Here is a 57671-nt window from a genome sequence, read left to right on the forward strand (position 1 = left end):
AGGACATATCATCGAAGTGCTGAATTAGAGACATAAAAAATCCGATATTATTTCTAATATCGGATTTTGAAGCTATGAAAAGATCAGTCAAGTGATCATAAAAATATTCTTAACTGATCAGCATTACGCTATAGAGCGGCTTTTAAATAGTTGTAAAAGTATTACTTCACTTCTTTACCAGCTGCTTGTTGGTCAGCATGGTAGCTTGAGCGAACAAATGGACCACAGGCCGCATGTGTAAAGCCAATTTCGTCTGCATAATCTTTTAAAGCATCAAACTCTGCTGGCGGCACATAGCGTTTAACCGGTAAGTGGTGCTTAGAAGGTTGTAGGTATTGACCTACCGTTAGCATATCAACGTTATGCTCGCGTAAATCACGTAATACTTCTTCGATTTCGCTAATTTCTTCACCTAAACCTACCATCAAACCAGATTTAGTTTTCACATCTGGATGTGCTTCTTTAAAGCGGCGTAACAACTCAAGTGACCATTTATAGTCAGCACCTGGACGCGCTAATTTGTATAAACGCGGTGCTGTTTCTAGGTTGTGGTTAAATACATCTGGCGGCGTCTCGATTAAGATATCAAGGGCTCTGTCCATACGACCACGGAAGTCAGGTACTAGAATTTCAATCGTGATTTCTGGGTTGTGCTTACGAATTTCACGAATACAGTCAGCAAAGTGCTGTGCACCACCATCACGTAAATCATCACGGTCTACTGACGTGATTACAACATAGCTTAGCTTCATGTCTTTAATAGTCAGCGCTAGCTTTTCTGGCTCAGCTGCATCTGGCTTTAATGGACGGCCATGGGCAACATCACAGAACGGACAACGACGAGTACAAATAGCACCTAAGATCATGAAAGTCGCAGTACCATGGTTGAAGCATTCAGATAGGTTAGGGCACGAAGCCTCTTCACACACTGAGTGTAAACCATGTTTACGCATCGCTTGTTTAATACCATCAATACGTTCAGTTGATTTTGGTAAGCGAATTTTTAGCCACTCTGGCTTACGCAACATTTCGTTTTTTTCAGTCGGTAAAACTTTAACTGGGATCAGTGCCATTTTTTCTGCATCACGCAGTTTTACGCCTGGTTCCATTTTGACTGGTTTATTCATTCGTTTTCAAACCCTTCAGTGTGCTTAACCACAGTAGCATTAAGCTTTTTAATCATGTGTTTTACAAGCCCTGCACCTGCTTGCTCGAGGTTTTGCGGACCGTTAAGATCGGTTGTTTGCACCATGTTCATACCAGCATAGCCGCATGGATTAATACGTAAGAATGGACTTAGATCCATACTTACATTTAGTGCTAAACCGTGGAAAGAGCAACCGCGGCGAACGCGAAGGCCTAATGAGGCAACTTTGCTGTCGTTAACGTAAACACCGGGTGCGTCCGCTTTCGCGTAGGCATCAATGTCGTAGTCTTTTAACGTATCAATAATGCACTCTTCAAGCCAGGTTACTAGCTCCCTTACACCAATGTTTAAACGACGTAAGTTGAATAGCACATACATCATTTGTTGGCCTGGTCCGTGATAGGTAACTTGACCACCACGATCCACTTGGATCACTTCGATATCACCGGTATTTAATAAGTGCTCAGCTTTGCCTGCTTGGCCTTGCGTAAATACAGGCTCATGCTCTACAAGCCAAATTTCATCTGCTGTGTGCTCATCACGGGTGTCGGTAAAAGATTGCATTTTTTGCCAAATTGGCATGTAACGCTGACGACCTAATTGACGAACGATTAATTCTCTTTCGCTCACGAGTTACTCCGTAATCGGCCTATAGCATGTGACGTACGTCATCGATGTTGCTGATCACGTTATAAATTTCTTCGATGTGCTCTTTACTTGTAACCGTTGCTACAAGCGTTACAGATTCGTAATTACCTTTGCTGCTTGGTTTTACCTTTGGCGCATAATCGCCAGGTGCAATTGGTTGCAGCTTTTCTAGGATTTGATCTGTTAGATTTACGTTAGCTAAGCCCATGATTTTAAATGTGAATGGGCAAGGGAAATCTAAATACTCATCAAACTTAGTATTTTTTACAGGTTGAACCACGACGGTGACTCCTCAAACAGTGAGTGTGCTTAATAGAGGTGTTCTCTGCCATTTCTTGGCGTTAAGCAAACTTAGATTACGACGCACTCGACCCAGCGCGACTGATATGGGGCGCATTCTATCATTTTTCAGACAAAAAAAAACGCCTTGCGGTGCAAGGCGTTTATAAACTTTATGTCCAGATTACTGAATTTGTAAACGTAGGTAATCGTAGATCTTGCTAAAGAAGCTGCCTTCTTCCACTTCTTCTAGTGTAACTAGTGGATATTGTGCAATTTCTTCACCTTCAAGCTGTAAGAATAGCGTGCCTACTTTAGTACCTTTTGCAAGCGGTGCTTCTAATGTTTTATCAAGCTCAAAGTTCGCCTTTAAATTTTTACGCTGACCACGTGGAATCGTAATTGGCGTATCTTCTAAGATACCTAACGATACGTTTTCTTTGTTACCCATCCAAATACGTTGCTCAGCAAAGCTGTCGCCTGCTTTATATGGCGTGATTGTTTCGAAAAAGCGGAAACCGTAGTTCAATAGTTTTTTGCTTTCAACTTTACGAGCACGTTCGCTTTCTGTGCCCATTACTACCGCGATTAAACGCATATCATCTTTAGTTGCAGAAGTTACTAAGCTATAACCCGCTTCTGATGTATGGCCAGTTTTAATACCGTCAACGTTCATGCTTTCATCCCATAACAATGAGTTACGGTTGTATTGCTTGATGCCGTTAAAAGTGAATGATTTTTTCGCGTATACTTCGTACTCATCTGGTACATCGCGAATAAGTGCAGCACCTAAAGTTGCCATATCACGTGGTGTCGTGAAGTGTTCGTTAGTATCTAAACCATGGCTATTTACGAAGTGGCTGTTAGTCATGCCAAGTTTTTCAGCGTGGGCATTCATTAAATCAGCAAATGCGCTTTCACTACCAGCAATGTGTTCTGCCATTGCTACACAGGCATCGTTACCCGATTGAATAATGATACCGTGGTTTAAGTCATCAACGCTGATCTGCTTACCGACTTCGATAAACATTTTTGATGATTCAGGGAAATTCTTTGCCCAGGCTTTTTCACTGACTGTAACCATATCAGTTGGTGCAATATTACCTGCTTTGATTTCAGTACCAATTACATAACTGGTCATCATTTTGGTTAAACTAGCCGGTGCTAATTTTGTATCTGCTTCGCCTTCGGCAATCACTTTACCTGTGGTGAAATCAACCAAGAAATAACCTTTCGCATTAACTTGAGGTGGGGCAGGGATAATTTGGGCTGTTGCAGAAAATACGCTAGCAGTGCAAACAAGGCCACAAACGCCACTTAAGATTTTATATTTTATAGATTTCATCGTACTCATTAATGGTTAAAGTTAAACATGTTGCGTTGACCTATTCTAAAGGTCTTACTCACTGTAAAGCAAGAACGCGTTCTGAAATTGGTTTTGTTTTAGCTTTTCTAAAACTGCTTGTGCTTCTGCGGCATCTTTTATTGGACCAAGACGTAATCGATAGATTCCATCTTTTTCAACAATGTTTGTTGGCACATGATATTGCTGACGAAGTTGAAACGCGAGCGCTTCAACATTAGCAAGAGTACTTCCCGCTGCAACCTGAATGTAGCTTAAACGAGGGGCAGAATTGGCAAGGGTAACAGCCTCAACCTTAACACGGGCTGTACCTTGTCGGTAATAACCTAATTTATAGGCCGCAGAATAAGATAAATCGATAATCCGGTCATCATGAAATGGGCCACGGTCGTTTACACGAACAATTACTGATTTTCCGTTATCTAAATTTGTTACTCTGGCAAAGCTCGGTAGCGGCAGCGTTTTATGGGCTGCTGTCATCGCAAACATATCGTACACTTCGCCGTTTGAGGTGTGGTAATTGTGAAACTTTCGACCATACCACGAAGCAATGCCTTCTTCAGAGTAGCCAGTTTCATCTAGCATCGGCGTGTAGCGTTTACCACGGACTTCGAAAGGACGACTAGCGCTTGCACTTTTAACAACCGCCGTGACTATGGCATCTTGCATTTCAAGTTCGGTTGGTTTGCGAAGCGGGGCTGCATCATGCTCCATAGCATAACGGCCTTGCTGAGATGAAGAGCTACATGCTGCTAGCAGCACAGAAAATAACGCTATAAGTAAGTAATTAACTCGCTGTGTCATTATTTTAAAAGCATCCTTTTATCGGTGGCGATAGACATGATAATGCCAAATCCGGCCATCAAGGTCACCATTGAGGTGCCACCATAACTTATTAGAGGTAACGGAACACCTACTACAGGCAGTAAGCCCGAAACCATGCCAATATTTACAAATACATAAACAAAGAAGGTCAGTGTTAATGCGCCGGCAAGCAACTTACCAAACGCATCTTGTGCGTTTACCGCAATATATAAGCCACGACCAATAATAAACAAGTACATACAAAGTAATAAACAAACCCCGAACAGGCCAAACTCTTCGCTTAGTACAGAAAAAATAAAATCGGTATGACGCTCAGGTAAAAACTCTAATTGTGATTGGGTACCTTGCAGCCAGCCTTTACCTTCAATGCCGCCAGAACCTATCGCAATTTTCGATTGAATTATGTGGTAACCCGAGCCAAGCGGATCGCTTTCAGGATCTAAAAAGGTCAGTACCCGTTGTTTTTGATAATCAAGCATCACGTAATGCCAAAACGGCCATGCTGCCAAACCAACAGTAGCAGATAAAAAGCCAATAAGACGCCAACTTAGCCCAGATAAAAACAATACAAATATCCCTGAACTGGCAATCAAAATAGAGGTGCCTAAGTCGGGTTGTTCTTTAATTAAAATGGTTGGCACCATTACAATCGCAAAGCCAATAATTAAATGAATGATTCTTGGCGGTAAATGGTTACGCCCGATATACCATGCAACCATCATTGGCACGGCTATTTTCATTAACTCTGACGGTTGGAAACGGGTTACTCCTAAGTCTAGCCAGCGCTGAGCGCCTTTTGAACTAACCCCAAATAACAACACCCCAACCAGCATTAAAAGCCCCACGCAGTAGAGCGGAATAACCATACTCTTTAATGTGTTAGGCGAAAACTGGGCGAGTATAAACATACCTAGGATAGCGCCAAACATACGTGTTGCGTGGCGTATCATCATTGCAGAGTCTTGGCCGCTGGCACTGTATACAATAGCAAGGCTGGCTACCATCATCGTCATAAGGGCGATAAGTAGTGGTAAATCGAGGTGTAGGCGCTGCCATATTGAGCGTTTTTTATTTAATGGGATCATGGCGCGTCACTTTGGGCTATTTGAATCGGGTTCGCTGAGAAGTAGTAATCCATTAATTGACGCGCAATAGGCGCACCAACTGTACTACCACCACCGGTGTTTTCAACCACCACAGAGACCACAATTTGTGGATCGTTATAGGGTGCAAAACCAACATAGATAGCGTTATCACGTTGGCGCTCTTTAAGTGATTTTGCGTCGTAACGCTCACCTTGAGCAATACTCACAACCTGAGCAGTACCTGTTTTACCTGCTGGGTCATAATTCGCCCCTTTAAATGCTTTATGAGCAGTACCTGTGACTTTATGTACGGTGTTGTGCATGGCGTCTAGCGCAATTTGCCAATGATGAGGATTTTTTAATACTACAGGTGGCTTTTCATCATTATTAATTTGCGTTACTTCGTTTTCTTTTTTAGCGACTTGTACAAGGTGCGGAGGGTGATCGAGTCCACGGTTCACTAAGATGTTGGTTGCATTAGCTATTTGCATTGGTGTTGCGGTCCAATAACCTTGCCCGATACCTACAGAAATGGTGTCGCCGCGCCACCATGATTCTCTAAAGCGGGCTTCTTTCCATTCTCGCGATGGCATAATGGCAGATGTTTCTTCATGAATATCGATTCCAGAGAGTTCGCCAAAGCCAAACTGCGTCATAAAGTCACTGATTTTGGTGATCCCTAAACGGTAAGCAACATCGTAAAAATAGGTATCGCATGACTCTTCAATAGCACGATAAACATCAACATGGCCATGGCCCCAACGTTTCCAGTCACGCCATTTGTGCTCCACGTTAGGAATTTGGAAAAAACCCGGATCCCAAATTTGTGTTTGCTCGGTTACCAGTCCTTCTTCAAGAGCAAGGATCGACATATGAGGTTTTACTGTAGAGGCAGGTGCATAACGGCCTTGCGTGGTTCGGTTAATTAGCGGTCGGTCTGGGTTTAACAACTTTTTGTAATCTGTGCTGCTGATACCATGGACAAATAAATTCGGGTCATAACTTGGGTTGGAGTAAAGTGCTAAAACGCCGCCATCTTTAGCATCAAGCACTACAATGGCACCACGCATATCTTTTAAGGCATGTTGAGCAATTTGTTGCAGGCCAATATCCAAAGTCAGTACTAAGTCGTGACCAGGCTCAGGTGGCGTGAGGCTTAAAGTGCGGATAACTCGGCCACGGTTATTCACTTCAACGCGCTGCGAACCAACCACACCATGAAGAAGTTCTTCGTAATACTTTTCGATACCCAGCTTACCAATGTCGTGGGTTGCACGGTAGTTAGTTGCTTGGTCTTCTGCTTCCAGTTTGGTGAGTTCTTTTTTGTTGAGTTTGGCAACATAACCTAGGGCATGGGTAAGGGTATCACCATAAGGGTAATAGCGAGCTAAACGCGCTTCGATACTAAAGCCAGGAAACTTATGCTGATTAACCGAGAACTTTGCAACTTCGGTTTCGTCTAAACGGGCTTTTAATACTTGGCTTTTAAAGCGGCGATTGTGCTTAATGTCATCTAGAAAGTCAGCTTTTTGTTGCTCAGTTATTTTAATAACTTTTTCAACTTCGCTCAGTGCCTCTTCAAGGTTATCAACTTCCTCGGGTATTACTTCTAAATTATAAACTGGCTTGTTTTCAGCCAGTAATACGCCATTTCTGTCGTAAATAAGCCCACGGTTAGGGGCAATTGGAATAACTTTGATGCGGTTATCGTTCGAACGTGTTTGATAATCTTGATGTTCGATAACTTGGATGTTGTATAGGTTAGATAACAACACACCAATTAACAGTGTCACAAACACAAAACCCACAAATGCTCGGCGAGCAAACAAGTTTGCTTCAGCCGAGTGGTCTCGAATCGTGGGTCTGTGTTTTCGCATTGGCTTTACTACTCGCGATGATAAGGGTGGTTGTTATTCAAGCTCCAGCCTCGGTATAGGCTTTCTGCAACAATGATGCGCACTAGCGGGTGCGGTAGTGTCAGGTTTGATAATGACCACTTTTGCTCAGACGCTGCAATACACTCAGGTGCTAAGCCTTCTGGTCCACCAATCAATAAGCTAACATCGCGACCATCAAGCTGCCACTTTTCCATACTTTTTGCCAGCTGATGGGTATCCATTGGTTTACCCGTCACCTCTAGCGTTACAATGCGGTTACCTTTAGGGATCGCAGCTAGGGTCTTTTCGCCTTCAAGTTGTAAAATACGTTTGATATCCGCATTTTTACCACGTTTACCTGCGGGGATTTCAATTAGCTCAAGAGGCATATCACGCGGGAAGCGACGTTGATATTCTGTGAATCCGGTTTCAACCCATGCTGGCATTTTGGTGCCAACAGCAATCAATTGTATTTTCAAAATGGTTACCTATGTCCTTGCTAAGGGTTAGCCCCAAAGTTTCTCTAGATCATAGAAGTCGCGAGTTTGGTCTTGCATAACATGCACAACCACATCACCTAGGTCTACAAGCACCCATTCACCTTCGTTTTGGCCTTCGTAACCGAGAGGTTCTTCACCAGCATGGCGTGCTTCTTTAGCAACATGATCAGCAATAGATTGTACATGGCGTTTAGAGTTACCTGAGCACACTAACATGTAATCAGTAATGTCAGACTTACCACGAACATCAAGCTGTACCACATCACGGGCTTTCATATCGTCGACTTTATCAAGGGCAAATGCGAGTAGTTGTTTAGAATCCAAAGTGTTTTCTCAAAAATAAATAATCTTAATTTGTTATTTTATCACGCAGGCAGTATTTATTCATCTGTTTGGTAAAGATGATGCTGCGCAATATAGTGACTTACATTGGTAGGTAAAAGTTCCGCTATATCATTATTTAAATGCAGCTTTTTTCTTATTTCGCTTGAGGCGGCATTAACTTGTAAGCCATTTAAAAAGAATAACTTACCTGCAGGGGCTTGTTGTAGCTGGCTAAGTTGCTCTGTTACGGCATTCTCTTTATAAGCTGCAAGTTCACCAGATACTTGGCAGTGCTGCCCCGGACGCTGGTACACCACAATATGACAAAGTTTGACAACTTCTTGCCATTTAAACCATTTATCTAGGCTATTGAATGAGTCCATGCCGATTAAAAACATAATCGGCGCTGCTGGGTTTTCTGCACGAAGCTCTTCTAAACTCAGCAAAGAATAAGACGCACCTTCTCGGTTTAGTTCGCGGTAATCGATAGCAAAATGCGGATTGTCGTCAATCGCAAGTTTTAGCATGTTTATACGATGCTCATCACTTATTCCTGGCTTGGCTTTGTGAGCAGGAATAGCACAAGGCATGAAGTAAAGGGTATCGAGTTGGCACTGCTGAACACACTGCTGGGCCATATTAATATGACCTAAGTGAATTGGATCAAAGGTGCCACCAAAAATAGCAATCATGAATTGTTACTCTTAGTCAAAGACCGGGTGGCAAGGTAAAGGTATCGCCACAGGTTGGCAAAACACTAAGCATATTTGCATTAATGCTTGGTAGGGGGCTACAAGGTTGCCTTGTTTATATGCGGCATCAAACTGGGCTAATTGTTTGGTAATTTGTTCGAGTACTTGGATGTTCAAGCGGTTTAAGGCCTGTTGTACAACAGCTTGTTGGTTTTTCCAAATATTATACTTTTTGTATAAATCAGCCATATTGGCACCATTCAAGCGCCCGTGTTGCATTGCCAGTAAGTTAGCTGCTTCTTTATTGATGGCCCAAAAAATACTCATGGCTTCAGTGTTATCGGCAGCCAGCTTAGTCATTACTTTAACTGCTTGTTCGGCGTGGCCATTTAATAAAGCATCACTCAAATCAAAAATATCAAATTTTGACTGATTCAGTAGCCCTTGCATCACAGCTTGCTGGTCAATTAGCTCACTACCATAAAGCAAAGATAGCTTTTCTAACTCTTGATGACAGGCAAGTAAATTTCCTTCAGTGGCATCAATTAAGCTTTGTTTTGCGTTGTTGTGAAGGTTTAAGTTTAAACGGTAGCATTGTTCATCTAACCAGCGGCTCAGGTGATTACCTGTTAATGGGTAACAAGGAACAAATAAGCCTTGCTTATCGAGGGCTTTAAACCAAGCACTGCGTTGAATATCTTGGCTGGCTTTGGCGCCTTTTAAAACCAAAATAGTATCGGGGTTAGCAAGCTCAACAAGCTGCTTAAAGATTTGGCTGCCTTGCGTACCAGGTTTTTGCTCGTTTAAATCAAACTCAATTAAGGTACGAGCGCTGAACAGTGACATACTTTGATATTGAGCAACAATTTCTTGCCAGTCAAAACCCGGCATTAAGGTAAATTTGATTACCTCGTCAAAGCCTTGCTGTTTAGCTGCTTGGCGAATTTGCATGATGCACTGCGCAATTTGATAAGGCTCTTCACCAAACACCATGTAAAAAGGCGCGAGGCCTTTTTTTAACTGGCTAGGAAGCTGGTTTGCATAACAACGCATTACAGTTGTGATAACTCACGAACAATACGACGACTCGCTTGCTTACGAATTTCGCCTAATAGCAAATCAAGCTCTTTTGCTTTTGCAAGGGCATTGTCTGGGTCGTCTTGGTAGTTACGATACAATTCAAAGCTTTGATTAATCGCTTTTTGTCCAGGGCGCTTGAGGGTATAGCTTACGCTGTAGGCAAGTTCATATTCAGCAACCTGACCATTATCAAACAATGACAGAATTTGACGCTCTAAGCGGTCTTTATGAATCTTTAACTCAGGATGTTTACCAACTTGGTTAAGCTCAACTTTACTCGCAATCAGTTCTTTTTCGACTAATTCGAATAAGGCTGACTTTTCATCATCACCAACAAGGGTGATTACTTTCAAGTCGTCAGGCAAGTTAGAGGCTTTCTTTAAGTGAAAGCCACAACTTGTCAGCAGTAAACAGACTAGCGCAAGGGCTAGTCCGTTTTTCAGTGCGTGAAGCGCTGCCATCTTAGTTAGCAACCACGTTAAGTAGTTTGCCTGGTACGTAAATTACTTTACGGATAGTCGCGCCATCAGTGAACTTAGTCACGTTTTCTTCAGCAAATGCTAATGCTTCAACTTGCTCTTTAGTTGCATCTGCAGGCACTGTTAACTTAGCACGTAGCTTACCGTTAACTTGTACAATGATTAGCTTCTCATCTTCAACAAGTGCTGACTCATCAACTGTTGGCCATGCTGCATCTAATATATCGCCTTCTTTGCCAAGGTCTTGCCATAACTGGTGACACATGTGCGGTGTGATAGGCGCAAGCATGATAAGTAATGCTTCAAGTGCTTCGTTAGCAATTGCTACATCTTGTTTATCAGCAAGTGGTGCTTTAAGTAACTTGTTCGAAATTTCCATGATAGCAGCGATTGCAGTGTTGAATGTTTGACGACGTTCAACGTCATCAGTCACTTTTGCAATTGCTTTATGAAGTTCACGGCGAAGTACTTTTTGGTCGTTATTTAACGCTGACTTATCAAGCGCTTGATAACCTACTGTTTCAACATCAACAGCGTATTTCCAAATACGTTTTAAGAAACGCATTGCACCTTCAACACCTGAATCAGACCATTCAAGAGTTTGCTCTGGTGGTGCAGTGAACATCATGAATAAACGCACTGTGTCCGCACCGTACTGGGCGATAACTTGTTGTGGGTCGATACCGTTATTTTTCGATTTCGACATTTTGCTCATGCCCGCAGAGAATACTGGCTCGCCATCTTCTTTGTGCCACGCTTTAACAACACGACCTTTGTCGTCTGTTTCAGTTTGTACGTCTGTTGGTGAAATCCAGATATCACCGCCTTTCTCATCTTTACGATAGAAAGTATCAGCTAGTACCATGCCTTGACATAATAAGCGCTCAAATGGCTCATCTGAGTTTACTAAACCAAAGTCACGTAATAGTTTGTGGAAGAAACGCGAGTAAAGTAAGTGCAAGATCGCATGCTCAATACCACCAATGTATTGGTTTACTGGTAACCAGTAATTGGCAGCACCTGGCTCGATCATGCCTTCGTCAAAACGTGGGCTACAGTAACGAGCGTAGTACCAAGACGACTCCATGAAGGTATCGAAGGTATCTGTTTCGTGGAATGCAGGCGCGCCATTTACTGTTGTTTTAGCCCACTCAGGATCAGCTTTGATTGGTGAAGTCACACCATTCATAACTACGTCTTCTGGTAAGCGAACTGGTAGCATGTCTTCTGTTGCTGCAAGCTCATCACCATTTTCGTCGCTAAGCATTGGAATTGGAGAGCCCCAGTAACGCTGACGGCTAACACCCCAGTCACGTAGACGGAAATTAACTTTACGCTCACCTACACCCAGTGCTTCTAGTTTGTCTGCAACGGCATTAAACGCTGCTTCAAACTCAAGACCATCGAACTCACCTGAGTTAACTAACACGCCTTTTTCTGTGTATGCTTGATTGTCTAAATCAACCGTTTCTACAGAACCTGCAGCTGGTGCGATAACTTGGGCAATTTCAAGGCCATAAGCTGATGCGAACTCGTAGTCACGTTGGTCATGTGCAGGAACAGCCATTACAGCGCCTGAGCCGTAATCCATTAATACAAAGTTAGCAACCCAAATCGGTACTTGCTTACCTGTTAATGGGTGAATCGCATAAAAGCCAGTTGCAATGCCTTTTTTGTCCATGGTGGCCATGTCTGCTTCAGCGATTTTCGTGTTTTTACATTCATCAACAAACATAGCTACAGCGTCGCTGTTTTTAGCGGCTTCTTGTGCAATTGGGTGACCTGCAGCAACTGCTACGTAAGTCACACCCATGAAGGTATCTGGGCGCGTTGTATAAACACTGAATGTGTCTTCGTTATCAGCACGCTTAAATTCGATTTCTAAACCTTCAGAGCGACCAATCCAGTTGCGCTGCATGGTTTTAACTTGCTCAGGCCAGTGATCAAGTTTATCTAAATCGTCTAGTAGCTCTTGTGCGTAATCAGTGATTTTGATGAACCATTGTGGAATTTCTTTTTGCTCAACAATGGCACCTGAACGCCAACCACGACCATCAATTACTTGCTCGTTAGCAAGTACAGTTTGGTCAACTGGATCCCAGTTTACTGTTGACATCTTTTTGTATACTAAGCCTTTTTCATAAAGCTTAGTGAAGAACCATTGTTCCCACTTGTAGTATTCTGGGTGACATGTCGCGATTTCACGATCCCAGTCGTAACCAAAGCCTAGTTGCTTTAACTGGTTGCGCATGTAATCGATGTTTTCGTAAGTCCATTTAGCAGGGGCAGTGTTATTTTTGATTGCCGCATTTTCAGCAGGTAGACCAAACGCATCCCAACCCATAGGTTGCATTACGTTTTTGCCTTGCAAGCGTTGGAAGCGTGATACTACGTCACCAATGGTGTAGTTACGAACGTGACCCATGTGGAGTCGGCCGCTTGGGTATGGGAACATAGATAGGCAGTAATACTTTTCTTTGCTCTCATCTTCAGTGACTTTAAATACTTGGTTTTCTTCCCAGTAGGCTTGTACTTTTGACTCAATGTCTTGCGGGTTATATTGCTCTTGCATCTACGATTCCAGACTTCTTGCAAATTAATAAAAAATTGTCGATAAGGATAACCCAAAATACATGCTAATCACAGCGGCAAATAGGCGCTTTTGTTAATTTTCCAAGGAAATATATTTTCAGGGCAGGTTAACCTATACTCAACTAGAATAACGGTTGATTTTTCATCATTTTTGAAGGAGTAAGCGATGGCAGATTATAAATCTTGGCTTAGCGATTTAAGTGCATGGCTTAAAGACGTAAAAGATCATGAGCTAAAAGATGCAATGGAAAAATTTGTTGAGTCAGAGCAGGCACTTAAAGACTTAGGGCAAGAAAAGCTCAATCAGTATCGTGACTATCTACAACGCGATATCGACCACATTAAAGAAAACGACAGTCACTATGATTCACTCGCATGGCTAGAGCTTAAAGAATCGCTTTGGTATGAGTTATCGCACATTGAAGATAAAACCCAGCTCGAATGGCAAGCCTTAAACCAAGATTTTCAACATAATGGTGTTTATCAAGAGGGAGAATGGATAGCCATGGGCACATTAGTATGTAAAAATTGTCAGCATAGTTACGATGTTTACCATGCTACGCAAATTACTCCTTGTACTGAATGTGGCGGTATTTATTTTCGCCGTAAGGCATTACAACCTTAATCAGTGACGCAGGCTTGTGCTGGGCGTTACCTATAATGCCCAGTCAAGACTGGGAAATAAGAAGTTAGAATGACAAAAAAACTAATCCCTCTACCTATTTCTGCGTTAGCGCCTAAGATTGCCGCAAGTCATGTTGCGACTTGTATGCAAAACCCATATCCAGAAGCGTTGCCATTTATTGGTCAACAACGTGCACAAAGTGCCCTCGACTTTTCACTCGGAATGGAATTACCGGGTTACAATGTTTATGTGATGGGTGAAGCGGCTCATGGTCGTTACACCTTAGTAAAAGACAAACTCACAGCCCATTCAAAAGACCGCCCAACGCCTAATGAGTGGTTGTATGTTAATAACTATGATGACCACCGCGAGCCAATCGCGTTATTTATGCAAGCAGGTCAATCAAAGCAGTTAGCTGACGATATAGATTCATTTATCGACGAAGTACTCGATACATTCCCAGCAGCTTTTGATAACCCGGGTTATCAACGCAAGAAAAAATCAATCGACCGTGAGTTTACCGATACTTACGATGCGGCAATTACTGCTGTTGAAATTGCAGCACTTGAACAAAGTGTGGCACTGATTGAAGAAAATGGCGTTGTGGGATTTGCGCCTTTAGTGAATGGTAAACAACTGAGCGACAGTGAATTTTCAGCCCTTGATGAGCCACTGCGTATCGAATTTTATGAGGTTATCGAAAAGCTTGAAGATGCGTTAATCGAAGCATTAATAGAGCTTCCTCGTTGGAAACGAGAGTCATCCGAAAAACTACGTAACCTTAAAAAATCAACTGCTGAGCTTGCCACTAAGCCACTCATTAAAGCCCTTGAACATAAATACGCTACGCACATTGGTGTGTTGCGTTATTTAAAAGATATTCGTGAAGAAATCATTGATGCGGTACTTGAATGGCTCGACGATGATGAAAACGACGAAAACAAAGAAGACTTTGACCGTAAAGGGATGCTCACAGACTTCTTTGCACCAAATATTCTAGTCGAATACAAAGAGGGCGATGCAGCCCCTGTGGTGTATGAGCCGAATCCGACTTTTGGCAATATTTTCGGCAAAATTGAATATGCGACTTCGCAAGGCTCGCTTATCACCAGTTACCGCTCAATTCAGCCAGGTGCACTGCACCGTGCTAATGGTGGCTATTTGATTATGGATGCCGAGAAAGTCATGGCGAACCCACAAGTGTGGGATGGCCTTAAGCTTTCTCTAAAAACGCATCAAATCAAAAACGACTTACCTTATCAAGACAGCTCTGTGGGAAGTAGCTTTACGTTACGTCCGCAGCTTATTCCTCTTGATGTAAAAATAGTGCTGCTAGGCTCTCGCGACCTTTATTACACCATTGGTGAATATGACGAAGAGTTTGCAGAGTTATTCCGTGTCCTTGCTGACTTTGATTATTACTTACCAAGTAGCGATAAACTGCAATATCAGTTCATTACCAAGGTAACTGAATATTGTCAGCAAACACTTAATTGCACCGTAAATGAAGCTGCAATGGCAAGATTATTAAAGTTTAGTTATCGCCAAGCTGAGCACCATAACAAGCTCTCAGCTCGCTTTGCAGATGTATTAGAGTTAGTGGCAGAAGCCAGTTTTTATGCCAAACAAGATGGCCAAACCGTGATTGATGCTCATCACATAGATGAAGCCATTGTTGGTAAGCAATACCGCACAGGGCAAATTTCAGAAACCATGCTGAGTGATATTAAAGAAGGGCAAATTTTAATTGCAACCGAAGGTCACGCAGTGGGCAAAGTAAATGGCTTAACTGTGCTACATATTGGTGATACCTCATTTGGCACACCTGCACGCATTACAGCCACTGTGTACGCAGGTGCAGATGGCGTTATTGACGTTGAACGTGAAGCCGAGCTAGGCAAAGCCATTCACTCAAAAGGGGTGATGCTATTAACCGGTTACTTAGGTAATAAGTATGCTCAGCAATTTAGCCTAACGCTCAGTGCCAATATCGCAATAGAGCAAAGCTATGGCTACATCGACGGTGATAGCGCCTCATTAGCAGAGCTGTGCGCGCTTATATCAGCCATTACAAACTTACCTATTAGCCAATCTATTGCACTGACGGGGTCGATTAACCAGCATGGTGATGTGCAATCAATTGGTGGTGTAAACGAGAAAATAGAAGGCTTCTTCAAACTTTGCAAAATGCGAGGCTTAACCGGTGAGCAAGGGGTGATTATTCCTAAATCAAACCAAGTTAATTTAGTGCTTGATGACGAAGTACTCGATGCCGTTGAAAAAGGGCGCTTTAATATTTATGCCGTTGAAACCGTTGATCAAGCACTGAGCTTATTAATGGATAAAGACGCAGGTGAAATGACCGCAGAAGGTTACCCTGAAGGCTCTACAAACGCGCTAGCCTTAGCAAGGCTTGCCAATATTGCAGATATTGTAAATGGCGACAATGATGATGAGAAGGACGCAGAATGATTAATTTAATACTTTTACTGATCATTGGTATTTTTTGTTTTTTAATTTTTAAAAATAGTAAAAAGGCGAAGCTTCAAGCGCTTGAAAATGAGAAGCTTGCCGCGGATTTTTTAGCGAATAATGGTAAAGCTGATGATGTTCATGAAACCGCATCTGGGCTGCAATACAAAGTTGAGCAAAGTTCAGGGAATGACACAAAGCCAAGTGCAACCAGTAAAGTAAAGGTTCACTATCATGGTACGCTTATGGATGGTAGTGTTTTTGACAGCTCAGTGGTAAGAAACTCGCCTATCAGCTTCGGCTTAAATCAAGTCATTGCAGGTTGGACCGAAGGCTTACAGCTAATGAACGAAGGGGATAAGTTTACCTTTTATATCCCGCCTCAGCTTGCTTACGGCCGTAAACGCGTCGGCAGCATTCCAGCAGGCTCGCTACTTATATTTGATGTAGAGTTGATAAAGATTAATGAATAAATATCTTTTTTAGCAATTTATCGTTTTGTTCGCTGACTTTCAGATTTTAGGAATATTCTGATTGTATATGTATATGTATATGTATATGTATATGTATATGGTTTTATTTATTTCGTTTTTAAAATATAAGGGATTTTTTATGAACAAAATTATAATGTTATTGATTGTTGGTCTTTTTACTGGTGTATCTTTGCCTGTATTTGGTCAGGCAGATGTTGAAATTTGTAACAATTGTTCAAAGAGCCAACAAGAAAGAGTAGCAAGGTTTAGTACTAATTATAATACTGAAGCAATAATTGTTGTTGATATGATCAATGAACGGGCTACAAAGTTCGATACCTACTACTCTGAGGACCGCTTTGGTGAACCAGTTGCAGATGTTTATGAAACTAGCTTGAGCAGTAATGAGCTTCACGATTTAGCGCTCCTTTACGAATATCGGAAAGAATTAGTCCGTGTGGTAACACAGGCTTCTGAAAAAAGCATGCTCGCTCAAGGGACAAACATGCGGAAAAATAATCATACGACCATGCAATCTAGCCCCAGCTCTAATGATAATTATGCGTTAGGAAAGGAAATAGATGTAAAAGGTAGTCCGTATGATTTTTTAGTGTACAGTTTTGTTCGAAATGATGTTTATGATTTTTATTTTGGCGGGAAAACGTCTGGACTCACCAGAATATTGTCACAAACAATGCGAACAATTAAGTTTCCTAATATGAATAAGTTAGAGGTATACGTCCGTATAAACTTTTACAGTGATGATTTAGCACAGACTGGAAATGGCTTTATTAGTGTAACGTTAGATCAAACAACAGAGTCATTCAATATCTTAGGTGGTAGAGATGGTGACAATAATTCCATCCCACTAAATCGTAGTCAGGTAAATGGAAAAGGATTCGTATTTTCAAATGGTGGCGGTGAGCAGGTTAAATTCGGATACTATATTCTTTCATTTGGTGGCGGTGGCGGTGGCGGTGGCGGCGGCTGTCGAGTTGTTAAAACTGAAACTAAGGGAAATAGAACAATTTATACTTATCAATGCTAGTATTGAGATTGGTTTTCTGGTTTTGAACCACCTACTTAGTAGGTGGTTGTCGGTTAAGCTTTGACCAAAATTATTAATGTTCATTTCTTAGGTGTTATTTCTTAACCCTAACAAATACACCCACAGCGCTCAGTAATATCACTACCGCCCATACTGGCCAATTGCCATATTGACTATAAATGCTATCGCCTTTAATTAACGTGATATTGGCTTCGAGTACATCCGCTTTAAATTGTGGCATAGCTAATTGTGATTTAGCGATAGGGTCGTAAACGGCGCTAATACCATTGTTGGTCACGCGAATTAGCGGGCGCTGTAACTCTAAGGCGCGCATACGCGCTATTTGCATGTGCTGATGCGGGCCATGTGAGTCACCGAACCATGCATCGTTACTCACCGTGAATAAAATGTCGGAGTCACTGCGATAATTACCACGAACCAACTCAGAAAAGGCAATTTCATAGCAAATAGCCGGTAAAATGTTTAAGCCATTTGCGCGTAAATTGTTTTGCACTTCATCACCACGGGTAAAGGAGGACATAGGCAAATCAAACAGTGGCGCAATTGGGCGCAAGAAGTCCTGAAACGGCACAAACTCACCAATGGGTAATAACTGATGCTTTTGGTAGCGGTTTTTACCTAAATATTGATAGTGGCCTTCACTGTCATCGTGTTCTTTTTTACCAAGCACTATTAAGGTATTAAAAATGTTACGCGTGTCGTATTGGTAATCAACGATACCGGTAATAAGCGCGGTGTCATTAAACGTTGCAGCACTATCAAGGCCTGTTAAATACTCGGTTGATAATGCTTCAAGCTCAGGCACAGCAGCTTCTGGCCAAACAATTAAATCAGCATTCCAATGCAGGCGAGTCATATCTTGGTATTTGCTCATAGTCGTCCAAAACTCAGACGGCTCAAAACGAAGATGCTGTTTAATATTACCCTGCACCAGTACAGTTTTAATGGTTTTATCTTGGTAGTGTAGCTGGTTGCTGCTTGCAATCGTATATAAGCCAGCTAATAGGGCTACAGAGGCGATAAGTGGTTTGCCATCTTTGCTTGCTAGGCGATATAAAGCAAACGCAATTAACATACATACAAGCGTAATCCCAAACTCACCAATCACTGGGGCTAAAAAATTAAGTGGGCTGTCTGTTTGCGTGTAACCAAAACTCAGCCACGGAAAGCCTGTTAACAATGTGCCACGTAAGTATTCTGTGGTTGCGATAGCGGCGAGTAACCAACATATAAAGCTATATGGGCCTGTAGCAAGGCGTGTTGTCAGCCAAGTAGCTAATGCAGGATAAAGGGCTAAATAAGCACAAAGCAGCACCATTAACGAAAGTGATGCGATTAATGGCATGCCACCAAAGGTCGCTATTGATACATGCACCCAGCTTATACCTGCACCAAACCAACCTAAACCAAATAAAAAGCCATATTTAGCACTTTGTTTAGCGGCTAATTTACCGTTTGCGAGAGGGTTAATGCAGTAGAGTAGAGCACCAAGGGAAAGAAAAGTTATAAACCATAGGTTATAGGGTGCGTAACTTAAGGTTAAAAAGAGGCCCGCAACAAGTGCGAGCCAGGCTTTTTTATCTTTTGCAAGGTGACTTAGGTTAGTTAGCAGTTTCTTCACTGTCGTTATCATCAGCCTTTGGAATGGTGACTTGCAATTGTAAGATACGGCGGTTATCTGCGTTAGTGACTTTAAATTGTAAGCCTTCTACCTCGATTGTTTCACCACGACTTGGCATGTGACCAAATGCATGTAAAACAATACCACCTATGGTGTCAGCATCTGAGGTGCTGTAACCAGTTTTAAAATACTCGTTAAAGTCATCAACTTCAGTCAGTGCTTGCACAGCGTAAACGTGCTTTGCAACTTGGCGAATATCTTGTAGGTCTTCACTTTCATCGTGCTCGTCTTCGATTTCACCAACGATGATTTCAAGGATATCTTCGATAGTGACAAGACCAGACACACCACCATACTCATCAATAACAATCGCCATGTGGTAACGTTGTTGACGGAACTCATTAAGCAGCGTGTCTACACGTTTACTTTCAGGCACTACAACTGCAGGACGCAAATATTCACGTAAAGAAGGCAGTTGCTCATCTTTGTTGATGATCAGTGGTAATAAATCTTTTGCTAATAAAATACCTTCAACATGGTCTTTGTCTTCACATACCACAGGAAAACGTGAATGTGTTGAATCAACCATCATAGGTAATAGCTCTTCTAATGGTGTATCAACCTCTAAGGTTACCATTTGCGAGCGTGGGATCATGATGTCCCGCACTTTCAGCTCTGATACACCTAGCACCCCTTCAATCATATCTTTGGTTTCAGGGTCGATAAGGTCGCGTTCTTGCGCATCGGCAATTACTTCTACCAGCTCTTCTCTATTCTGGGGTTCCCCTTGCAACATTTGGGCTATGCGGCCCAGCCACGTTTTGCCAGAAGAACCCTGGCTAGTTTGCGAGTTGTCGTCGCTCATTGCGTCTAATTGCTCCGTTAATTTAAATATCGTCTCGATATGGGTCAGCGATGTTCAGATCGGCAAGTAATTGCTTTTCTATGCTTTCCATTTCAAGTGCATCTTCGTCCTTTATATGGTCAAATCCAAGTAAATGCAAGCATCCATGGATAACCATATGGGCAAAATGGTCGTGAAAGGTTTTTTCTTGCTCAATTGACTCGGCTAAAACAATAGCTGGGCAAATGATTAAATCACCCACTAAAGGTAACTCAATGCCCGGTGGTGCTTCAAATGGAAAAGATAAGACATTAGTCGGTTTATCTTTTCCGCGGTAATCATTGTTGAGCTGCCTGCTTTGTGCTTCATCGCTGATCACTATAGTCAGCTCTGCATCTTCACGGTAGTTGCTGAGGGCTTTGTCAGCCCATAGCTGGAATTGTTCAAAGCTTGGTAAGTCGTTAAACTCACAGGCTATTTGTAAATCTAATTCGGTCACGAGTTTGCTTCTTGTTGGTTTGCTTGCGCTTCTTTCGCACGTTGCTTCTCTGCACGTTTTAAACGTTCTGCTTCATCGTTTCGCTCATAAGCTTCAACGATACGAGCAACAACCGGGTGGCGAACCACATCGTGTGATTGGAAGAAGTTAAAGCTAATTTCATCGACACCGTTTAATACTTCGATGGCATGACGTAGGCCTGAGCGGGCACCGCGTGGTAAATCGACTTGTGTAATATCACCCGTGATCACCGCTTTTGAATTAAAACCAATACGGGTTAAGAACATTTTCATTTGTTCTGCTGTGGTGTTTTGGCTTTCATCGAGAATAATAAACGCGTCATTTAGCGTACGACCACGCATGTAAGCAAGTGGCGCAACTTCAATCACGTTTTTCTCAATCAGCTTTTCTACACGCTCAAAACCCAGCATTTCAAATAATGCATCGTATAGAGGGCGTAAATACGGGTCGATTTTTTGGCTTAAGTCACCTGGTAAAAAGCCTAGTTTTTCACCAGCTTCAACCGCAGGACGAGTTAATAAAATACGGCGAATTTCTTGACGCTCTAAAGCATCAACAGCTGCAGCAACCGCTAAATAAGTTTTACCTGTACCGGCTGGGCCAATACCAAAGGTAATATCGTGGTGCAAAATATTTGCAACATACACGCCTTGATTATCATTGCGCGGTTTAATAACGCCACGGCGAGTTTTAATCACCATGTCTTTGCCATATACACCTGGGTTTTCATCTTGCTCAAGCGCATTTGATTCGCTAATTGCCAAATGTACGGCTTCAGGTTCAATCTCGCCAATCAGGCCGCGAATAGGTTGAGTTTCAATATAGAGGTTTTTTAGTATCTCAACAGCCGCTGCTGCAAGGTGCAGTTTACCGGTTACTCTGAAGAAATTATCACGGTGTGCAATCTCAACACCAAGGCGGCGTTCAATTTGCTTAATGTTCTCGTCAAACGGACCACATAAAGATGAAAGGCGTTTGTTGTCGGCGGGTTCTAAATAAATCTCTAATGTTTTTAATTGATTACTCAAAATTGCTTCCTATTGATGGGTGCAGGCTGTGCCTGCACCAAGTGTCACCCTAAGGTACGAAAGTAGCAACGCCAATTTCGTTAGGGGCCGTAGCGGCCTCAGCTTCAGCAGCTTTATTTAAAATAGCTGAAGGTGCCACATCACGGCGTAAGTTCATTTCTGATTCTGTACGAATTAATTCACCACGTAAAGAGTTTGGCAATGCTTCTGTAATACGTACATCAACGAATTGACCGATCACTGAGTGAGGGCCTTCAAAGTTAACCACTCGGTTGTTCTCAGTACGGCCACGTAATTCCATTGGGTTCTTCTTAGAAGGACCTTCAACTAGGATACGCTGTTCGGTATCAAACATTTGGCGGCTGATTTGCTGCGCCATTTGCGTGATACGGTTTTGCAGAATGTATAAACGTTCTTTTTTCTCTTGCTCTGTTACGTCATCTGGTAAATCAGCAGCAGGCGTACCAGGGCGCGCACTGTAGATGAAGCTAAAGCTCATATCAAAACCAATGTCATTGATAAGGTTCATAGTTGCTTCAAAGTCTGCTTTGCTTTCGCCTGGGAAACCAATGATGAAGTCTGAAGACATGCTTAGGTTAGGGCGAATTTTACGTAACTTACGAATCGTAGATTTGTACTCGAGTGCAGTGTGACCACGTTTCATAAGGTTAAGAACACGGTCTGAACCACTTTGCACTGGTAAGTGTAGGTGGTCAACAAGCTCAGGTACGTCTGCGTACGCATCAATGATATCTGGTGTAAATTCTACTGGGTGCGATGTGGTATAACGAATGCGGTCAATACCGTCAATCGCAGCGACATAACGTAATAGATCAGAGAAGTAACAAATTTCACCGTCGTGAGTTTCACCACGATACGCATTTACGTTTTGACCAAGTAGGTTTACTTCGCGAACACCTTGCTCTGCAAGTTGGGCAACTTCAAGTAATACGTCATCAAGTGGACGGCTTACTTCTTCACCACGCGTATAAGGCACTACGCAGAATGTACAGTATTTAGAACAACCTTCCATAATTGATACAAACGCAGTAGGGCCTTCCGCTTTTGGCTCAGGTAAACGGTCGAACTTTTCAATCTCAGGGAATGAAACGTCAACTACCGAGCTGCTGTCGCCACTTTGCACTTGCTTAATCATTTCTGGTAAGCGGTGTAATGTTTGCGGGCCAAAGATTACATCAACAAACGGCGCACGTTGACGAATTGAGTCACCTTCTTGCGATGCAACACAGCCACCAACACCAATGATTAACTCTGGTTTGTCGTCTTTTAATAGTTTCCAACGGCCTAGCTGATGGAATACTTTCTCTTGTGCCTTTTCACGGATTGAACAGGTATTGAGTAAGATCACGTCAGCGTCTTCAGCTTCTTCAGTTAACTGATAGCCGTTAGTCGCATCTAGTAGATCAGCCATTTTCTGAGAGTCGTACTCGTTCATCTGACAACCCCAGGTTTTAATATGCAGCTTTTTACTCATTGAAATATAGCCTCGTTTTCAATTCGGTAGTGACACAAAAATGTGTTAGAAACAGGATTAAGTGGCAAGTATGCCGACTTAAAGGACGCGTATTTTAGCTGGATACCCGCACAGATCCAAGTATAGTTTTTATCTTTGTGGTGTGAAATCAAACAAGTCACTGTTTTGAAATTCATAAGCGGTAAATGCACTGACACGCAATATTGAATTACGTTACAATTTATCCCGTATTTAAATAGCCAAATGAGCGAATATTAAATGAATAAAAATAAGGTAATTGTTGTCGGTGGCGGCATGGTAGGTGCTGCTACTGCTGTAAAACTGGCTAAGCAGGGTAGGGATGTCACCGTTATTGAAAAGCACCTTATCGATGCTGATCAAATTTTAAGCTCAGATAAGGTTGATATTCGCATTTCGGCTATTAATCGTTTTTCAGAGAATTTACTTGATGAGCTTGGTGCAATGCCATTACTAAGACAAAATCGTATCGCACCTTATCAACAATTAGAGGCCTACCAGCAACAAGGCGAAAATTTATTGTTTGATAGCCATGAGATTGGCGAAACGCATTTAGGTCATTTAATCGAAAATAATTTAATTCAAGCAAGTCTTTGGCAGCAATTCGCCAAGTACAACATCGAAGTGATAGAGCAGTTATCAGCCATCACGGATATTACTCAAACGGTTGATTCAATCACCTTACATTATGGCGATACTCAATATACCGCTGATTTAGTTGTTGCTGCAGATGGTGGACAGTCACAATTGCGAACTAAAGCTGGTTTAGGTGTAACGGGTTGGCAATATGGCCAGCATTGCATGGGCGTGTTAATCAAATTAGATGCCCCGCAGCAGGTAAAAACGTGGCAACAATTTACGCCAACCGGGCCTGTAGCATTTTTACCGATGCAGGCGCCTTACGCTAATTTAATTTGTTATCACGATGCTGCGGTTTTAAAGCAGTGGCAAAAATTGTCGAATGAGCAACTTAAAGCAAAACTCATTGACCATTTTCCTGAACTACCGGGCGACTTTGAATTACTTGAGCATGCTGTCTTTCCACTTGCACGCCAACATGCCAATGATTACTCGCACGGACGTTTAGTTTTGCTGGGTGATTCGGCGCACACAATTAACCCGCTTGCTGGGCAAGGTGTGAACCTAGGGTTTCAAGATGTTGTAGCACTGGCAGATATTTTGGCAGATCAACCTGATGTTGGTCAGCAAGCGTTATTAAAGCGCTACGAGAAAAAACGCCGCCACGCTAATTTACTAATGATGAGTATGATGGATGCATGTTATTTTGGTTTTTCAAACGAGATTAAACCACTGAGCTGGGTGCGCAGTAAGTTTTTAAAGCTTGCTAATAACACAGGCCCTGCAAAGAACTGGGTTTTAAAGTATGCGATTAGCGGGACATTAAGTTAATAGTAAAAAATTAATCGTACAAAAGGCAAAGAAGCGGGGTAATGAAAATTAGCCCGTTTTTTTGTGCTAATACCAATCCGCAATAATACTTAATCATTTTGAGGGATTAAACCTGTCGCTACCTGCGTTAAAAATTTCTGATTTAGAACAACTAAATAACGAAATTTTTGCCTTGTTATCAACGAGGTTTGATTGCCTCAAAATAGACTACTTAATTAAGCGAATTGGTATAAAATTACCGAATATACTTTGGAGAAACTTGAAACTTGAAACTTGAAAGGGAAGTAAGTAGTTGGCTGGGATACCAGGATTTGAACCTGGGAATGGCAGGATCAAAACCTGCTGCCTTACCGCTTGGCGATATCCCAACGCTAAACTTGAAGAGTTTTAGTTCTACTTAAGAACATGGTGCGGAAGGAGAGACTTGAACTCTCACAACCGAAGTTACTGGAACCTAAATCCAGCGCGTCTACCAATTCCGCCACTCCCGCATCATTTGTACTAATGTACTGGTAGTTATTTTAGACTCTTCATTGAGTATTCTTTATCACTTTGAGAAAGTGGCTGGGATACCAGGATTTGAACCTGGGAATGGCAGGATCAAAACCTGCTGCCTTACCGCTTGGCGATATCCCAACAAAGAATAATTTGATAGTTTGAGTTCTTATCAAGAACATGGTGCGGAAGGAGAGACTTGAACTCTCACAACCGAAGTTACTGGAACCTAAATCCAGCGCGTCTACCAATTCCGCCACTCCCGCATCGTTCGTACTAATGTACTGGTAGTTATTTTAGACTCTTCATTGAGCATTCTTTAACACTTTGAGAAAGTGGCTGGGATACCAGGATTTGAACCTGGGAATGGCAGGATCAAAACCTGCTGCCTTACCGCTTGGCGATATCCCAACAAAGAATAATTTGATAGTTTTGGTTCTTATCAAGAACATGGTGCGGAAGGAGAGACTTGAACTCTCACAACCGAAGTTACTGGAACCTAAATCCAGCGCGTCTACCAATTCCGCCACTCCCGCATCATTCGTACTCAAAGTACTGGTAGTTATTTTAAACTCTTCATTGAGTGCAGCTTTAACTCCTGCAGAGCCATTCTTAAGAAAGAATGGTGGCTAAGACGGGATTTGAACCTGTGACCCCATCATTATGAGTGATGTGCTCTAACCAACTGAGCTACTTAGCCATCGTGGCTGGGATACCAGGATTTGAACCTGGGAATGGCAGGATCAAAACCTGCTGCCTTACCGCTTGGCGATATCCCAACAAAAGCTTGATAGTTTGAGTTCTTATCAAGAACATGGTGCGGAAGGAGAGACTTGAACTCTCACAACCGAAGTTACTGGAACCTAAATCCAGCGCGTCTACCAATTCCGCCACTCCCGCATAATTCGTACTTAAAGTACTGGTAGTTATTTTAAACTCTTCATTGAGCAACAAAAAGAATGGTGGCTAAGACGGGATTTGAACCTGTGACCCCATCATTATGAGTGATGTGCTCTAACCAACTGAGCTACTTAGCCATCTTTTTTGTTAGCACTTCATCGCTGAGTGCGGGGCGTATTATGCTGATATGACCTAAATCCGTCAACACCTTTTTTGCAAAAAAATGCTTATCAGTGTTTGTTTGCATTAAAATTAAGCTAAGTGGCGAAATTTCATTTAAATTGCTGTTTTTTTGACTGCAATTTATGAGTTTAATTCCCAAACGCATCGTAAGAGTTTTAAAACGTACATTTAAAGCTGCTTGATTTTTATACAAAAATCAAGTTTCAAAATTAGTTAGCGTGATCTTTTAGGTGATTTAAACATAAAAAAGCGAAAGCGAATGAATTTATATAGGCTATTTTGTCATTAAGGGGGCTTATTTTTACTTTTAAAATCCCGACAATTTGCTAATCGAGCAGTCAATAGGTCGCAAAATTGCTAGCGAGCTTTGAAATCCCCTCAATTAACTGTTGTTATCACTCATTTGCTTTCGACGATGATTCACTGTTAAGCATAAATAACACCGTACATCACTAAAAAGAACAAGCAGAGGTGAGGCTGCAGAAGTATTACCCACCATGCTTTGATGATTTAGGGAAGGGTTAGTAATATTTAGGCAATAAAAAAGGCTCGTGATAACGAGCCTTTTAAAATCGAATGAGCAAATATGCTTATACGTTAAATAAGAAGTTCATCACATCGCCGTCTTTAACGATGTACTCTTTACCTTCTTGACGCATCTTACCAGCTTCTTTAGCACCGCTTTCGCCTTTAAACGCAATGTAGTCGTCAAATGCGATAGTTTGTGCACGGATAAAGCCACGCTCAAAGTCAGTGTGGATTTTGCCCGCAGCTTGTGGTGCAGTCGCACCTACTGGGATTGTCCATGCACGTACTTCTTTAACGCCAGCAGTGAAGTAGGTTTGTAATTTAAGTAACTCGTAACCACCACGGATCACTAAGTTAAGACCTGGTTCTTCTAAACCTAGGTCAGCCATAAATTCTAGTTTATCTTCTTCTTCAAGTTCAGATAACTCAGATTCAATCGCTGCACATACTGGAATAACAACCGCATCTTCTGCAGCGGCAATTTCACGTACTTTGTCTAGGTAAGGGTTATTTTCAAAACCATCTTCTGCCACGTTCGCAATATACATGGTCGGTTTGATTGTTAAGAAGTTAAGTGGCTTAATTGCTGCTTTTTCTTCTTTAGTTAGTTCTAAAGAACGTAACGTTAAACCTTCATCTAAGTGTACTTTTACTTTTTCTAAAACAGCATTTTGCTCTTTAGCGTCTTTGTCGCCGCCTTTTGCTTTTTTAGCATTACGAACAATCGCTTTATCAGCACTGTCCATATCAGCAAGTACTAATTCAGTGTTAATTACGTCGATATCATCAGCAGGGTCAATTGTGCCAGCAACGTGAACAATGTTTTCGTCTTCAAAACAACGAACAACGTGACCAATCGCATCTGTTTCACGAATGTTTGCTAAGAATTGGTTACCTAAACCTTCACCTTTCGATGCGCCTTTTACTAGACCTGCAATATCAACGAATTCCATCGTCGTTGGTAAAATACGCTGAGGATTTACGATAGCGGCTAAATCATTTAAGCGCGCATCAGGAACCGGTACCACACCCGTGTTAGGCTCAATGGTACAGAAAGGGAAGTTAGCGGCTTCAATACCCGCTTTAGTTAGTGCATTAAATAGAGTTGATTTACCAACGTTTGGCAAACCAACGATGCCACATTTAAAACCCATAGTAAGATACCTTGTGTAATTTCATTAAAACGGATTAAGGTTTAAATGAATGTAGTCTGTTTTGTGCTTTTAACACACCATCTTTTGCAAGTATTTCCATACAACGAACTGCTTCGTCAACGGCGGCGTCCATTTTTTCTTGATCGTCTTTCGCGGCTTTACCTAGCACCCAGCCTGTTACCATTTCTCGGTGACCTGGATGACCAATGCCTATACGAAGGCGCATGAAATCTTTTTGGTTTGCCATTTTCGCAATAATATCTTTTAAACCATTGTGACCGCCGTGGCCGCCACCTTTTTTAAGTTTTGCAATCCCAGGATCTAAGTCCATTTCGTCATGAGCAACGAGAATGTTCTCAACAGGGATTTTAAAGAAATTAGCGAGACTACTCACCGCCTTACCACTTAAATTCATATAAGTTGTAGGGATCAGTAATTTAAATTCTTGGCCTTGAATAATCACTTTGCCGGTGAGGCCGTGATATTTAGGATCATGTTTGAGTGTGCAGTTATAACGTGCAGCCAGTTCTTCGATGAACCAAGCACCTGCATTATGGCGTGTGTTTGCGTATTCGGGGCCTGGATTAGCCAGGCCCACAAGCATTTGAATAGAATTCAAGGTGTTTACACCTTAAAAATTATTCTGCAGCGTCTTCTGAAGCTTCTTCTTCAGCTGGAGCTGCTTTGTTAGCTTTAACAGTAACAACTGACTGATCGTGATCAGCGCCTTTAGTTAGCTCAACAGATGAAACACCTGAAGGAAGTTTAAGGTCAGAAAGGTGGATTGAATCACCAGCTACTAAATCTGAAACGTTAACTTCAACGAACTCAGGAAGTGCTTTAGGAAGACACGTGATTTCGATTTCAGTTAATTGGTGAACAACAGTGTTACCAGCTTTAGTTACTTTCTCTTCACCGATGAAGTGTACAGGCACTTTAGTGTGAAGTTTGTGAGTAGCATCTACACGTTGGAAGTCTAAGTGAGTGATCTTAGGCTTGTACGGGTGACGTTGAATATCTTTAAGGATAGCTTCAACTGACTCGCCACCGATGTTTAAAGTAAGGATGTGCGTGTAGAAACCTTCGTCTTCTTGCGCTTTGATCATATCTTTGTGTGCAAGAACGATTGATGCAGCTTCTTTGTCAGCACCGTAAAGGATTGCAGGAACTTTATCTTCACGGCGTAGGCGGCGGCTCGCACCAGTACCTGTTTCTGTACGTAATTCTGCATTGTATGTGTAAGTTGACATAATGTCTCCAATAATTAATAGTCTTAGGGCCTTTGCGACCAAGGTCCCTAGCCAAAAGGCGCGCTATCATACCACCCCTTTCGGGGAAAATAAATAACGACTACAAAAAAAGCACCTAAGCGGTGCTTTTTTTAGTATTGCAGTGATGTTGATTAGTGTTCAAACATCGCTGAAATAGATTCTTCGTTGCTGATACGACGGATTGTTTCAGCAAGCATATCTGCAAGTGTAAGCACTTTGATTTTATCAATTGCTTTAAGCTCATCAGATAGTGTGATTGAGTCAGTTACGATAACTTCGTCAATGACTGAGTTACGAATGTTCTCAGCGGCATTACCTGAAAGTACTGGGTGAGTAGCGTAAGCAAATACGCGTTTTGCACCGTGTTCTTTAAGCGCTGCTGCTGCTTTACATAAAGTACCACCGGTATCGATCATGTCATCAACGATGATACAGTCACGACCTTCAACGTCACCAATAATGTGCATTACTTGTGAAACGTTTGCTTGTGGACGACGCTTGTCGATAATAGCAAGGTCTGTGTCGTTTAATAGCTTAGCGATTGCACGAGCTCGAACAACACCACCGATATCAGGAGAAACAACAACAACGTCATCGAAGTCGCGTTCTTTCATATCTTCAAGTAGAACTGGGCTACCAAATACGTTATCAACTGGTACGTCGAAGAAACCTTGGATTTGTTCAGCGTGTAAATCAACCGTTAGAACGCGGTCAACACCAACACTTGAAAGGAAATCTGCAACTACTTTAGCTGTAATTGGTACACGAGCAGAACGCACGCGGCGGTCTTGACGTGAATAACCAAAGTAAGGGATAACGGCAGTAATACGTCCAGCAGACGCACGACGTAGGGCATCAACCATAACGATAAGCTCCATTAAGTTATCGTTAGTAGGGTTACAGGTTGATTGGACAATGAAAACGTCAGAGCCACGAACATTTTCATTAATTTGAACACTGATCTCACCGTCACTAAAACGGCCAACAACAGCATCGCCTAATTCAATATACAAACGTTTTGCAACTTTTTGAGCTAGCTCAGGTGTTGCGTTACCAGCGAAGAGCTTCATGTCAGGCACGGTAGGGTTCCTCAGGCACTGAATTTTGGGACTAACAGGCTATGGTAGGCACCAAAGCAGGTTAACATTTACTTGTACGTTACTTCATTTCAAAGTGAGCATTTAATGCTGTATGAGCAGGAGAAAGTGTAGCACTACTTGCAACAAAACCTGTCCATTTTTCTGGTAATTGAGCTAAAACTTGTTGTGCTTGTGCCTCGGTTGAAAACTCAGCAAAGCAGCAAGCGCCTGTACCAGTCATCTTTGACGGGGCGTATTTTAGCAACCACTGCAGGGCTTTTTCAACCTCGGGGCAGAGCTTTTTAACTAAAGCCTCACAATCATTGCCTAAATTTTCTGTTTGCCAGTCTGCTTTTAGCTTAGGTGTGTCGCGCTTTAAATCTGGGTGGGTAAAAATTTTCGCGGTGCTCACATGCTGCCCTGGATGCACTACACAGAACCAACTTTGCGGTAATTCAATATTTTCTAGTTGCTCGCCAATCCCATGGGCAATGGCAGTGTGACCATTGATAAATACTGGTACATCAGCGCCTAATTTCACCCCAAGCTGAGCTAATTCTGTAAGTGATAAATCACAGCCCCATAGTTTATTAAGAGCAAGCAGGGTAGTGGCGGCATCAGATGAGCCGCCGCCAACACCGCCGCCCATAGGCAAACGTTTTAATAGCTTTATTGAAGCGCCTTGTTGGCAATCACAGTGCTGTTGTAATAAACGGGCTGCTTTATATATAAGGTTATCTGCAAGCTCAATACCGTTTGTATCACCGGTTACTGTAATATTTGGCTCGTTGTTGACAGTAAATGTTAAGTCATCACCAAATTCTAAAAAGGTAAATAAGGTTTCGAGTTCATGGTAGCCATCTTTACGGCGACCATTTATATGAAGGAATAAATTAAGTTTTGCAGGTGCTATTAACGTTAGCGGGGCGGTTGAAGCGTGTGTCATGATTAATTTAACTGCCAATCATTAAGTTGAATTTTAATACGAATTTTATTGTTTTTAAGGCTTAGCTTAACAGGAAGCCAATAACCATCTTGTTTGATGAAGTCTGAATAGGTTATTTGCCACTGTTGACCATTGTGAGCTTGCCAAATAAGACTTTTTAAACGGCCTTGCTCATCATAGCTTGCTTGGTCGCTCTCGACAGTACCTTTTAGCCACTTTGCGGCATTATCTAATGGGATTGAAAAACCGGTTAAACGATATAACAACATTGAGGCATCACGGTCGGTATATACATTGTCGTCATACTCAAGTTCAGCACCTTGTGCATTTTGCTTTAAAGACAGAATACGGGTACCAATAAAACTGGTAAGCACCATGTCGCTGTATTGCTCATCATGTTGCCAATTTAAATTGGCTGACTGGCGCTGCTCTGTACTAATAAATGCCATTTTGCCTTGCACTTGCCATTGAGCTTGTTGTTCTAATCGGCTTTTCCAGTCAGGATAAATGTAATCAACTGTTGAAATTTTTTGCGCACAACCGCCGATAAATAAAAAAAACATGAATAAAATCAAATATTGTTTAATCAAATGTCGTTCCTTACTTTCCATATTCCGCTGATTTTTGGTAAAATTAATGCCTTTACAGCTGGGCTTAGCAATATTTGGTACATATGACCATCGTAGCACTTGGTATAAATCACAAAACCGCATCCGTAGAATTACGCGAAAAAGTCGCGTTTTCGCCTGAGCAAATGTCTGAGGCGTTACAGCAATTAAGTGGTCATGCGCATTTTAATGAAGCGGTTATTGTTTCGACCTGCAACCGAACTGAAATCTATTGTAGCCTTGCTGAGCGTAATTCCCAAACCCTGTTGCACTGGTTAGCCAGTTTCCATGGATTGGATGAACATGAACTGAGCAATAATATCTATTATCATGAAGATCACGAAGCAATTAATCATTTAATGCGAGTGTCTTGTGGTCTAGATTCGTTAGTACTCGGTGAGCCGCAAATTTTAGGGCAAATAAAACAAGCCTACCATAATGCAAAAACTCACGATGCCATTGGTGTAACTTTTGACCGTTTGTTTCAAAAAACATTTTCTGTCGCAAAACAAGTTCGTACCGAAACTGATATTGGTGCTAGCGCAGTATCTGTTGCTTATGCCGCGGTTAATCTTGCGAAACATATTTACGGCAAACTAGATAAAACCAATGTACTGCTAATTGGTGCAGGTGAAACGATTGAACTAGTTGCTAAGCACTTATACCAAAACGATCCGCAAAAAATCACGGTGGCAAACCGTACTATTGAACGCGCTAAAACTTTAGCGAGTGAGGTTGATGCGGATGTGATTGCACTTGCCCAGTTACCTGAGCGTTTACACGACGCCGATATTGTTATTAGTTCAACCGCCAGTACCTTACCTATTATCGGTAAAGGGGTGGTAGAGCAGGCGTTGAAAAAGCGCCGCCACAAACCAATGTTATTTATCGATATCGCGGTACCGCGTGATATCGAAAGCCAAGTAGGCGAATTAGATGCTGCCTATTTGTATTCAGTTGATGACTTACAAGCCATAGTAAGCGAGAATATCGCCGCTCGTGAGCAGGCTGCGGAGCAAGCGCAAGCTATTATTCGCTCACGTACCGATGAATTTGCTATGTGGTTGCGTTCACTCGATTCGGTGGATCTTATTCGCCATTATCGCAACGATGTACAAGATATAAAGTCAGAACTTGTCGAAAAAGCCCTTGGCCAGCTACAAGCAGGTAAAGAGGCAGAAAAAGTAATACTCGAGTTGGCAAACAAACTGACCAACCGCTTGATGCACGCACCTACCCGTGCCATTCAAGATGCTGCTAAAAAAGGTGAAGCAGCGGAGTTAAGCCAATTAAAGAAAATGTTAGGTATTGATCAGGAATAGTCGTTAAATGAAAGAGTCTGTTTATAGAAAATTAGAAACCTTAGTTGAGCGTTATGAGGAAGTGCAAGCGCTACTAAGCGACCCCTCTGTGATCAGCGACCAAAATCGCTTTCGTGCCTTATCTAAAGAATACTCAGAATTAGAAGAAATCGTAAAAGCATTTTTAGCTTACCAACAAGCCCAAGATGATGTTGCTACAGCAGAAGAAATGTTAAAAGACTCTGATCCTGATATGCGTGAAATGGCGCAAGAAGAATACAAAGAAGCAAAAGCACAAATTATTGCATTAGAAGATGAAATCCAAATTCTAATGTTACCAAAAGACCCTAAAGACAATAATAACGTCTATTTAGAGGTTCGTGCCGGTACCGGTGGTGATGAAGCTGCTATCTTCGCAGGTGACTTATTCCGTATGTACAGCCGCTACGCTGAAACTAAAAAGTGGAAAGTAGAAGTAGTAAGTACTAACGAAGGTGAGCACGGCGGTTATAAAGAAGTGATTGCGCATATCTCTGGCGAAGGTGTGTATGGTCAGCTTAAGTTTGAATCAGGTGCGCACCGTGTACAACGTGTTCCAGAGACAGAATCGCAAGGCCGTGTTCATACCTCAGCGTGTACGGTAGCCGTTATGGCCGAAATTCCTGAAGCGGAAGCAATTGAAATTAACCCTGCTGATATTAAAGTCGATACCTTCCGTGCATCGGGTGCCGGTGGTCAGCACGTAAATAAAACTGACTCAGCAATCCGTATTACACACATTCCAACGGGTGTGGTTGTAGAGTGTCAGGATGAGCGTTCACAGCATAAAAACCGTGCCAAAGCGATGTCTGTACTTGGCGCACGCTTACAACAAGCTGAAGATGAAAAGCGTCAAGCGGCGGAAGCATCAGAACGTCGTAACCTAGTAGGTAGCGGTGACCGTTCTGAGCGTATTCGTACTTATAACTACCCGCAAGGTCGTATTACCGATCACCGTATTAATTTAACACTTTATCGTTTGAATGAAGTGGTTGCTGGTGATTTAGGAAGTGTTATCGAACCTCTAATGCAAGAACACCAAGCTGACTTACTTGCCGCGATGGGCGATGAATAATCGTGCCACAATGCATTGAACAAGCAATTGTTGCTGCAACGGCGTTATTAACGCCTAGCAGCGACAGTGCTAAGTTAGACGCACAAGTCCTGTTATTATCCATTCTTGATAAACCTCGTAGTTACTTATTTACTTGGCCCGAAAAACAACTTACCGAACAGCAACAACGTGATTTTGAACAAGCATGTCAGCGTCGTTTAAATGGTGAACCAGTTGCTCATATTGTTGGCTTTCGTGAATTTTGGAGTCTTCCTTTAAAGGTTAATCCAACAACCCTGATCCCAAGACCTGATACCGAAACGTTAGTAGAATATGCCTTAGGCCTTGAGCTACCTACGGCTGCAAACGTGCTTGATTTAGGCACTGGCACAGGGGCAATTGCTTTGGCATTAGCCAGTGAAATGCCTAATTGGAAGGTGATAGGGGTTGATAGAGTGGCTGATGCAGTTGAGCTTGCCAAAGAGAACAAACAACGACTCAATATTAACAACGCCACTTTTGCGTTGAGCAACTGGTTTAGTGCAGTAAGTACACAAAAGTTTGACCTAATTGTGAGCAATCCTCCGTATATTGAACATGATGATGAGCATTTAAGCCAAGGCGATGTTCGCTTTGAGCCGCTCTCTGCATTAGTTGCAGATGACGACGGTATGGCTGATATTAAACAAATTATTACTATCGCACGTGACTATTTAGCAACAAATGGCTATCTTTTAATTGAACATGGCTACAAACAAAGTGTGAAGGTACAAGAATTTTTTGCACAAATGTCGTATAGCCATATACTTACAATTAAAGATCTTGGCGGTAATGACCGTGTAACGTTAGCACAATGGCCTAAATAACAATAAAGCGCACTGTGCGTACATAGCCTTTGAGGATCCCATAGAATGGATGATTTTTTGTTTTCGGATGAAGCACTTGACGAAGTTAATGAGGTGGTTCAGGGTAGTTGGAAAGTCATCGTCGTTGATGACGAGCCAGAAGTACATGCCGTAACAAAGCTTGCGTTGAGTGACTTTGAATTTCAAGATAAACGTTTAGAGTTTATTAGTGCTTATTCAGGTGAAGAAGCTAAGCAAGTAATTCAAGAGCATCCAGATGCGGCTATCGTATTACTCGATGTGGTTATGGAAACCGACGATGCCGGCCTTAAAGTTGCCAAGTTTATTCGTGAAACCGCAAAAAATAATCATATTCGTATCATTCTTCGCACTGGTCAGCCTGGGCAAGCACCAGAGCGTCAAGTCATCGTTAATTACGATATCAATGACTACAAATCAAAAACTGAATTAACAGCACAAAAACTGTTCACAGTAGTGATGTCGAGCTTGCGTTCATATCGTGATATTTTGTCGATAGAACAATCTCGTCAAGGCCTTGAAAAAATAATTAAAGCTTCACGTGATATCTTTTCAACTCATTCTCTTGAAAGCTTTATTGAAGGGGTGATGCAACAACTTACCTCATTATTAGGAACCGTTGATCAGGCCATGTATGCAACCAGTTTAGTTGCGAGTAACCCGCAAGATAACCAAAAGAAGCTAGTGGTGTTTTCGGGCCGAGGTGAGTTTGAACGCAGTGAAGGCAAGGCGATTGAAGAGGTGTTAAGTCACGATCAGCTTCAAGCCTGTCAGCAAGCTTTAAATGAAAAAACCATTGTTTATCGTGAGAACTATTTATTTGCCTATTGCAGTAGTGAATATAATCATAATTCCATGTTGTTTATTTCAGGTATCCCTAAGCATTTAACCGACACTCAGCGTCACTTGATTGAAATCTTTTCGCAAAATGTGCAGCTGGCGTATGAAAATGTACAGTTACAATCTGAAATCGAAGCAACACAACAAGAGTTAGTATTTAGGCTCAGTGAAGCGTTAGAGCAACGTTCAACAGAAACAGGTAACCATGTAAAGCGTGTGTCGCACATTTGTTATGAACTTGCCATGGGCTATGGTCTATCAAAACGCGAAGCAGAGCTTATTCGCTTAGCTGCGCCATTGCATGATGTGGGTAAAGTGGGTATTCCCGACGCTATATTAAATAAGCCGGGGCCATTGACCGATGAAGAGTGGGCTATCATGCAACTTCATGCTGAAAAAGGTCATTTAATTTTAAAAGACTCCAATCGTGACATTGTTAATACTGGCGCAGTGATTGCGTTGTCACACCATGAGCGTTGGGATGGTTCAGGCTACCCGAAAGGGTTGAAAGGCGAAGACATCCCTATTGCAGGTCGCATCGTTGCTTTAGCTGATGTATTTGATGCACTACGTCATAAGCGCTGCTACAAAGAGCCGTGGTCGCTTGACGATGTTGTGAAAGAAATTAACGCGCAACAGGGCAAACAATTTGATCCAAAGTTGATTGATGTGTTTAATCAGCGAATTAAAGAAATAGAAGACGTACTTGTACGTTATCCAGATTAATTAAAATAAAATTAGGGGCATATGGATTATTTAGCAGTAAAACATACTCACATGTTATTTGCCGTGTTGAGTATTATCTTATTCTACGTTCGTTCTTTCTCTCGCTTAAAGACGGGCGTTCTGGCAAAAAACAAAGTAGTGTTTATCGGCAGCCACAGTATCGACACCTTATTACTTATTTCTGCAGTGGCATTAATTGTAATGGCCGGTTTTAACCCGCTTGAACAATCTTGGTTATTAGAAAAGATAATCTTAGTGGTTGCTTATATTGTACTCGGTGTGGTTGCCGCTAAGCAAAGTGCAAAAAGCGCGAAGCTTGTATTACTTGCGATCACCACGCTTATTTTATTAGTAATTGGTTATTTAGCATCTGCAAAAACAGCACTTCTTTTATAACAAATCTCTGAGCGGTATTTGATTGCATTGGCTGTCGTACCGCTTTTTTATATCTCAACGCTCAGTATTGGTAACTTAAAGCAAAAGTAGGTAAACTAGCTGTTCGTTTTTGAAAGAGATGTAGCAGTATAAATGACCACCCCTTGGTTTGAAGATCAAAATGAATCCTATCAAGATGAGGCCTTTGACGCATTTTCTTCTAAAGTGCTTTATCGTTGTATCGACGCTGAATTAAAGTGGGATCAACAAGCTGATTTAACAGCCTGTTATGACACCCTTAATGAGCTTGAAAATACGGTAACAGCTCTTTGCGCCGAATTAAAAGAGCCACATGAGCGTCTCGATAAGTTACTTGATACCTTTTATCAGCAATGGCTGTTTAGCTCATCAAGCTTAAAAGTGCCAGAGTACACGTTAAATAGCTTTAGCTATACCATTACTATGCGCAGTGGCACGCAAACCACGCTGGCAATTTTACTTTGTCATTTATTACAGCATGCTGAACTTGATGCCACGGTCACACTTAGTCAGGGAGACGTGCACGTTCACGTTGGGATGAGTGATGAAGAGGGCTATTTAATTGAGCCAAGCACAGGTCAGCAGAGCTGGTATATAACACCTGAGAATGCCTGTGAAGAAAATGGTGATGAGCAAGAACCGCTTGAACTGATTTTTGAAGAAGAGCTTTATAAGCTGTATCTAGCACAGCAAAAATGGTCGTTCATCAGCGAAAGTAAATTTGGTCATGCATTGCATTGTGTTGATATGCTGATGGAATTACTTGGTGATGACCCTTATGAGCGTCGTGACCGCGGCTATTTACTTAATCAGCTAGATTGCCCAAAAATGGCGCGTGATGATTTGCAGTACTTTATTAATGAGTGCCCAGATGATCCCGCTATCGAATTAATTCAGCACCAGATTGCTGAAATAGAAGACAACAATAATACACACCACTAATTTAAAGGAACATTTATGACTGACGCCCACAGTGCGCTAATTACCAATGACGCAGTCGTACTTGGTTTGCTTGCCGTTATTTTGGGGTTTATTTTTAAAACCTCGCACAGTAATAATGCTGCCTGCCAAAAATTTTATAAATATGTACCAGCATTATTGCTTTGCTACTTTTTACCATCATTACTCAATACTTTTGGGATTGTTGATGGTCATTCTTCGAATGTATATTTTGTAGCGTCACGCTATTTACTGCCAGCTTGCTTAATATTGCTTACCATCAGTATTGATTTAAAAGCGATCCTAAACCTTGGGCCAAAAGCATTAATCATGTTTTTAACAGGTACCTTGGGTATTGTTATTGGTGGCCCTTTGGCTATCTTAGTAATGAGCGCCGTTTACCCAGAAGCTGTGGGCGGCCATGGCCCTGACGCAGTGTGGCGTGGTATGACGACTATCGCCGGTAGCTGGATTGGTGGCGGCGCAAACCAAGCTTCAATGAAAGAAATGTTTGAAGTAGGCGGCGATATCTTCTCTGCAATGGTGACTGTTGACGTAATTGTGGCTAACTTATGGATGGCCGTACTGTTATTAATGGCAGCAAACCATAAGGCGATTGATGCTAAAACAGGCGCAGATACGCGTGCAATTGAAGATTTAAAAGAGCGCGTAGAAAAGTATCATGCTGAGCATGCGCGCATGCCAACTCTAAATGATTACATGACGATTATCGCAATTGCCTTTGGTATTACTGGCCTTGCACATTTTTGTGCTGACTTTTTAGGTCCGTTTTTTGGGGCTAACTTCCCGTGGGCACAAGAGTATAGTTTAAACAGTAAATTCTTCTGGTTAATCGTTATCTCTACCACAATTGGTATTAGTTTATCGTTTACTAAAGTTCGCCATATTGAAGCTTTTGGTGCGTCAAAAGTAGCATCAAGCTTTTTATATATTCTTGTTGCTTCAATTGGCTTACACATGAATATTACCGCGATTTTTGATTCACCAATGTACTTCGTACTCGGTGTTATTTGGATGATTACTCACGCAAGCTTAATGCTTATTGTGGCGAAACTAATTAAAGCACCACTGTTTTATATGGCGGTAGGCTCTCAGGCCAATGTAGGCGGCGCAGCATCAGCACCTGTTGTTGCATCAGCATTCCACCCATCACTTGCGCCAGTAGGTGTTTTACTTGCTGTTTTAGGCTATGGTGTTGGTACTTACATGGCTTATATTTGTGGATTAATGCTACAAGCTGTTGCACCTTAAGGAATAGAAATGAACAACCAGTTAATTAAAATTAACGAGATTGAATTAGCCAACGACAAACCATTTGTATTGTTTGGCGGTATGAACGTACTTGAATCACGTGATTTAGCGATGCGAATTGCGGAGCATTATGTAGAAGTTACATCAAAGCTAAACATTCCATACGTTTTTAAAGCATCTTTTGATAAAGCGAACCGCTCTTCAATTAATTCATACCGCGGTCCTGGTATGGAAGAAGGTTTAAAAATCTTTGAAGAAATTAAATCTACTTTTAATGTGCCACTGATCACTGACGTACATGAGCCGCATCAAGCTGCGCCTGTGGCTGAAGTGGTTGATGTAATTCAGTTACCGGCATTCCTTGCTCGTCAAACTGACTTAGTTGTAGCCATGGCAAAAACTGGCGCTATTATCAATGTGAAAAAGCCACAGTTTTTAGCTCCACACGAAATGCGTCATATCATTAAAAAGTTTAATGAAGCGGGCAACAACAATGTTGCACTGTGTGAGCGTGGTACTAGTTTTGGTTATAACAATCTTGTGGTTGATATGCTTGGTATGGATGACATGAAGCCTATGGCGCCGGTTATCTTTGATGCAACGCACGCATTACAACGCCCAGGAGGCCGAGCTGACTCTGCGGATGGTCGCCGTGCACAAGCTGCAGAACTTGCTCGCAGTGGTATGGCATTAGGTATTGCGGGTTTATTTATTGAAGCGCACCCTAATCCGAATGAAGCAAAATGTGATGGCCCATGTGCACTTGCACTAAGCAAGCTAGAAGGTTATTTATCGCAAATGAAAGCGGTTGATGAGTTAGTTAAAAGCTTTGCACCACTCGATACCAGCGCAAGCGATTTATAATTTAAATATATAAGTATTTAAGTATGAAAAAGGCGACCATGGTCGCCTTTTTTTATTTGTATCGCTATAATCGACGCATAAGAAAAACTAATTCTAAGTTTGGTGTTTATGTCTCGTCGTTTACCTCCTTTAAATGCACTAAAAGCTTTCGAAGCCGCTGCCCGCCATTTGAGCTTTACAAAAGCAGCAGAAGAGCTATATGTAACGCAGGCTGCGGTGAGCCATCAAATTAAAACCCTTGAAGAGCATTTAGGGTTAAAGCTGTTTTTACGTAAGAATCGTTCTTTGCTGTTAACCGAAGAAGGGCAAGGTTACTTTTTAGATATAAAAGAAATTTTTACTCAGCTGATTGATGCCACAGAAAAACTACTTGCCCGCGGTGCGAAAGGGTCACTCACGGTAAGTTTAACGCCAAGTTTTGCGATTCAATGGTTAGTGCCCAGACTTAGTTTATTTAATGAATTACATCCAGAAATCGACGTGCGAATTAAAGCGCAAGATCAGGATGAAAACTCACTTTCTGACGATGTAGATATTGCTATTTATTATGGTCGTGGCCACTGGAGTGGGGTACAGACATATAAGCTGCATACTGAATATCTAGTGCCATTATGTAGCCCATTGCTGTTAACGGGCCCTAAGCCACTTAATCAACCCAGTGATTTAGCAAATCATACCTTATTGCATGATACCACCCGTAAAAACTGGAAAACCTGGATGAAAACGGCTGGTGTGCGTAATGTACAAGTTAACCAAGGGCCGATTTTTAGTCACTCATCAATGGTATTGCAAGCCGCGGTGCATGGACAGGGGGTTGCCATTGGTAATAGCGTTTTAGCAAAACCTGATATTGATGCGGGTCGTCTAGTTATTCCATTTAATCACTCATTAGAAAGTAAAAATGCATACTATTTAGTGATCCGCGAATCGCAAACAGAGCTTGGCAAAATAGTGTCTTTTAAAGACTGGATGCTGAGCTTAGTAGAGCAAGAACAAGAGTATTAACATGTTACAGTGGTTTAAAAGTGCAACGGGCAAAGCTCGCGCACAGTTTATATTTGCCCATGGTGCAGGGGCAGGCAGTGATTCTGAGTTTATGCAAACAATGGCTAACTTGATTAGTCAGCATGGGATTGATGTAGCCTTGTTTGATTTTCAGTATATGCAAATTGCTAAAGAAACGGGCAAGCGTAGGCCACCCGAGCGTGCTCCTAAGTTACTTGCCTACTTTAGTGAAATTTTAGCCGAGCGCCAGCCAGAATTGCCGCTATTTATTGGGGGTAAATCTATGGGGGGGCGTATGGCTTCGATGCTTTGTACTGAGCAAGACCAAGCTCAAATTGCTGGCGTTGTGGCTTTTGGCTATCCGTTTCACCCACCGGGTAAACCCGATAAACTGCGTATAGATCATTTTGTTGATATGCCATGCCCATTTTTAGTGCTGCAAGGTGAGCGCGATACGTTTGGTGATCAGCAAGAACTCGCTGAACTTGAAATGGTTAACCCACCCGAGATTAAATTTCTAAAAGATGGTGACCACTCATTAAAACCACGTAAAAAAAGTGGCATTACAGAGCAAGAAAACTTACAGCAAGCTGCAGATTATGCAGCGCAGTTTATTTTGAATTTAGCGGCTGGAGATACGCAATGATCAAACTCTATTTAATGATTGGTAGCTTATTTTGCATGCTTTCAGTAATGCTTGGCGCATTTGCTGCTCATGGTTTAAAAAGCCGCGTTTCTGAGTACGCAATTGGAATTTTTAAAACCGCTGCTGAATACCAAATGGTGCATGGCCTTGCACTGATAGCAATTGCTATCTTAATTAAATGGGGTATGAACTTAAGTTGGGCTGGTGGATTTTTTATCGCAGGTACCGTGTTATTTAGCGGTAGTTTGTATTTACTCGCACTAACGGGCATGAAGTGGCTTGGGCCTATCACCCCAATTGGCGGTGTTTGTTTTATTATTGGTTGGGCTATTTTGTTAGTTCAAGCAGCACGATATAAGTTTTAAGGGTTATCTATGTCGAGTGTAGTTATTTATTGTCGCAGTGGTTTTGAAAATGATGCCGCTGCTGAAATTACTTTTCAGGCTGCTGAACAAGGCTTTGCAGGTTACGTAAAAACAAAACCAAATACGGGGATTGTTGTTTACGAGTGTTTTGATGCAAGCCACGGTGAAGAAATCATCAAAAAAGTCGATTTCAAGAATATGGTATTTGCGCGCCAATGGTTTACTGGCGCCTTAGTCGATAACATGCCACTTGAAGACCGCGTTAGTGCTATTGTTGATGCTGCCGCTGAGTTTCCTGAATGTGGTGACCTACGCGTAGAAACGCCAGATACCAACGAAGGTAAAGAGCTGAGTAAGTTCTGCAAAAAGATTTCTACACCTCTGAAAAAATCGCTTGAAAAGCGCTCGAAGGTAACACGCGAAATTGCTGAGAAAAAACCTGTTATGCATGTGTTATTTTTAGCAAACGACAGTGCTTATGTTGGCTATTCATATACATTCAATAATTCGCCTTTCTTTATGGGTATCCCGCGTTTACGTATGCCGAGTGATGCGCCAAGCCGCTCAACGTTAAAACTCGATGAAGCCTTTAACGTGTTTATTCCACCTCATGAAGCTGAAGAACGTATGCAACCTGGCATGCGAGGCGTTGATTTAGGTGCTTGCCCAGGGGGCTGGACATATCAATTGGTGCGCCGAGGTATGTTTGTAAGCGCAATTGATAATGGTCCTATGAACGATGACTTGATGGAAACAGGGCAAGTTAAGCATTTTAGGGTCGATGGTTTTAAATACCGTCCAGAAAAGCGCAATATTCAATGGTTAGTCTGTGACATGGTGGAAAAGCCAGCAAAAGTGACTAACCTTATGATTGATTGGGCGGTAAACGCCTACGCAAAAGAGCTTATTTTTAATCTTAAACTACCGATGAAAAAACGTTTTGATAGCGTTTACGAGTGCTTAAAAATGATTAAAGAAGAGCTTGATAAATATGGCGTAAGTTACGAACTACAAGCTAAGCACTTATACCATGACCGTGAAGAGGTCACGGTTCATTTAAATGTAACTAAGGTGCCACAAAGTTTATACAGTTAATCGCGAGGGCTTAAAAATGGAGAATAGAATAAAGTTACTTGGGCTTAGTATTTTATTTTCCATTTTTTTAACGGCTTGTGGAGGTGGTGGAGGGAGTGAAGAGTCTAATAATGCTGAGAACCAAGCGCCACAAGTAAGTATTTCTGGTGATACTGAGGTCAATGAGCTGGCAACACTTTCATTAAGTGCGTCAGCCAACGATAGTGATGGTTCTATAGCCGACTTTTCTTGGCAGCAAACTGGTGGTCCTTCTATCGATTTTGCAGCAAACGGTCAACAAATCAATGTATCAATTCCTGCAGTAGATACTGACACAGATGTCTCATTTTCTTTGCGCGTTACTGATAATCAAGGCGCAACAGCTACAACCAGTATCACTATTACCATTATTAATGTTAATCAAGCCCCGACAATATCGGTTGCTGGTCCTCAGATATCCTCTTCTAGTAACAATATTTCTCTTAGTGCAAATGCCTCAGATTCTGATGGAGAGGTTATTAGTTATGATTGGCAGCAAACGGCTGGTCCAGATGTAGAGTTTGAAAATGGATCGAGCACAATTAGTTTTACCACACCAAATGTTGCAACCTTAACTCAGCTTGTTTTTTCGGTGACAGTTACTGATAGTTTTGGTGAACAAAGCACGGCGCTTTTTACTATAGATGTAAGCGCAAACAGTGCTCCATCAGTGAGTATAACTGGTTCGCAAAATATTCAAGAAGGGGCTGAAGGAGTATTAACAGCTACGGCAACAGACAGTGATGGTAGTATTATTAGCTATAGCTGGGTGCAAACTTCAGGCCCGATTACCGAATTTACTGCAACTGATAATTTAATAAATTATACGGCCCCTGAAGTAGAAACAAATGATGAAATTACCTTCCAAGTAACAGCAACTGATGATGATGGAGCTACAAGCTCTGCAGAATTTAGTGTTGTGGTTGAAAATTACATAAATCTTGCGCCTGTCATTACCCTCGATGCGATTGCTGATATTACTGAGTTAACGCAAGCTTCTGTCTCTGTGGTTGTTACAGACAGCGACGGGGTTATAGCAGATATTGAGTGGCAGCAATTAAGTGGACCATCAGTAGATTTTGTGCAAAATGGCGAAACTATTACTTTCACAGCGCCAGAAGTGTCTGAAAATACCGAGGTGATATTTCGGATCACTGCGGTAGATGATCAAGGAGCAATATCTTCAGCAAGCCTCACATTTATGATCATTCATGTTAATAAACCACCCACAGTGTCTGATATTGCTATTACTACAGAGTTTAATGAAAGTAGTGAATTTACTATAGACGCGAGTGATATTGATGGGGATGAGTTAACTATTAGTTTTTCTCAGCAGTTAGCTGGGGCGAGTATCACTTTAGTTGATGCAACAACTTTTCGTTATCTTTATCAACCTGCATCAAATAGCATATCGCAAGCGCCTTTTACTGTAACTGTATCGGATGGAACTCAGAGTGCCCAAGCGACAGTGAGCGTGACAATTACAGATACTAGTGCAGCCACTGTTGTAAATGTAAGCCCTGAAGATGCAGCCTCTGCTGTGAGTGTAAATGCTCGAGTTATGTTATCGATGTCTGATGTGATGAAGTCATCGAGTTTAGTTGTTAATAGCGCCAATGGTGTATGTGAGGGAAGTGTGCAATTATCAGCTGATAATTTTGAAACTTGCTTAGCAATCGACTCATTAGAGATGACGGGACCACAAGGAAATGACAATGAATATTTTAACAATATTGAGTTTACAGCTGCTTTTAATCAAGCAACAGAATATGCGTTAAGATTAACCGAAGACTTAGTTAATTTTGCTGATACACCTGCTTTAGCCCAAGTAGTTTCTACTTTTACAACTGGAAGTAATGATTTAAAGATAACTGAGGTTGTCGCTATTCGTTTTAGCAACGACACGCCTTGGTTTGAACTTTATAACGGAACCGATAGTAGTGTTAATTTAGCTGATTACAGTGTACGAGTAAAAAGTCGTGACAGTTCTGATAATAGTATTTCGGCCGCAACAATTTTTAATTTGCCTGACCAAGTGATTGCTCCTGAGGAATATCTCATAGTTCATAGTGGTTTTGGGGATCAATTATTTTACGATACAACTGAGCAAAATAAATCTATCGCTTTTATTGGTGATATTGACTCCACGGTTCGCCCTTATTGGTTTTTGAATGGGTTTGTTGAATTGCTAACGCGTGACTCGGGAAGCACTGTGGATTTTGTTCGATTTGGCAATGACACTACTGAGCCTCTGACGGCAGGACAATGGCAAACAGGCTCAGCACCTGTCATTTCTAATGTAACTGGCTCAAGTATTAAAAGAGATATAGATAACACAGATACTAATTCATCATCTGATTGGCACTATAGCCAATTTACGACACCGGCGGGTGTTAATGATGTTAGCTGCGAAGATGACAGTGATGAAGATGGTATTCCTGACTGTTCAGAACTCCCTGGGTCAACTTTTTCTGGATTACCTCTGCATGCTTGGGGAGCTAGAGTTAATCAAAAAGATATCTTTATTGAAGTGGATTATATGGATAGCAGTGATGCGGGAATAATACCGCACCAAACAGCATTGGAAAAAGTGGTAAGCTCGTTCGCTGAGCAAGGCATTGTTGTTCACTTTGATGTGGGGGATTTGTACCACCAAGCAGGGGGAATATCTGTACAAGATCATGATTTAGGAGGGGGTGATCAAGTAACCTTTAGACAATATACACCTTATAACTTTAACCAAGGTGTTGAGAGTTTGTTTCATTATAAAATGGCAAACTTCGACATGAGACGTAAGCCGATATTTCATTATATGTTAATGGCTAATAGTCGAAACATTGATGGCAGTGCGGGTTCTTCAGGGGTTGCTGAATTAAGTGGTAATGATTTGATGATAAGTATGGGGAATTGGGGGTTATCACTTGATAACGAAATATCTCGAAATTTAACCTTCAACTACCAAGCATCAACGATAATGCATGAGCTTGGCCATAATTTAGGTTTAGAGCATGGTGGTGATGAAAGTACAAACTATAAACCAAATCATTTGAGTATTATGAATTACCTTTATCAGTTGAGAGGATTACCGACGATAGGGGATAATGAGGGAGATCGCTATTATTCGAGTCGCTATCGTGAGAATGCCAATTGTGCCGTACAAACTGCGGATTTGACTAATAGCCCATTTGACTCTCCTGAAAATTTTGTAATGTCTTATTCGCATGGACTCGGAAGTTCCATAGACGAAAATAATATAATAGAGGCTAATGGTTTAAGGTATCCCGGCTCTGCTGCTGTAGATTTTAATTGTAATGCTGATTTGACTGAAACTCTAAGCCAAGATACGAATGATGATACCGCCGTAACAGTGCTAAATGATGTTGATGAGTGGAGTTTGATTGAACTTCGTTTTTATACCTTGTTCTCTGGCAATCGCTTCGGTGTTCATCAGCAAGATAGCGATCAAAAAGACGTGTCGAAGCATATACAACAACGAATGATTGAAGAGCAAGCGCCACCTTTAAAACTTCTTAATGAAATTAAAGCTGCTAGAGAAAAGCAAGGGATTAAGTAGTGAAGTATCTGGTTATATTTTTTATGTTGATATGTTGTGTTGCATGCACACCAGATGTTGAACCTCAATGGCATATGTCATCTAGATTAAATTATGATGGGCAGCCAGTAAACTGGAAATCAGGCTCAGTAATTGGTTGCCAACATTGTAAAATTCAAGAGGGACGTATCGTTGAACCCGATGGGATCTCAATCATATACACTCTATACCAAAGAGGGCAATGGCGGGCTGAATATCGCGAATCACATCAAGCTAGGATTGTTTTAGGGAATAACGCACATGCACTTTTAGTTAAAAATAAAGGTTCAGGCACTGTTTTATTAGAAAATAAACACAAACAAATTTCAGAGCTAGCAAAGATAGGGACCCCATTTATACTCAATATGGGGGAAGAAAGATTTACGGTGGTTATTAGTCAATTTGATGAACCTCGCTTTGGCACCGAGTTATCAGACCCTTTACCAGTTAAATTAAATTATAGTGTATTGAAAAGCCAATAGTTTTCTACTGGCTTTTCAAACATTTTAACTTCGATATTGGCTTCGATAGTTTTCAACCCATAACCGTGTGCCACCGCAAACAGCAACGGGCATAACAATTAGGTTTACGAATGGGATAGCAGTTAAAATCATGACAGCTAAACCAAAGCCATAAGATAATGTTTGCTTTTGCTTTAAGTCATTTTTCATTTCGTTAAAACTAATTTTATGGTTATCGAACGCATAGTCTTCATATTGCACTGCATACATCCAGCAAGTGAATAACACCCATAAAACTTGACCGATCACAGGTAAAATCCACAGTAAGATAAAAAAGCCTATAGCGCGCGGCAGGTAATAGCAAAGTTTTGTCCATTCTCGACCTAACATACGTGGCACATCTTTCATTGTATCGAAAAGACTATCGTCATTAATTTTTTGCCCAGTGAGATAAAGCTCGACTTTTTCACTGAGTAGGCCGTTAAATGGGGCTGCTATAAAGTTTGTTATAACTGTGAAGAGCATACTGTAACTAAATAAAATCACCAGCACAGCAATTGGCCACATTAGCCACTCGAGCCAGCTAAGCCATTCTGGTAATAACGAGTTCATGTAAGCAAAGCCATCGGTGAGCCAGCCATACAAAAAGAACAGCGAACTACCAAAAAGCAGAATATTGATTAATAAAGGAATAAGTACAAAACGTTTCAACCCTTTTTGGCTAATTAACTTAAAGCCAGAAAAGAAGTATTCCATACCTTGAGTGAACTGCACGAGAAAACCTCATCTTATTTCTTGTTGTTTGCAGTATAGGGTTTTGACGATATTTGAACAGCTTTTTTCCGTAACAAAGTGTTTAACTCTTTACATGGACTTACATGGACAGTCACTTTAAGTCGGATAGGCACTCTAATTCTTAATAAAATTTAACTTTACATGGACAGTCACAGTATTTATTGCTCTTGCGGCACAGAAAACTTTGTCTACACTTTAATTACAGCTAATGCATTTCAGATTATCAGTTCAAGGAGTGGACGATGGCTTTAGCAAGGAAGCGGCAAATCTGTTTGTCGAACACCAAATATTATCATTGTGTATCTCGTTGCGTCAGACGCGCTTACCTTTGTGGAGAAGACGCACTCACAGGCAAATCATATGAACACCGCAGAGGGTGGGTTGAACAGCGTCTGCTTTTTCTTGCAAAGGTATTTTGCATTGATGTGTGTGCTTATGCGGTGATGAGCAATCATACGCATCTTGTGCTTTATGTTGATGATAAAAAAGCAAATAGGTTATCGGATAAAGCCATCCTTTTACGCTGGTTTAAGCTCAGTAAAATGACGCCTTTAGGTCAAAAAGCCCTTCATGGTGAGCCGTTAAGTGATGGTCAACAAGTCTTCTTAAATAAAGAGGTTGCAGAATACAGAGCGCGCCTTTCGAGCATTAGTTGGTTCATGCGAATGCTAAATGAATATATTGCCAGACGGGCAAATAAAGAAGATGAATGTACTGGGCATTTTTGGGAAGGGCGCTTTAAAAGCCAAGCGCTCCTTGATGAATCAGCGCTTTTAGCCTGCATGGCCTATGTTGATTTAAACCCTGTTCGTGCTAAAGCTGCGAGCACGCCGGAGCAATCGGACTATACCAGTTTTAAAAAGCGATGCGAAAGCGCGAAGGAGTCAAAGCAACCTAAATTACTAGCTCGTTTTATTGGTGGCATGAGTAAGTATAAATCAAAGGGAATACCTTTTGAGTTAAAGTCATACCTGCTACTTGTGGAGCAAACTGGGCGTTGTATCAGCGCGGATAAGCTGGGATATATAGAGCATCATTTACCTCCTATTCTTGAAAGACTGAATTTCGAAGCTGAAAACTGGTTAACGCTAACAACTCAGTTTGAAAACTTATTTCATGGAGCTGCAGGTCGAGTGGGTGCTATTGAAAGTTATTGTATTAAAACAGCTCGCAAGCGACGAAGTAACATTACAAATAGCCGAATTTTATTAGCGAGTTAAGTTTCTAGGTTTATTTTAACGTGATTTCAAATCGCTAGTATCTTCACGCTTTAAATTTAATTGTTTGAAATAATTAGCCCTAGAAGGCTAAAGTCAAAGCTCTATTCTCTCTGAAGCACACTAGCTAAACATAAATACAGAATAAGTTTAGTAATTTTTTTGACTCAACCTTTATATTTTTAAATCACTGCCTTCAGATTTTAAAAATACAATAGTTGTTGGTTTTAAATGACTGTCCCTTTAAAAAGGCTTTACGAACTCTGAAGTGATCTCTGGTAAAAAATCTATAGGTATAAATTATTAACCTTGAATGGTGTGGTGTAGTTTAGACTTTAGTTTTTATCAACTTGGCGTTTTTTTGGTTACATACTGTTGAACTTAGAGATAGTATGTCGGTCCGAACAGTACCTATAAAATCATTATTGAAAACTACAGTAGAGGATAATGGAAATATCCGATACTATTGTTCACATAGTTAACAAAAAAGACATATAAAAATGGGAGTTTTATGCAGTTAGTCGATTTAAATCCACATGATCCTGAAGTAGTAAGCGTGTTTTCTGATATAGACCGACTCATAAACTCACTATACCCTGTTGCTACCGCTCAATCTTTAAGTGTTGAAGAGCTAGCTGAGCCTAATGTTTATGCTATAGGCTTAAAAAATGAAGATGGTATCGTTGCATGCGGCGCAATCGTTATGCAAGAAGGCAACCCTCCTTATGGTGAAATCCGCCGCTTATATGTAAAACCAAGCTACCGTGGTAAAGGGTTATCACGTCGAATTATGCAGATATTATTACATCAAGCTGGTGAGCAACTAATACCGCTTATTCGTCTTGAAACAGGTCCTAAACAAACAGAGTCAATTAGCTTATATGAAAACTTAGGTTTTAATCGTTGTGGTCCGTTTGGTAATTACAACGAAAATCCACAAAGTTTGTTTATGGAGCTTGGGCTAAATCAGTAATTTAGGTGGTAAGCTATGTTTTAGTGAGGTCATCTTTATTTATAAATTCACCTTACAACTATTGGGCTTTGTTACGCTCTTTCTGATTGCTGCTTGTGGTGATAGTTCACAGGTATCCATTACTTCTCAGAGTAGGCAACCAGACCTTATTATTAATAGTACTAAGCTCTATTTAAACTCATGCTACAGTCTTTCTGGTGTCTTCAACCATAATGGCACTATAAAAACAAAAGTTATTCTTATATTTCCTACTCGTCCTTTAAGTATTTGCGCTGATAAGCAATCGCAGCTGAATTTTGATGGCACCTATCTCACTATAAGAATTTGCCGCACCTCTTTTGGCGCAGGAGGTTGCGGGGTTGAAAAATATCGCACAAAAGACTTCGAAAACTGGCAAGAGTACATAGGTATTACTTGGCATGATAACGAGCAATATGAAGCGTGGAGATGGTTAGGGTCAAATTCTTCAGCCGCTGATGAAATCACAAAAGTAATACCAGCCCATTAAAATCAATATGAAAAGGTAATTTACCAGTACATATATTCTACAGTGACTGTCCCTTTAAATGTGATCCTATTAAATACTATTTTCAGTGACTGTCCCTTGAAATATGGTTTAAAAACATTTAGGGATGTTGATTAGCTTTTCACATCAAAAATCACTCGTTACGAGTAAAAATTCTTGTTGGACTTGAGTCACTATTTTTCTTTTAATGCGCGGCAACAACCCTTGCCGATTTCGGCATTACTAAAATAAAAGAGAAAGATAGATGAAAGAAACAACATCACTAGAACAAGCTCGCACGAGTTACAATGTTCGTCATTGGAGCCAAGGTTTCTTTGGTATTAATGATCAAGGTGATGTGTATGTTGCGCCAAAGGCCCATGCCCCAGAGCAAACCATTGCACTAATTGATATCGCACAGCAGTTACAAGACAAAGGCTTAAGCTTGCCTGCGTTGGTTCGTTTTCCACAAATTTTACATCATCGTGTACATAGCTTATGTCAGGCATTTAACACGGCGATTGAAAATTATGGTTATCCGAAAGACTATTTGCTTGTTTACCCAATTAAAGTAAACCAACAGCGTGAAGTTGTTGAAGAAATTGTTGCAAGCCAAGCTGATATTGAAAAGAAACAATTGGGCCTAGAAGCGGGCAGTAAACCTGAGCTATTAACTGTATTAGCAATGGCAGAAAAAACCAGTGCTGTCATTGTGTGTAATGGCTACAAAGACCAAGAATACATTCGTTTAGCATTGATTGGCGAAAAGCTAGGCCACAAGGTTTACATTGTTCTTGAAAAACTGTCTGAGCTAGACATGGTGCTTAGCCAAGCAAAAGAGTTAAACGTAAAGCCACGCATTGGTATTCGTGTACGTTTAGCGTCGCAAGGTAAGGGCAAGTGGCAAGCAAGTGGTGGCGAAAAATCAAAATTTGGTTTGTCGGCATCGCAAGTACTCAGTGTGGTCAATCGCTTAAAAGCGTCTGATCAACTTGATCTGATCCAACTTGTACACTTTCACCTTGGCTCGCAAATGGCAAACATCCGCGATGTTCGTTTAGGTGTGAGTGAAGCTGCGCGTTTTTACTGTGAGTTACGTAAATTAGGTGCACAAATCGATTGCTTAGATGTGGGTGGCGGTTTAGCGGTAGATTATGACGGTACTCGTAGCCAGTCACATAACTCAATGAACTACAGCCTAAGTGAATACGCTAATAACATCGTATACACCATTGGTGATACCTGTAAGTTATATGAGCAGCCAATGCCGCGCATTATTTCTGAGTCAGGTCGTGCGTTAACAGCGCACCATGCTGTATTGATTTCGAATGTTATCGGCACCGAAAGCTATGTACCTGAAGACATTCAAGCGCCAGCCGCTGATGCACCACTATTATTAAAAAACATGTGGACATCATGGCAGCAGTTAAGTGATGACAATGACGACCGTGCATTAATCGAAATCTATCACGATAGCCAAGGCGATTTAGCCGAAGCACATAATCAGTTTGCACTTGGTTTGTTAGATTTAACAGAGCGAGCATGGGCGGAGCAAGTTAACTTACGTGTATGTTATGAACTTAACAAACATATGGATAACAAAAACCGTTTTCATCGCCCGATTATTGATGAATTAAATGCGCGTTTAGCAGATAAGTTTTTTGTGAACTTTTCATTGTTCCAGTCATTACCGGATGCATGGGGTATTGACCAAGTGTTTCCTGTTCTACCGCTAAGTGGTTTAACAGAAGCACCACAAAAACGCGCCGTGTTACTTGATATTACCTGCGATTCAGACGGTGCTATGGAGCACTATGTAGACGGTCAAGGTATTGAAAGCACATTACCTGTGCCAGCATTTAGCGAAGAAAAACCTTACTTAATGGGCTTTTTCTTAGTGGGTGCTTATCAGGAGATTTTAGGTGATATGCATAACTTATTTGGCGACACACACAGTGCAATTATAAAAATGGATGAGCAAGGTCAAGCGCAAATCACTGAAGTTAACGAAGGTGATACCGTTGCAGACATGATGCGTTACGTACATTTAGATGTAGAAAGCTTCCAGCAGTCTTACGCCCAGCTGGTGGCAGCTAAATTGCCAGAAACTGAGCAGCAAAGCGTATTAGATGAGCTGCAAACTGGCTTAAATGGTTACACTTATTTAGAAGAGTTATAAGCAATGTCGACATTGTTTGACCACACAGATCATTCATTATATTCAAACGGCATGACGTTTTTACGTCAGCCGATGGTGCAAAACATCACTGCAATCGATGCGGATGTAGTGGTGCTAGGTTTACCCTTTGATTTGGCGACCTCAGGTCGCCCTGGTGCACGTTTAGGGCCTGACGCAATTCGTCGAGCTTCAGTGCACCTGGCATGGGAAGAAACCAAGTACCCATGGACGTTTCCGTTGTTTGAGCGTTTAAAATTAGCTGATGCGGGTGATTTTACTTACCCAGTAGGCGACCCAGAATATTTTACCGCGCAGTTAGAATTAGCCGCTGAGCAAATTCTTCGTCAAGGTAAAACATTATTAGGTTTAGGTGGCGACCACTTTGTGACTTTGCCGCTACTGCGTGCCCATGCTAAGCAATATGGTAAGATGGCATTAGTGCATTTTGATGCCCATACAGATACTTACAGCAATGGCTCTCGCTATGATCACGGTACCATGTTTTATCATGCGCCGATGGAAGGGCTTATTGATGTTGATCACAGTATTCAAATCGGTATTCGTACTGATTTTGATCAAAGCAAACATGAGTTTGCAGTGATTGATGCAATGGCAGCTAATGATTTGCCTGCACAAGATATCGCAGAGCAAATTAAAGCACGTGTGGGTGACTTACCTGTGTATCTAACCTTTGATATTGACTGCCTTGATCCCGCATTCGCTCCAGGGACAGGCACTCCAGTATGTGGTGGCTTAACCAGCGATAAAGTACTCAAAGTACTTCGTGCATTGAAAGGCATTAATATGGTCGGTATGGATGTGGTTGAAGTATCTCCATCCTATGACCAAAGTGAACTAACAGCGATTGCTGCAGCGACCATTGCCAATGAGTTATTACACTTATGGACTTTGAAGCATAAATACTAAATGAGAGAGACAAAGAGCGCCATTAGGCGCTCTTTTTTTTGATATTAGATTAAGCAATTAAGCAATTAAGCAATTAAGCGCTTCGAACATCAACCTTTAATTTAAGCTTTTGCCCAGGTTGAATGTATTTTTGCCCAGCTAATGAATTCCATTTAATAATATCTTCTACAGACACATTAAACTTAGCAGCAATGCGCGCTAACGAGTCACCACGACGAACTTTATAGGTAATGGTGCGCTCTTTGATTTGTGTAGCAGCAAGTTGCGACTTTTCCTGTTTATACACAGTTAGCTTTTGACCAACACGCAGTACCGCGTCTTTTTTCAGCTTATTCCATGTTGCAAGTTCAGCTATGGTGACATCGTACTCACGGCTGATATCCCACAGTGTATCGCCACTGGCCACTTTATGGCTAAGTTTTTTACGTGTTGCTTTATTAGCTGCCATACGCACTGACTTTGGTAAATGCTGGCTATTAATCTCACCATCGCTTAGTGGCACAAGTAATTGCTGACCAACACGAATAGTATTCGATGAAAGCTTATTCAGTGTTTTAATCGCGTTTGTGCTTGTCGAAAACTTCTTCGCAATCACAGATAAACTGTCACCGCGCGCAACAATATATTGCTGCCAGCGTAGGCGGTCTTTTTGCTCTGTTTTAGCTAGCTTGTCAGTAAACGCTTCAACTTTATCAGACGGTAATAATAAAAAGTGTGGGCCATTAGGATCCGTCGCCCAGCGATTGAAGCCAGGGTTTAAACGATAAAGCTCTGTTAAGCTAATGCCTGCCATGTCAGCGGCAAGTGCTAAGTCAATTTGGCTCCCTACATTAACTGCTTCAACGACTTGAGCATTAATTATTGGCTGCCACTTAACACCAAATTCGTCACTGCGTTTTACCAGATCAGACAGCGCTAACAGCTTAGGTACGTAGGCAGTGGTCTCTCTTGGTAAATCAAGTGACCAAAAATCCGTTGGTAAATGCTTTTTACGGTTCTTTTTAATGGCACGCAGTAAACGACCTTCACCTGAGTTATAGGCTGCAATGGCATTTAGCCAATCGCCTTCTAAGGTTTTGTGTAAATATGATAAATAATCTAGCGCTGCACGGGTCGATTGCACAATGTCACGGCGACCGTCATACCACCAGTTTTGTTTTAAATCGAAACGCTCACCGGTTTGTGGCATAAATTGCCAAATGCCAGAAGCACTGCGATGTGAATAACCAAATGGATCAAACGCACTTTCCACAATAGGTAAAAGTGCGATTTCGATTGGCATCTGACGCTTTTCGACTTCTTCTACAATAAAGTATAAGTAAGGCTCAGCTCGCTTAGAGATACGATCTAAATAGGCCTGATGACGCGCATAATAGTTACGCTCAGCAACAACTGGGCGGTTTTGTGGCACATCAATCGAAAGCTGATAGCGAATACGTTCCCATACATCATCAAATACAGGAGGCGGCTCATCAATATCGGTTAATTGTTGATATTGAGCGTTGATCATCAATGCATCATTGATATCGCTCGGACTTGCGCCGTCTAATTGTTGCTCAACATTATTGCTCGCAACATCTGTACTTGCTGAATCAGAAGCTGTCAATTGACAGCCACTTAAAATCAGCGCAAGTGATAAAACTAAAGGAGACTTATACATATATACCCATACATCAGGTAAAAAAACTCGGCGAATATTACCTGCTCTGAGAACATATTGCCACTTTATGACCAGTTTATGTCAGCTTATTATTGCAAGATGCTGATCTAAATATACAAAATTGTAACTACCGGCGTTTACGTTTTTTAAAAGTTATCTTTCCAGGCTCTGAGACCTGCAAAGCGTTGCCAAGGTTCATTCAGATCCAAATTAATTTTTAGCTCATCAGGCAGCTCATCAGTGATTGTTGCTATATTGCTACGTAAAAATGGATTTATTTGTTTTTCCACGCCTAACTGGGTTGGCAAGCTTATTTCGTCTTTGGCGCGCAGAGTATCAACTTCATCACTGTAGTTGAGAAGGTATTCGTTATTTGGCTCTACAGCTTTTGCGAAGGCTAAGTTGGCTTGCGTGTATTCATGGGTGCAGTAGATTTTACACTCATCTGGCAGGGCTCTTAGTTTACATAACGAGTGCCACATTTGTTCTGCGCTGCCTTCGAATAATCGTCCGCAGCCAGCACTGAATAAGGTGTCGCCAGTAAAACTTAATTCGTCGTTAATGTAACAAATATGGTCTAGGGTATGACCAGGTGTTGCAAGCACGGTAAAGGTGTAATCATACACAGTGACTTTATCCGCTTCTGATACGCCATGAGTAATACCTTTAAAAGGGCTATGTCTTGGCCCATAAACCGGAATATCACGAAATTCCTTAACCAGTGCAGCCACACCATCGGTATGATCATAATGGTGATGAGTAATCAAAATACCGCTAAGTGTTAAGTTATGCTCGCTCAGATAGTTTAAAACAGGCTCTGCTTGACCGGGATCGACGACCCAGGCTGTTTGCTCAGCTTCATTGCTGATGCACCAGATGTAATTATCAGAAAAGGCTTTAATTGCTTTAACTTGCACCATGTTTAATTGCTCTATAAAGTGACAGTTAACACACAGTATAACGAGCTCAGAAAATGAAACCAGCCCTTAGTTTTCAAGAAGGTCCTAAGCCATACACTTGGCAGCAGTTCCCTCATGGTGACTATTTACGTGCTGAAATTGAACGTAAGCTAACGCCATGGCTGCCACGCATGTTTGGCTATCACATGCTCAAACTTGGTAATTTAAGTGGTGAGCTGGCAACCAGTGAAAGTCCTATAAAGCATCAAGTTTGTGTCGCAGAGCAGGGGTTATTTACCGGTGTTATTGCTGATGTAGACGAGCTACCTTTTTATGAGCACAGTGTTGATGCTTGCATATTGTCGCATTGCTTAGAATATCATTCTGATCCACACCACATCTTACGCGAAGCACATCGTACTTTAATTCCCGGTGGTTATCTGGTGATCACGGGCTTTAATCCGTTTAGCTTGTGTGGCTTGGCGCAGCTTTTACCTTTTAGTCGCCAAAAGTTACCTTGGACAGGACGCTTTTTTACGCCATCACGAGTAAAAGACTGGTTGAATCTATTAGGCTTTGAGATTATTTCGGACGAGCGATTTATCCATTCATCGCTTGCAAGAGGCAACCGTTTGTCACGTTTTGCGGCGTGGCGCAGTTTTGGCCAGCAATATTTAAAGCCAATGGGCAGTGTGTATATGCTGGTGGCTCGAAAACGTGTGGCCCCGCTGACACCAATTAAACCTAAATGGCATGCAAGGCCGCAATTTTCGCCAGTGAAAGGAGCAGGGCTCAGGCAAACATCAAAGCAGCACTGTGAGCGGGATAGCTAAATAGTGTTGTTGCGTACCTGTTTTGCTTGGGTACTGACCTGCACGAATATTTAATTGAATAGAAGGGTGCAACAGCTTTGGTACCGCTAAGGTTGCATCGCGGCCTTCCCGAGTCGCAATAAAGCTTTGTTTATCGCCTTTTAAATGAATGTTTTGCTCACGCTGCTCTTTCACTGTGGTTTTGTTCGCCAGCGGACGGCCATCTGGTTGATAGTCATGACACATCCAAAGTACCGTATCGTCAGGAAACGCTAAAATTCGCTGTAGTGAGTCATATAACTCACCGGCACTGCCTCCTGGGAAATCACAGCGGGCTGTGCCACTGTCTGGCATAAAGAAGGTGTCACCAACAAATACATTGCCATCAATGTGAAAACACACGCTGTCAGGGGTATGGCCCGGTGTGGCAATCACATCTACTGTGTAATCACCTAACTGAAATAGTGCTTTATCAGCAAATAACGCATCAAAAGGTTCACCATTACATGGTATATTAAGATTATAAAGTTGGCTAAAGTGCTGTTGCACTTGTGTGATC

53 protein-coding genes and 10 tRNA genes (1 of these 63 running past the window's edge) are annotated in these 57671 nt (G+C 41.6%); 25 read left to right on the forward strand and 38 right to left on the reverse strand.

Going from position 1 to position 57671, the window contains the following annotated elements; translation table 11 throughout:
- Nucleotides 1-161: 161 nt before the first annotated feature.
- The 13 genes from lipA to leuS all read right to left on the reverse strand — a co-directional run bounded on the left by lipA (nucleotide 162) and on the right by leuS (nucleotide 12871).
- A complete protein-coding gene (gene lipA / locus L1272_RS14555) occupies nucleotides 162-1127 on the reverse strand; it encodes a lipoyl synthase (protein WP_054551675.1) in 966 nt (321 codons plus the stop codon).
- Complete coding sequence (lipB, locus tag L1272_RS14560; protein WP_082389180.1) at nucleotides 1124-1777, reverse strand: lipoyl(octanoyl) transferase LipB; 654 nt, start codon at nucleotides 1775-1777, stop codon at nucleotides 1124-1126. The genes lipA and lipB overlap by 4 nt, the downstream gene beginning before the upstream one ends.
- Before the next feature lie 19 nt (nucleotides 1778-1796).
- Nucleotides 1797-2075, reverse strand: a complete 279-nt coding sequence (gene ybeD, locus L1272_RS14565) for a DUF493 family protein YbeD (protein ID WP_054551674.1) — start codon at nucleotides 2073-2075, stop codon at nucleotides 1797-1799.
- Between the two features lie 183 nt (nucleotides 2076-2258).
- Nucleotides 2259-3419, reverse strand: coding sequence for a serine hydrolase (locus L1272_RS14570; protein ID WP_054551673.1), 1161 nt, complete (start codon nucleotides 3417-3419; stop codon nucleotides 2259-2261).
- Nucleotides 3420-3473: 54 nt separating this feature from the next.
- The gene (locus L1272_RS14575; RefSeq protein ID WP_235373739.1) at nucleotides 3474-4241 is read right to left on the reverse strand and encodes a septal ring lytic transglycosylase RlpA family protein; all 768 of its coding nucleotides are present in this window, start codon (nucleotides 4239-4241) and stop codon (nucleotides 3474-3476) included.
- Entirely contained in the window at nucleotides 4241-5347 is a 1107-nt protein-coding gene (gene rodA, locus L1272_RS14580) for a rod shape-determining protein RodA (RefSeq protein WP_054551671.1), read from the reverse strand. Before rodA ends, L1272_RS14575 begins: the two co-directional genes overlap by 1 nt.
- Complete coding sequence (gene mrdA / locus L1272_RS14585) at nucleotides 5344-7224, reverse strand: penicillin-binding protein 2 (protein WP_138602636.1); 1881 nt, start codon at nucleotides 7222-7224, stop codon at nucleotides 5344-5346. The genes rodA and mrdA overlap by 4 nt, the downstream gene beginning before the upstream one ends.
- 8 nt (nucleotides 7225-7232) lie before the next feature.
- The gene (gene rlmH / locus L1272_RS14590) at nucleotides 7233-7703 is read right to left on the reverse strand and encodes a 23S rRNA (pseudouridine(1915)-N(3))-methyltransferase RlmH (RefSeq protein ID WP_036967350.1); all 471 of its coding nucleotides are present in this window, start codon (nucleotides 7701-7703) and stop codon (nucleotides 7233-7235) included.
- Nucleotides 7704-7730: 27 nt separating this feature from the next.
- Entirely contained in the window at nucleotides 7731-8048 is a 318-nt protein-coding gene (gene rsfS, locus L1272_RS14595; RefSeq protein WP_054551669.1) for a ribosome silencing factor, read from the reverse strand.
- A gap of 56 nt (nucleotides 8049-8104) precedes the next feature.
- Nucleotides 8105-8740, reverse strand: a complete 636-nt coding sequence (gene nadD, locus L1272_RS14600) for a nicotinate-nucleotide adenylyltransferase (protein ID WP_199528677.1) — start codon at nucleotides 8738-8740, stop codon at nucleotides 8105-8107.
- 12 nt (nucleotides 8741-8752) lie between these two features.
- A complete protein-coding gene (gene holA / locus L1272_RS14605; RefSeq protein ID WP_062564350.1) occupies nucleotides 8753-9793 on the reverse strand; it encodes a DNA polymerase III subunit delta in 1041 nt (346 codons plus the stop codon).
- Nucleotides 9793-10281 (reverse strand): LPS-assembly lipoprotein LptE, encoded by a 489-nt coding sequence (locus L1272_RS14610; RefSeq protein ID WP_138602632.1) that lies wholly within the window; start codon nucleotides 10279-10281, stop codon nucleotides 9793-9795. Before L1272_RS14610 ends, holA begins: the two co-directional genes overlap by 1 nt.
- Before the next feature lies 1 nt (nucleotide 10282).
- Nucleotides 10283-12871, reverse strand: coding sequence for a leucine--tRNA ligase (gene leuS / locus L1272_RS14615; RefSeq protein ID WP_199528676.1), 2589 nt, complete (start codon nucleotides 12869-12871; stop codon nucleotides 10283-10285).
- A gap of 186 nt (nucleotides 12872-13057) precedes the next feature.
- Here leuS and L1272_RS14620 point away from each other — a divergent pair, with 186 nt between their 5' ends.
- The 4 genes from L1272_RS14620 to L1272_RS14635 all read left to right on the forward strand — a co-directional run bounded on the left by L1272_RS14620 (nucleotide 13058) and on the right by L1272_RS14635 (nucleotide 17509).
- A complete protein-coding gene (locus tag L1272_RS14620) occupies nucleotides 13058-13516 on the forward strand; it encodes a zinc ribbon-containing protein (protein WP_054551664.1) in 459 nt (152 codons plus the stop codon).
- 69 nt (nucleotides 13517-13585) lie between these two features.
- On the forward strand, nucleotides 13586-15988 hold the full coding sequence (locus tag L1272_RS14625) for a Lon protease family protein (RefSeq protein ID WP_235373740.1): 2403 nt from the start codon (nucleotides 13586-13588) through the stop codon (nucleotides 15986-15988).
- On the forward strand, nucleotides 15985-16461 hold the full coding sequence (locus tag L1272_RS14630; RefSeq protein ID WP_199528675.1) for an FKBP-type peptidyl-prolyl cis-trans isomerase: 477 nt from the start codon (nucleotides 15985-15987) through the stop codon (nucleotides 16459-16461). Before L1272_RS14625 ends, L1272_RS14630 begins: the two co-directional genes overlap by 4 nt.
- A 139-nt stretch (nucleotides 16462-16600) precedes the next feature.
- Complete coding sequence (locus L1272_RS14635; protein ID WP_199528674.1) at nucleotides 16601-17509, forward strand: hypothetical protein; 909 nt, start codon at nucleotides 16601-16603, stop codon at nucleotides 17507-17509.
- Nucleotides 17510-17603: 94 nt separating this feature from the next.
- Here the strand turns inward: L1272_RS14635 and lnt are convergent, their stop codons facing one another.
- Genes lnt through miaB form a run of 5 tightly spaced genes read right to left on the reverse strand, consistent with a single transcriptional unit; the run spans nucleotide 17604 to nucleotide 23038 of the window.
- On the reverse strand, nucleotides 17604-19151 hold the full coding sequence (lnt, locus tag L1272_RS14640; RefSeq protein WP_199528673.1) for an apolipoprotein N-acyltransferase: 1548 nt from the start codon (nucleotides 19149-19151) through the stop codon (nucleotides 17604-17606).
- Nucleotides 19132-20016 carry a CNNM family magnesium/cobalt transport protein CorC gene (corC, locus tag L1272_RS14645; RefSeq protein ID WP_054551660.1) on the reverse strand — a complete coding sequence of 295 codons (885 nt, stop codon included), beginning with the start codon at nucleotides 20014-20016 and terminating at the stop codon, nucleotides 19132-19134. The genes lnt and corC overlap by 20 nt, the downstream gene beginning before the upstream one ends.
- Before the next feature lie 22 nt (nucleotides 20017-20038).
- Nucleotides 20039-20494, reverse strand: a complete 456-nt coding sequence (gene ybeY / locus L1272_RS14650; RefSeq protein ID WP_199528672.1) for an rRNA maturation RNase YbeY — start codon at nucleotides 20492-20494, stop codon at nucleotides 20039-20041.
- The gene (locus L1272_RS14655) at nucleotides 20491-21543 is read right to left on the reverse strand and encodes a PhoH family protein (protein ID WP_054551658.1); all 1053 of its coding nucleotides are present in this window, start codon (nucleotides 21541-21543) and stop codon (nucleotides 20491-20493) included. Before L1272_RS14655 ends, ybeY begins: the two co-directional genes overlap by 4 nt.
- A gap of 49 nt (nucleotides 21544-21592) precedes the next feature.
- Nucleotides 21593-23038, reverse strand: coding sequence for a tRNA (N6-isopentenyl adenosine(37)-C2)-methylthiotransferase MiaB (miaB, locus tag L1272_RS14660; protein ID WP_054551657.1), 1446 nt, complete (start codon nucleotides 23036-23038; stop codon nucleotides 21593-21595).
- Between the two features lie 258 nt (nucleotides 23039-23296).
- Here miaB and L1272_RS14665 point away from each other — a divergent pair, with 258 nt between their 5' ends.
- Nucleotides 23297-24466, forward strand: a complete 1170-nt coding sequence (locus L1272_RS14665) for an FAD-dependent oxidoreductase (protein WP_199528671.1) — start codon at nucleotides 23297-23299, stop codon at nucleotides 24464-24466.
- A gap of 293 nt (nucleotides 24467-24759) precedes the next feature.
- Here L1272_RS14665 and L1272_RS14670 read toward each other — a convergent pair.
- The 16 genes from L1272_RS14670 to lolB form a co-directional block, all read right to left on the reverse strand.
- Nucleotides 24760-24834 (reverse strand) — tRNA-Gln (locus L1272_RS14670).
- Nucleotides 24835-24872: 38 nt separating this feature from the next.
- A tRNA-Leu gene (locus L1272_RS14675) sits at nucleotides 24873-24957 on the reverse strand.
- Nucleotides 24958-25027: 70 nt separating this feature from the next.
- Nucleotides 25028-25102 (reverse strand) — tRNA-Gln (locus tag L1272_RS14680).
- Between the two features lie 40 nt (nucleotides 25103-25142).
- Nucleotides 25143-25227: transfer RNA gene (locus L1272_RS14685), tRNA-Leu, on the reverse strand.
- A gap of 70 nt (nucleotides 25228-25297) precedes the next feature.
- Nucleotides 25298-25372 (reverse strand) — tRNA-Gln (locus L1272_RS14690).
- 40 nt (nucleotides 25373-25412) lie between these two features.
- A tRNA-Leu gene (locus L1272_RS14695) sits at nucleotides 25413-25497 on the reverse strand.
- A gap of 87 nt (nucleotides 25498-25584) precedes the next feature.
- Nucleotides 25585-25661, reverse strand: a tRNA-Met gene (locus tag L1272_RS14700).
- Between the two features lie 4 nt (nucleotides 25662-25665).
- Nucleotides 25666-25740 (reverse strand) — tRNA-Gln (locus L1272_RS14705).
- A gap of 36 nt (nucleotides 25741-25776) precedes the next feature.
- Nucleotides 25777-25861: transfer RNA gene (locus L1272_RS14710), tRNA-Leu, on the reverse strand.
- 60 nt (nucleotides 25862-25921) lie between these two features.
- Nucleotides 25922-25998 (reverse strand) — tRNA-Met (locus L1272_RS14715).
- Nucleotides 25999-26634: 636 nt separating this feature from the next.
- Nucleotides 26635-27726 carry a redox-regulated ATPase YchF gene (gene ychF, locus L1272_RS14720; RefSeq protein WP_054551655.1) on the reverse strand — a complete coding sequence of 364 codons (1092 nt, stop codon included), beginning with the start codon at nucleotides 27724-27726 and terminating at the stop codon, nucleotides 26635-26637.
- 34 nt (nucleotides 27727-27760) lie between these two features.
- Complete coding sequence (pth, locus tag L1272_RS14725; RefSeq protein WP_082389177.1) at nucleotides 27761-28345, reverse strand: aminoacyl-tRNA hydrolase; 585 nt, start codon at nucleotides 28343-28345, stop codon at nucleotides 27761-27763.
- A 19-nt stretch (nucleotides 28346-28364) separates the two neighbouring features.
- Entirely contained in the window at nucleotides 28365-28976 is a 612-nt protein-coding gene (locus L1272_RS14730) for a 50S ribosomal protein L25/general stress protein Ctc (RefSeq protein WP_054551653.1), read from the reverse strand.
- Nucleotides 28977-29128: 152 nt separating this feature from the next.
- Nucleotides 29129-30076 carry a ribose-phosphate pyrophosphokinase gene (locus L1272_RS14735; RefSeq protein ID WP_054551652.1) on the reverse strand — a complete coding sequence of 316 codons (948 nt, stop codon included), beginning with the start codon at nucleotides 30074-30076 and terminating at the stop codon, nucleotides 29129-29131.
- Nucleotides 30077-30155: 79 nt separating this feature from the next.
- Entirely contained in the window at nucleotides 30156-31022 is an 867-nt protein-coding gene (gene ispE / locus L1272_RS14740) for a 4-(cytidine 5'-diphospho)-2-C-methyl-D-erythritol kinase (RefSeq protein ID WP_054551651.1), read from the reverse strand.
- 2 nt (nucleotides 31023-31024) lie between these two features.
- Nucleotides 31025-31612, reverse strand: a complete 588-nt coding sequence (gene lolB, locus L1272_RS14745) for a lipoprotein insertase outer membrane protein LolB (RefSeq protein ID WP_138602686.1) — start codon at nucleotides 31610-31612, stop codon at nucleotides 31025-31027.
- Between the two features lie 83 nt (nucleotides 31613-31695).
- On the opposite strand from lolB, the gene hemA reads away from it, so the two are divergent.
- The 14 genes from hemA (at nucleotide 31696) to L1272_RS14815 (ending at nucleotide 47166) form a co-directional block, all read left to right on the forward strand.
- Entirely contained in the window at nucleotides 31696-32952 is a 1257-nt protein-coding gene (gene hemA, locus L1272_RS14750) for a glutamyl-tRNA reductase (RefSeq protein WP_054551649.1), read from the forward strand.
- A gap of 7 nt (nucleotides 32953-32959) precedes the next feature.
- Nucleotides 32960-34045, forward strand: coding sequence for a peptide chain release factor 1 (gene prfA / locus L1272_RS14755; protein ID WP_054551648.1), 1086 nt, complete (start codon nucleotides 32960-32962; stop codon nucleotides 34043-34045).
- 2 nt (nucleotides 34046-34047) lie between these two features.
- The gene (gene prmC, locus L1272_RS14760) at nucleotides 34048-34890 is read left to right on the forward strand and encodes a peptide chain release factor N(5)-glutamine methyltransferase (RefSeq protein ID WP_194441632.1); all 843 of its coding nucleotides are present in this window, start codon (nucleotides 34048-34050) and stop codon (nucleotides 34888-34890) included.
- A 45-nt stretch (nucleotides 34891-34935) separates the two neighbouring features.
- Nucleotides 34936-36474: a response regulator gene (locus tag L1272_RS14765; protein WP_054551646.1), complete on the forward strand. Its 1539-nt coding sequence runs from the start codon at nucleotides 34936-34938 to the stop codon at nucleotides 36472-36474.
- 21 nt (nucleotides 36475-36495) lie between these two features.
- A complete protein-coding gene (locus L1272_RS14770; protein ID WP_054551645.1) occupies nucleotides 36496-36870 on the forward strand; it encodes a SirB2 family protein in 375 nt (124 codons plus the stop codon).
- Nucleotides 36871-37002: 132 nt separating this feature from the next.
- The gene (locus L1272_RS14775) at nucleotides 37003-37830 is read left to right on the forward strand and encodes a tetratricopeptide repeat protein (protein ID WP_054551644.1); all 828 of its coding nucleotides are present in this window, start codon (nucleotides 37003-37005) and stop codon (nucleotides 37828-37830) included.
- Nucleotides 37831-37845: 15 nt separating this feature from the next.
- Nucleotides 37846-39099: a DUF819 family protein gene (locus tag L1272_RS14780; RefSeq protein ID WP_054551643.1), complete on the forward strand. Its 1254-nt coding sequence runs from the start codon at nucleotides 37846-37848 to the stop codon at nucleotides 39097-39099.
- 9 nt (nucleotides 39100-39108) lie between these two features.
- A complete protein-coding gene (gene kdsA, locus L1272_RS14785; protein WP_138619882.1) occupies nucleotides 39109-39963 on the forward strand; it encodes a 3-deoxy-8-phosphooctulonate synthase in 855 nt (284 codons plus the stop codon).
- Between the two features lie 108 nt (nucleotides 39964-40071).
- The gene (locus L1272_RS14790) at nucleotides 40072-40968 is read left to right on the forward strand and encodes a transcriptional regulator GcvA (protein ID WP_063706073.1); all 897 of its coding nucleotides are present in this window, start codon (nucleotides 40072-40074) and stop codon (nucleotides 40966-40968) included.
- 1 nt (nucleotide 40969) lies between these two features.
- Nucleotides 40970-41614 carry an alpha/beta family hydrolase gene (locus L1272_RS14795; RefSeq protein ID WP_194441631.1) on the forward strand — a complete coding sequence of 215 codons (645 nt, stop codon included), beginning with the start codon at nucleotides 40970-40972 and terminating at the stop codon, nucleotides 41612-41614.
- On the forward strand, nucleotides 41611-41979 hold the full coding sequence (locus L1272_RS14800) for a DUF423 domain-containing protein (protein WP_054551639.1): 369 nt from the start codon (nucleotides 41611-41613) through the stop codon (nucleotides 41977-41979). The genes L1272_RS14795 and L1272_RS14800 overlap by 4 nt, the downstream gene beginning before the upstream one ends.
- A gap of 9 nt (nucleotides 41980-41988) precedes the next feature.
- Nucleotides 41989-43074 (forward strand): 23S rRNA (cytidine(2498)-2'-O)-methyltransferase RlmM, encoded by a 1086-nt coding sequence (gene rlmM / locus L1272_RS14805; protein WP_138602676.1) that lies wholly within the window; start codon nucleotides 41989-41991, stop codon nucleotides 43072-43074.
- A 16-nt stretch (nucleotides 43075-43090) separates the two neighbouring features.
- Nucleotides 43091-46666 (forward strand): PKD domain-containing protein, encoded by a 3576-nt coding sequence (locus L1272_RS14810; RefSeq protein WP_194441630.1) that lies wholly within the window; start codon nucleotides 43091-43093, stop codon nucleotides 46664-46666.
- Nucleotides 46666-47166, forward strand: coding sequence for a hypothetical protein (locus L1272_RS14815; RefSeq protein WP_138602671.1), 501 nt, complete (start codon nucleotides 46666-46668; stop codon nucleotides 47164-47166). Before L1272_RS14810 ends, L1272_RS14815 begins: the two co-directional genes overlap by 1 nt.
- Nucleotides 47167-47190: 24 nt before the next feature.
- Here L1272_RS14815 and cysZ read toward each other — a convergent pair whose 3' ends face one another.
- Nucleotides 47191-47901, reverse strand: coding sequence for a sulfate transporter CysZ (gene cysZ / locus L1272_RS14820; protein WP_206004105.1), 711 nt, complete (start codon nucleotides 47899-47901; stop codon nucleotides 47191-47193).
- Between the two features lie 281 nt (nucleotides 47902-48182).
- Between cysZ and L1272_RS14825 the strand changes: the two genes are divergently transcribed.
- The 5 genes from L1272_RS14825 to speB all read left to right on the forward strand — a co-directional run bounded on the left by L1272_RS14825 (nucleotide 48183) and on the right by speB (nucleotide 53741).
- Entirely contained in the window at nucleotides 48183-49160 is a 978-nt protein-coding gene (locus L1272_RS14825; protein ID WP_235373741.1) for a transposase, read from the forward strand.
- A 508-nt stretch (nucleotides 49161-49668) separates the two neighbouring features.
- On the forward strand, nucleotides 49669-50130 hold the full coding sequence (locus L1272_RS14830; protein WP_054551633.1) for a GNAT family N-acetyltransferase: 462 nt from the start codon (nucleotides 49669-49671) through the stop codon (nucleotides 50128-50130).
- A 61-nt stretch (nucleotides 50131-50191) separates the two neighbouring features.
- Nucleotides 50192-50638: a hypothetical protein gene (locus L1272_RS14835; RefSeq protein WP_199529286.1), complete on the forward strand. Its 447-nt coding sequence runs from the start codon at nucleotides 50192-50194 to the stop codon at nucleotides 50636-50638.
- A 262-nt stretch (nucleotides 50639-50900) separates the two neighbouring features.
- Nucleotides 50901-52814 carry a biosynthetic arginine decarboxylase gene (gene speA / locus L1272_RS14840; RefSeq protein ID WP_135924153.1) on the forward strand — a complete coding sequence of 638 codons (1914 nt, stop codon included), beginning with the start codon at nucleotides 50901-50903 and terminating at the stop codon, nucleotides 52812-52814.
- Between the two features lie 3 nt (nucleotides 52815-52817).
- Nucleotides 52818-53741 (forward strand): agmatinase, encoded by a 924-nt coding sequence (gene speB, locus L1272_RS14845; RefSeq protein WP_166338923.1) that lies wholly within the window; start codon nucleotides 52818-52820, stop codon nucleotides 53739-53741.
- 73 nt (nucleotides 53742-53814) lie between these two features.
- Here speB and L1272_RS14850 read toward each other — a convergent pair whose 3' ends face one another.
- Both L1272_RS14850 and gloB read right to left on the reverse strand, forming a co-directional pair.
- Nucleotides 53815-55401: a LysM peptidoglycan-binding domain-containing protein gene (locus L1272_RS14850; RefSeq protein WP_138601830.1), complete on the reverse strand. Its 1587-nt coding sequence runs from the start codon at nucleotides 55399-55401 to the stop codon at nucleotides 53815-53817.
- Nucleotides 55402-55547: 146 nt separating this feature from the next.
- A complete protein-coding gene (gloB, locus tag L1272_RS14855) occupies nucleotides 55548-56321 on the reverse strand; it encodes a hydroxyacylglutathione hydrolase (RefSeq protein ID WP_138601833.1) in 774 nt (257 codons plus the stop codon).
- 53 nt (nucleotides 56322-56374) lie between these two features.
- Here gloB and L1272_RS14860 point away from each other — a divergent pair, with 53 nt between their 5' ends.
- Nucleotides 56375-57133 carry a class I SAM-dependent methyltransferase gene (locus tag L1272_RS14860; protein WP_054551627.1) on the forward strand — a complete coding sequence of 253 codons (759 nt, stop codon included), beginning with the start codon at nucleotides 56375-56377 and terminating at the stop codon, nucleotides 57131-57133.
- Here L1272_RS14860 and L1272_RS14865 read toward each other — a convergent pair.
- A protein-coding gene (locus L1272_RS14865; protein WP_166338921.1) for an MBL fold metallo-hydrolase crosses the window boundary here: on the reverse strand, nucleotides 57104-57671 show its 3' portion. It continues 296 nt past the right edge of the window; only the last 568 of its 864 coding nucleotides appear in the window; its start codon lies beyond the right edge, outside the window; the stop codon is at nucleotides 57104-57106. The genes L1272_RS14860 and L1272_RS14865 overlap by 30 nt on opposite strands.

Source organism: Pseudoalteromonas sp. PAST1 (assembly GCF_021532515.1).
Lineage (GTDB): Bacteria > Pseudomonadota > Gammaproteobacteria > Enterobacterales > Alteromonadaceae > Pseudoalteromonas > Pseudoalteromonas simplex.

Excerpts from the sequence above, each read along its gene's own strand:
- L1272_RS14625 (WP_235373740.1), top strand. The coding sequence starts at position 13,586 with ATGACAAAAAAACTAATCCCTCTACCTATTTCTGCGTTAGCGCCTAAG.
- holA (WP_062564350.1), bottom strand. The coding sequence starts at position 9,793 with ATGCGTTGTTATGCAAACCAGCTTCCTAGCCAGTTAAAAAAAGGCCTC.
- L1272_RS14795 (WP_194441631.1), top strand. The coding sequence starts at position 40,970 with ATGTTACAGTGGTTTAAAAGTGCAACGGGCAAAGCTCGCGCACAGTTT.
- cysZ (WP_206004105.1), bottom strand. The coding sequence starts at position 47,901 with ATGGAATACTTCTTTTCTGGCTTTAAGTTAATTAGCCAAAAAGGGTTG.
- L1272_RS14730 (WP_054551653.1), bottom strand. The coding sequence starts at position 28,976 with ATGTCAACTTACACATACAATGCAGAATTACGTACAGAAACAGGTACT.
- L1272_RS14630 (WP_199528675.1), top strand. The coding sequence starts at position 15,985 with ATGATTAATTTAATACTTTTACTGATCATTGGTATTTTTTGTTTTTTA.
- L1272_RS14765 (WP_054551646.1), top strand. The coding sequence starts at position 34,936 with ATGGATGATTTTTTGTTTTCGGATGAAGCACTTGACGAAGTTAATGAG.
- L1272_RS14800 (WP_054551639.1), top strand. The coding sequence starts at position 41,611 with ATGATCAAACTCTATTTAATGATTGGTAGCTTATTTTGCATGCTTTCA.
- nadD (WP_199528677.1), bottom strand. The coding sequence starts at position 8,740 with ATGATTGCTATTTTTGGTGGCACCTTTGATCCAATTCACTTAGGTCAT.
- rlmM (WP_138602676.1), top strand. The coding sequence starts at position 41,989 with ATGTCGAGTGTAGTTATTTATTGTCGCAGTGGTTTTGAAAATGATGCC.
- L1272_RS14830 (WP_054551633.1), top strand. The coding sequence starts at position 49,669 with ATGCAGTTAGTCGATTTAAATCCACATGATCCTGAAGTAGTAAGCGTG.
- L1272_RS14620 (WP_054551664.1), top strand. The coding sequence starts at position 13,058 with ATGGCAGATTATAAATCTTGGCTTAGCGATTTAAGTGCATGGCTTAAA.
- L1272_RS14860 (WP_054551627.1), top strand. The coding sequence starts at position 56,375 with ATGAAACCAGCCCTTAGTTTTCAAGAAGGTCCTAAGCCATACACTTGG.
- L1272_RS14635 (WP_199528674.1), top strand. The coding sequence starts at position 16,601 with ATGAACAAAATTATAATGTTATTGATTGTTGGTCTTTTTACTGGTGTA.
- ychF (WP_054551655.1), bottom strand. The coding sequence starts at position 27,726 with ATGGGTTTTAAATGTGGCATCGTTGGTTTGCCAAACGTTGGTAAATCA.
- ispE (WP_054551651.1), bottom strand. The coding sequence starts at position 31,022 with ATGACACACGCTTCAACCGCCCCGCTAACGTTAATAGCACCTGCAAAA.
- L1272_RS14570 (WP_054551673.1), bottom strand. The coding sequence starts at position 3,419 with ATGAAATCTATAAAATATAAAATCTTAAGTGGCGTTTGTGGCCTTGTT.
- rodA (WP_054551671.1), bottom strand. The coding sequence starts at position 5,347 with ATGATCCCATTAAATAAAAAACGCTCAATATGGCAGCGCCTACACCTC.
- L1272_RS14810 (WP_194441630.1), top strand. The coding sequence starts at position 43,091 with ATGGAGAATAGAATAAAGTTACTTGGGCTTAGTATTTTATTTTCCATT.
- L1272_RS14850 (WP_138601830.1), bottom strand. The coding sequence starts at position 55,401 with ATGTATAAGTCTCCTTTAGTTTTATCACTTGCGCTGATTTTAAGTGGC.
- L1272_RS14780 (WP_054551643.1), top strand. The coding sequence starts at position 37,846 with ATGACTGACGCCCACAGTGCGCTAATTACCAATGACGCAGTCGTACTT.
- speA (WP_135924153.1), top strand. The coding sequence starts at position 50,901 with ATGAAAGAAACAACATCACTAGAACAAGCTCGCACGAGTTACAATGTT.
- L1272_RS14790 (WP_063706073.1), top strand. The coding sequence starts at position 40,072 with ATGTCTCGTCGTTTACCTCCTTTAAATGCACTAAAAGCTTTCGAAGCC.
- L1272_RS14825 (WP_235373741.1), top strand. The coding sequence starts at position 48,183 with ATGGCTTTAGCAAGGAAGCGGCAAATCTGTTTGTCGAACACCAAATAT.
- gloB (WP_138601833.1), bottom strand. The coding sequence starts at position 56,321 with ATGGTGCAAGTTAAAGCAATTAAAGCCTTTTCTGATAATTACATCTGG.
- L1272_RS14775 (WP_054551644.1), top strand. The coding sequence starts at position 37,003 with ATGACCACCCCTTGGTTTGAAGATCAAAATGAATCCTATCAAGATGAG.
- hemA (WP_054551649.1), top strand. The coding sequence starts at position 31,696 with ATGACCATCGTAGCACTTGGTATAAATCACAAAACCGCATCCGTAGAA.
- prfA (WP_054551648.1), top strand. The coding sequence starts at position 32,960 with ATGAAAGAGTCTGTTTATAGAAAATTAGAAACCTTAGTTGAGCGTTAT.
- lipA (WP_054551675.1), bottom strand. The coding sequence starts at position 1,127 with ATGAATAAACCAGTCAAAATGGAACCAGGCGTAAAACTGCGTGATGCA.
- L1272_RS14770 (WP_054551645.1), top strand. The coding sequence starts at position 36,496 with ATGGATTATTTAGCAGTAAAACATACTCACATGTTATTTGCCGTGTTG.
- mrdA (WP_138602636.1), bottom strand. The coding sequence starts at position 7,224 with ATGCGAAAACACAGACCCACGATTCGAGACCACTCGGCTGAAGCAAAC.
- L1272_RS14575 (WP_235373739.1), bottom strand. The coding sequence starts at position 4,241 with ATGACACAGCGAGTTAATTACTTACTTATAGCGTTATTTTCTGTGCTG.
- miaB (WP_054551657.1), bottom strand. The coding sequence starts at position 23,038 with ATGAGTAAAAAGCTGCATATTAAAACCTGGGGTTGTCAGATGAACGAG.
- kdsA (WP_138619882.1), top strand. The coding sequence starts at position 39,109 with ATGAACAACCAGTTAATTAAAATTAACGAGATTGAATTAGCCAACGAC.
- leuS (WP_199528676.1), bottom strand. The coding sequence starts at position 12,871 with ATGCAAGAGCAATATAACCCGCAAGACATTGAGTCAAAAGTACAAGCC.
- corC (WP_054551660.1), bottom strand. The coding sequence starts at position 20,016 with ATGAGCGACGACAACTCGCAAACTAGCCAGGGTTCTTCTGGCAAAACG.
- speB (WP_166338923.1), top strand. The coding sequence starts at position 52,818 with ATGTCGACATTGTTTGACCACACAGATCATTCATTATATTCAAACGGC.
- L1272_RS14665 (WP_199528671.1), top strand. The coding sequence starts at position 23,297 with ATGAATAAAAATAAGGTAATTGTTGTCGGTGGCGGCATGGTAGGTGCT.
- L1272_RS14610 (WP_138602632.1), bottom strand. The coding sequence starts at position 10,281 with ATGGCAGCGCTTCACGCACTGAAAAACGGACTAGCCCTTGCGCTAGTC.